50 protein-coding genes and 1 pseudogene are annotated in these 44,824 nt (G+C 56.8%); 17 read left to right on the forward strand and 34 right to left on the reverse strand.

Translation table 11 applies throughout. From position 1 onward, the window contains the following. Window positions 1-776 precede the first annotated feature (776 nt). Window positions 777-923, forward strand: a complete 147-nt coding sequence (locus ABH945_RS35400; RefSeq protein ID WP_429253766.1) for a hypothetical protein — start codon at window positions 777-779, stop codon at window positions 921-923. A 283-nt stretch (window positions 924-1,206) separates the two neighbouring features. Here the strand turns inward: ABH945_RS35400 and ABH945_RS35405 are convergent, their stop codons facing one another. The 3 genes from ABH945_RS35405 to ABH945_RS35415 are packed head-to-tail and all read right to left on the reverse strand — an operon-like array spanning window position 1,207 to window position 7,024. Further along, window positions 1,207-1,731: a hypothetical protein gene (locus ABH945_RS35405; protein ID WP_429253767.1), complete on the reverse strand. Its 525-nt coding sequence runs from the start codon at window positions 1,729-1,731 to the stop codon at window positions 1,207-1,209. A 2-nt stretch (window positions 1,732-1,733) separates the two neighbouring features. Then, window positions 1,734-4,460, reverse strand: a complete 2,727-nt coding sequence (locus tag ABH945_RS35410) for a glycoside hydrolase family 19 protein (protein ID WP_429253768.1) — start codon at window positions 4,458-4,460, stop codon at window positions 1,734-1,736. 53 nt (window positions 4,461-4,513) lie between these two features. Then, entirely contained in the window at window positions 4,514-7,024 is a 2,511-nt protein-coding gene (locus ABH945_RS35415; protein WP_429253769.1) for a type VI secretion system Vgr family protein, read from the reverse strand. 405 nt (window positions 7,025-7,429) lie between these two features. On the opposite strand from ABH945_RS35415, the gene ABH945_RS35420 reads away from it, so the two are divergent. Continuing rightward, complete coding sequence (locus tag ABH945_RS35420; RefSeq protein ID WP_429253770.1) at window positions 7,430-7,723, forward strand: transposase; 294 nt, start codon at window positions 7,430-7,432, stop codon at window positions 7,721-7,723. After that, entirely contained in the window at window positions 7,720-8,604 is an 885-nt protein-coding gene (locus ABH945_RS35425) for an IS3 family transposase (protein WP_429253771.1), read from the forward strand. The genes ABH945_RS35420 and ABH945_RS35425 overlap by 4 nt, the downstream gene beginning before the upstream one ends. Window positions 8,605-8,866: 262 nt before the next feature. On the opposite strand, the gene ABH945_RS35430 is transcribed toward ABH945_RS35425, so the two are convergent. Continuing rightward, window positions 8,867-10,381: an OprD family outer membrane porin gene (locus tag ABH945_RS35430; RefSeq protein WP_429253772.1), complete on the reverse strand. Its 1,515-nt coding sequence runs from the start codon at window positions 10,379-10,381 to the stop codon at window positions 8,867-8,869. Window positions 10,382-10,733: 352 nt separating this feature from the next. Here ABH945_RS35430 and ABH945_RS35435 point away from each other — a divergent pair, with 352 nt between their 5' ends. Both ABH945_RS35435 and ABH945_RS35440 read left to right on the forward strand, forming a co-directional pair. Further along, entirely contained in the window at window positions 10,734-11,966 is a 1,233-nt protein-coding gene (locus ABH945_RS35435) for an ABC transporter substrate-binding protein (RefSeq protein WP_429253773.1), read from the forward strand. A 22-nt stretch (window positions 11,967-11,988) separates the two neighbouring features. Continuing rightward, the gene (locus ABH945_RS35440) at window positions 11,989-12,969 is read left to right on the forward strand and encodes an isopenicillin N synthase family dioxygenase (protein WP_429253774.1); all 981 of its coding nucleotides are present in this window, start codon (window positions 11,989-11,991) and stop codon (window positions 12,967-12,969) included. A 40-nt stretch (window positions 12,970-13,009) separates the two neighbouring features. On the opposite strand, the gene ABH945_RS35445 is transcribed toward ABH945_RS35440, so the two are convergent. Further along, window positions 13,010-13,921, reverse strand: coding sequence for a LysR family transcriptional regulator (locus ABH945_RS35445; RefSeq protein ID WP_429253775.1), 912 nt, complete (start codon window positions 13,919-13,921; stop codon window positions 13,010-13,012). Window positions 13,922-14,305: 384 nt separating this feature from the next. Between ABH945_RS35445 and ABH945_RS35450 the strand changes: the two genes are divergently transcribed. The 7 genes from ABH945_RS35450 (at window position 14,306) to ABH945_RS35480 (ending at window position 20,708) form a co-directional block, all read left to right on the forward strand. Continuing rightward, window positions 14,306-15,124 (forward strand): cysteine hydrolase family protein, encoded by an 819-nt coding sequence (locus ABH945_RS35450; RefSeq protein ID WP_429253815.1) that lies wholly within the window; start codon window positions 14,306-14,308, stop codon window positions 15,122-15,124. A 12-nt stretch (window positions 15,125-15,136) separates the two neighbouring features. Then, window positions 15,137-16,189 carry an ABC transporter substrate-binding protein gene (locus ABH945_RS35455; RefSeq protein ID WP_429253776.1) on the forward strand — a complete coding sequence of 351 codons (1,053 nt, stop codon included), beginning with the start codon at window positions 15,137-15,139 and terminating at the stop codon, window positions 16,187-16,189. Between the two features lie 27 nt (window positions 16,190-16,216). Continuing rightward, a complete protein-coding gene (locus ABH945_RS35460; protein WP_429253777.1) occupies window positions 16,217-17,008 on the forward strand; it encodes an SDR family NAD(P)-dependent oxidoreductase in 792 nt (263 codons plus the stop codon). An 11-nt stretch (window positions 17,009-17,019) separates the two neighbouring features. Then, entirely contained in the window at window positions 17,020-18,495 is a 1,476-nt protein-coding gene (locus ABH945_RS35465) for a dihydroorotase (RefSeq protein ID WP_429253778.1), read from the forward strand. A 72-nt stretch (window positions 18,496-18,567) separates the two neighbouring features. Next, window positions 18,568-19,443 carry an ABC transporter ATP-binding protein gene (locus tag ABH945_RS35470; protein WP_429253779.1) on the forward strand — a complete coding sequence of 292 codons (876 nt, stop codon included), beginning with the start codon at window positions 18,568-18,570 and terminating at the stop codon, window positions 19,441-19,443. Beyond that, window positions 19,440-20,219, forward strand: a complete 780-nt coding sequence (locus tag ABH945_RS35475) for an ABC transporter permease (protein WP_429253780.1) — start codon at window positions 19,440-19,442, stop codon at window positions 20,217-20,219. The genes ABH945_RS35470 and ABH945_RS35475 overlap by 4 nt, the downstream gene beginning before the upstream one ends. A gap of 63 nt (window positions 20,220-20,282) precedes the next feature. Beyond that, entirely contained in the window at window positions 20,283-20,708 is a 426-nt protein-coding gene (locus ABH945_RS35480) for a DUF3830 family protein (RefSeq protein WP_429253781.1), read from the forward strand. Between the two features lie 419 nt (window positions 20,709-21,127). Here the strand turns inward: ABH945_RS35480 and ABH945_RS35485 are convergent, their stop codons facing one another. After that, window positions 21,128-21,523, reverse strand: a complete 396-nt coding sequence (locus ABH945_RS35485) for a hypothetical protein (RefSeq protein ID WP_429253782.1) — start codon at window positions 21,521-21,523, stop codon at window positions 21,128-21,130. 266 nt (window positions 21,524-21,789) lie between these two features. Here ABH945_RS35485 and ABH945_RS35490 point away from each other — a divergent pair, with 266 nt between their 5' ends. Then, window positions 21,790-23,235: an IS1182 family transposase gene (locus ABH945_RS35490; RefSeq protein ID WP_429253783.1), complete on the forward strand. Its 1,446-nt coding sequence runs from the start codon at window positions 21,790-21,792 to the stop codon at window positions 23,233-23,235. Between the two features lie 297 nt (window positions 23,236-23,532). Here the strand turns inward: ABH945_RS35490 and ABH945_RS35495 are convergent, their stop codons facing one another. The 25 genes and pseudogenes from ABH945_RS35495 to ABH945_RS35615 form a co-directional block, all read right to left on the reverse strand. Further along, window positions 23,533-23,814: a hypothetical protein gene (locus tag ABH945_RS35495; protein WP_429253784.1), complete on the reverse strand. Its 282-nt coding sequence runs from the start codon at window positions 23,812-23,814 to the stop codon at window positions 23,533-23,535. 16 nt (window positions 23,815-23,830) lie between these two features. Further along, entirely contained in the window at window positions 23,831-24,082 is a 252-nt protein-coding gene (locus ABH945_RS35500) for a hypothetical protein (protein ID WP_429253785.1), read from the reverse strand. Between the two features lie 431 nt (window positions 24,083-24,513). Beyond that, entirely contained in the window at window positions 24,514-25,014 is a 501-nt protein-coding gene (locus ABH945_RS35505; protein ID WP_429253786.1) for a hypothetical protein, read from the reverse strand. A gap of 106 nt (window positions 25,015-25,120) precedes the next feature. Beyond that, a complete protein-coding gene (locus ABH945_RS35510; protein WP_429253787.1) occupies window positions 25,121-25,462 on the reverse strand; it encodes a hypothetical protein in 342 nt (113 codons plus the stop codon). Between the two features lie 351 nt (window positions 25,463-25,813). Continuing rightward, the gene (locus ABH945_RS35515; protein ID WP_429253788.1) at window positions 25,814-26,257 is read right to left on the reverse strand and encodes a hypothetical protein; all 444 of its coding nucleotides are present in this window, start codon (window positions 26,255-26,257) and stop codon (window positions 25,814-25,816) included. Between the two features lie 45 nt (window positions 26,258-26,302). Further along, window positions 26,303-26,788, reverse strand: a complete 486-nt coding sequence (locus ABH945_RS35520) for a hypothetical protein (RefSeq protein WP_429253789.1) — start codon at window positions 26,786-26,788, stop codon at window positions 26,303-26,305. 39 nt (window positions 26,789-26,827) lie between these two features. Continuing rightward, on the reverse strand, window positions 26,828-27,043 hold the full coding sequence (locus tag ABH945_RS35525) for a hypothetical protein (RefSeq protein WP_429253790.1): 216 nt from the start codon (window positions 27,041-27,043) through the stop codon (window positions 26,828-26,830). A gap of 14 nt (window positions 27,044-27,057) precedes the next feature. Further along, a complete protein-coding gene (locus tag ABH945_RS35530) occupies window positions 27,058-27,288 on the reverse strand; it encodes a hypothetical protein (protein ID WP_429253791.1) in 231 nt (76 codons plus the stop codon). Between the two features lie 11 nt (window positions 27,289-27,299). Further along, entirely contained in the window at window positions 27,300-27,986 is a 687-nt protein-coding gene (locus ABH945_RS35535; protein WP_429253792.1) for a hypothetical protein, read from the reverse strand. A 146-nt stretch (window positions 27,987-28,132) separates the two neighbouring features. After that, window positions 28,133-28,327, reverse strand: a pseudogene (locus ABH945_RS35540) (hypothetical protein); the annotation flags it as partial. Window positions 28,328-28,347: 20 nt separating this feature from the next. After that, window positions 28,348-29,127, reverse strand: coding sequence for a hypothetical protein (locus ABH945_RS35545; protein ID WP_429253793.1), 780 nt, complete (start codon window positions 29,125-29,127; stop codon window positions 28,348-28,350). 389 nt (window positions 29,128-29,516) lie between these two features. Beyond that, window positions 29,517-29,963 carry a hypothetical protein gene (locus tag ABH945_RS35550; RefSeq protein ID WP_429253794.1) on the reverse strand — a complete coding sequence of 149 codons (447 nt, stop codon included), beginning with the start codon at window positions 29,961-29,963 and terminating at the stop codon, window positions 29,517-29,519. A gap of 33 nt (window positions 29,964-29,996) precedes the next feature. Further along, the gene (locus ABH945_RS35555) at window positions 29,997-30,512 is read right to left on the reverse strand and encodes a hypothetical protein (protein WP_429253795.1); all 516 of its coding nucleotides are present in this window, start codon (window positions 30,510-30,512) and stop codon (window positions 29,997-29,999) included. Window positions 30,513-30,530: 18 nt separating this feature from the next. Further along, entirely contained in the window at window positions 30,531-31,100 is a 570-nt protein-coding gene (locus tag ABH945_RS35560) for a hypothetical protein (protein WP_429253796.1), read from the reverse strand. 40 nt (window positions 31,101-31,140) lie between these two features. Next, window positions 31,141-31,401 (reverse strand): hypothetical protein, encoded by a 261-nt coding sequence (locus tag ABH945_RS35565; RefSeq protein ID WP_429253797.1) that lies wholly within the window; start codon window positions 31,399-31,401, stop codon window positions 31,141-31,143. Window positions 31,402-31,416: 15 nt separating this feature from the next. After that, window positions 31,417-31,794: a hypothetical protein gene (locus tag ABH945_RS35570; RefSeq protein WP_429253798.1), complete on the reverse strand. Its 378-nt coding sequence runs from the start codon at window positions 31,792-31,794 to the stop codon at window positions 31,417-31,419. A gap of 37 nt (window positions 31,795-31,831) precedes the next feature. Continuing rightward, window positions 31,832-32,056 (reverse strand): hypothetical protein, encoded by a 225-nt coding sequence (locus ABH945_RS35575; RefSeq protein ID WP_429253799.1) that lies wholly within the window; start codon window positions 32,054-32,056, stop codon window positions 31,832-31,834. 81 nt (window positions 32,057-32,137) lie between these two features. Continuing rightward, the gene (locus ABH945_RS35580; protein ID WP_429253800.1) at window positions 32,138-32,443 is read right to left on the reverse strand and encodes a hypothetical protein; all 306 of its coding nucleotides are present in this window, start codon (window positions 32,441-32,443) and stop codon (window positions 32,138-32,140) included. Between the two features lie 320 nt (window positions 32,444-32,763). Next, window positions 32,764-33,129 carry a hypothetical protein gene (locus ABH945_RS35585; protein WP_429253801.1) on the reverse strand — a complete coding sequence of 122 codons (366 nt, stop codon included), beginning with the start codon at window positions 33,127-33,129 and terminating at the stop codon, window positions 32,764-32,766. A 326-nt stretch (window positions 33,130-33,455) separates the two neighbouring features. Next, window positions 33,456-33,866, reverse strand: coding sequence for a hypothetical protein (locus ABH945_RS35590; RefSeq protein WP_429253802.1), 411 nt, complete (start codon window positions 33,864-33,866; stop codon window positions 33,456-33,458). Between the two features lie 322 nt (window positions 33,867-34,188). Continuing rightward, window positions 34,189-34,815: a hypothetical protein gene (locus ABH945_RS35595; RefSeq protein ID WP_429253803.1), complete on the reverse strand. Its 627-nt coding sequence runs from the start codon at window positions 34,813-34,815 to the stop codon at window positions 34,189-34,191. 13 nt (window positions 34,816-34,828) lie between these two features. Beyond that, entirely contained in the window at window positions 34,829-35,149 is a 321-nt protein-coding gene (locus tag ABH945_RS35600) for a type II toxin-antitoxin system PemK/MazF family toxin (RefSeq protein ID WP_429253804.1), read from the reverse strand. Further along, window positions 35,143-35,391 carry an AbrB/MazE/SpoVT family DNA-binding domain-containing protein gene (locus ABH945_RS35605; RefSeq protein ID WP_429253805.1) on the reverse strand — a complete coding sequence of 83 codons (249 nt, stop codon included), beginning with the start codon at window positions 35,389-35,391 and terminating at the stop codon, window positions 35,143-35,145. The genes ABH945_RS35600 and ABH945_RS35605 overlap by 7 nt, the downstream gene beginning before the upstream one ends. A 126-nt stretch (window positions 35,392-35,517) precedes the next feature. Next, the gene (locus tag ABH945_RS35610; protein WP_429253806.1) at window positions 35,518-36,300 is read right to left on the reverse strand and encodes a tyrosine-type recombinase/integrase; all 783 of its coding nucleotides are present in this window, start codon (window positions 36,298-36,300) and stop codon (window positions 35,518-35,520) included. A gap of 322 nt (window positions 36,301-36,622) precedes the next feature. Then, window positions 36,623-37,543 carry a LysR family transcriptional regulator gene (locus ABH945_RS35615; RefSeq protein WP_429253807.1) on the reverse strand — a complete coding sequence of 307 codons (921 nt, stop codon included), beginning with the start codon at window positions 37,541-37,543 and terminating at the stop codon, window positions 36,623-36,625. A gap of 89 nt (window positions 37,544-37,632) precedes the next feature. On the opposite strand from ABH945_RS35615, the gene ABH945_RS35620 reads away from it, so the two are divergent. After that, window positions 37,633-38,061 carry a DMT family transporter gene (locus ABH945_RS35620; protein ID WP_429253808.1) on the forward strand — a complete coding sequence of 143 codons (429 nt, stop codon included), beginning with the start codon at window positions 37,633-37,635 and terminating at the stop codon, window positions 38,059-38,061. 24 nt (window positions 38,062-38,085) lie between these two features. Then, window positions 38,086-38,577, forward strand: coding sequence for a DMT family transporter (locus ABH945_RS35625; RefSeq protein WP_429253809.1), 492 nt, complete (start codon window positions 38,086-38,088; stop codon window positions 38,575-38,577). A 1,182-nt stretch (window positions 38,578-39,759) separates the two neighbouring features. Here the strand turns inward: ABH945_RS35625 and ABH945_RS35630 are convergent. Beyond that, the gene (locus ABH945_RS35630) at window positions 39,760-40,653 is read right to left on the reverse strand and encodes an alpha/beta fold hydrolase (protein WP_429253810.1); all 894 of its coding nucleotides are present in this window, start codon (window positions 40,651-40,653) and stop codon (window positions 39,760-39,762) included. 63 nt (window positions 40,654-40,716) lie between these two features. After that, on the reverse strand, window positions 40,717-41,490 hold the full coding sequence (locus ABH945_RS35635; protein WP_429253811.1) for an SDR family oxidoreductase: 774 nt from the start codon (window positions 41,488-41,490) through the stop codon (window positions 40,717-40,719). A 104-nt stretch (window positions 41,491-41,594) separates the two neighbouring features. Between ABH945_RS35635 and ABH945_RS35640 the strand changes: the two genes are divergently transcribed. Further along, window positions 41,595-42,029, forward strand: a complete 435-nt coding sequence (locus tag ABH945_RS35640) for a winged helix-turn-helix transcriptional regulator (protein WP_429253812.1) — start codon at window positions 41,595-41,597, stop codon at window positions 42,027-42,029. 537 nt (window positions 42,030-42,566) lie between these two features. Here the strand turns inward: ABH945_RS35640 and ABH945_RS35645 are convergent. Continuing rightward, window positions 42,567-43,589: a zinc-dependent alcohol dehydrogenase family protein gene (locus ABH945_RS35645; protein WP_429253813.1), complete on the reverse strand. Its 1,023-nt coding sequence runs from the start codon at window positions 43,587-43,589 to the stop codon at window positions 42,567-42,569. Window positions 43,590-43,672: 83 nt separating this feature from the next. Here ABH945_RS35645 and ABH945_RS35650 point away from each other — a divergent pair, with 83 nt between their 5' ends. Further along, window positions 43,673-44,599 carry a LysR family transcriptional regulator gene (locus tag ABH945_RS35650; protein ID WP_429253814.1) on the forward strand — a complete coding sequence of 309 codons (927 nt, stop codon included), beginning with the start codon at window positions 43,673-43,675 and terminating at the stop codon, window positions 44,597-44,599. The last annotated feature ends 225 nt before the right edge of the window (window positions 44,600-44,824 follow it).

A 44,824-nucleotide genomic window follows, 5' to 3' on the forward strand; every position in this document is an offset into this window, starting at 1 on the left:
GTCCGCACCTTCGACAAATCGCCCCATCTTCGCCTCTCGCAACAAAGGGTTGATTCAGTCTAGACGATCAACGCGTTTTTACACAGCCTCGGCCAATTTGAGACGTTCGACACGGTGACCCAGATCGTCGACAAACTGTATGCTGAACAAGCCGAAGCCATCGAAATAATCTACGAAAATCAAGCAAAATTTCTTTTGCATGGCCTTTTGCGTACCTTTGTTTGCGGTCGCTACGTCTGCGGATACCGGGTGGTATGAAATAAAAAACTATGTCGGCACGATCGGTAAAATATCGGTTCATCTGTTGTTGCAGACCTACGATGACACAGTCCAAAATGAGCCTGATCACTGGCGAGTCGATGGCAGTTACTACTACGATGTCCATCGCGTTCCCATTCCATTGCAAGGAAAACGCCAATTTAATGGCGAGATGCAGCTATGCGAAGCAGCAGAGCCTGTTTCGTTTGGTGATTCGCCTAAGATACCTTACGCTTCGCCTATGCACCCTACTCCCTGCCCTATTGCGCTAAAAATCAGCGATAGAGGGGGAGTGGCGGGATGGCAAAAACGTTCTACCGATCACGCTCCAACAGATCGGCGCGCTCGACGATACCGGACTCAAAAGCCCCTCAGTTATCGGTGTTATTGAAATACCTATCTGGTATCACACGAAGAACCACCTGTTGCCCGGCGTGTATCAGTCTTCGAAGTATTGTGCGTTGCCGATGGTTCGTTTGCGTCTCATCAATATCAAAAGCGGGCAAATCGATAGAGACATGAAATTCGACTGCGGCGCGGGCATCGTGGCCACCCCAATCTATGCCAACGTCTATCGTGCAGATAATCCCCATCACGCGACCATCATATTTCAGGGTGGCTATCATGGGATGGGCGACGACCAAGATGTTGTGCTTGAGCCATGAGCGTGCCCATTGACCTGCCCCGTGCGCTTACTTCCAGCTCGGCAAAACCGGCAAATAAATCGCGCGTTACTCTCGCACCTGCCAAAGCTTGATCGGACGAACCGACATGAGGATATTGGTCTGACTACGTTCAGAAATTCGATTTCATCGCCGCAAAGCAGTCGCTCAGGTCTGCCGCTGGAACGAGCGACACGGCTATACGCAGGTTTTGCAAGCCGCTTCAGGCTAATCGCCCCGGCTGGTGCATTTGTGTGTTTCGTATGGTCTTGCGTGGCGCACCAGACTAAAGACCAAGTGCTGCCAAGCGGACGCGGATCGACGCGGCATTCTTATACGGAAACGTTACCCGTTTTCCGTCTAGCAAACCATCATAGCCATCGCCAAACGCCTTGGTGATAGCTGGCAGAGCCTTGAACGCCGTTTGGTTGCCGACCTTTTCAAGACGAAATGCACTGACCTGATAAAAATCGCCCTGGAAGTCAGCGCCGGCCGAAGCTGAGGTCCAGCGCGCAAGGACGACGATTTCGTTTAGCCTGTAGAACACCGTGACGATTTCCGGTCCGCCGCCTTCCGCCTCAATTGTCCCGATCTTGACTATCTGTGCGCCCTCACACTTCCAGAGCAGTTGCTGATCAAACACGGTCGAATTGACGTTCGGATCAACCCCGGACGGATATTGCTTATGTACGACTACGGAGCACCCGGGACGAATCTGATTCGCCGACAAAGTCACATCGTCTCCGGCGAACACTTGCCCGGAGAAAAATACCACGGCCATCGCGATAAGTACGAGAAACGTATTTTTCATGCTTACCATCCGTTTGCTGCTGTCAAAGCGCTTTGCCATTTTTCCGAACACGGATTGCTCCCACCGTTTAACAGCGCGAACGCGCGTTTGGTCATGTTTCCACGATCGCGGATCCGGAGCAATGCCTTGTTGATGATATGGGTGACATCGTGCAGGGAGTTTCGATCCGCCGCCTCACTAATGCCGTTTGTTTTCCAGAACCATGCGGACGAATCACATCCGATCGCGCTATCTGTCGCAAACAACCGAGGGTTTGGCATCACGGTCGTACCGGATGCGTCCTGATATCGCTGGTAGGTGGTGTCCCAAGTCACCGCCAGGGGGCCTCGTCCACGGTAATCGACATTCGGATATTGCGAGTTGCCGAACAAGACCTTACCAAGCTCCGGGTCATTGTTGGCCAAATGCGTTTCCGTGTAGGTACGCATTTGCGCTTCCGTCCAGCTCGGATTCAATCGCTTCAGGCCAGCAATCAGCGCGCTATGATAAATGTCCCAGAGGCGATGTCCGTCGCTATATATCAGACTCTCCTCGAACGATGTGAAATCAGTACATTCCACGCTAGCCTGACCAAGAAAATGAGAAACTCGGGCGCAGGTATTCAAGCTGCATTTCTTGAACGCCTTGGTGAGTTCGGTCGCGTATTTGTCGGCGTTCGACGCCGTGATGTTGGGGAACAGCGTGGTCAGGACATGATGCGTCATCGTGAGATCCGCACCACATGCTGCGCATTTCAATCCGGCCGTACTGAAATTGCCGACGAGTCCCATCGGATGCAGGTGATACACCAAGGGAGATGCTGGGAAGCCCGCCACGCTCGAGACACCGTTCCAGTAGCGCAACGCATCGATGCGCGTCTTCTCGGCCCTCCAGACAGGCAGGCCCGTATGCATGTGAGAATCTAACGCGTCCCACTTGCTCATTTCACCGCCCCACTCGCTTTCGTACCGCATGATCAGATGATCGATTCGGTCAGCAAGCCATGATTTACTCATCGCTACTTGCAATTCCTGCGCGGTGATCTTGCCGTCCTTCTGCTCCTGGCTATCGATGGCGTCTTCGAGTTTCTTGATGGCTTCATCGGAGCGCGCGCTGTCGAAGGAATTCTCGAAATGCGCTATCTCGTCGGGTGTGCCGTTGTCGGCGATGTATAACGCGCGCTGGAACATGTCCGACACCGACGTGCCAAGATTTGTCACGTCAAATCCAGGCCAGTCCCAAGGGGTTTTCAGCTCAACTAGCGGATGCCCGTGATCGCAGGCCCAGCCGCTGACTTGCGCGTTATTTTCATCGGCGATGCTCACCGCGTACCACGTCTTGCCTTCTGCTTCGGAACAATGCTGGCATGATCCCGTTGCCACTACACGCGTCCAGGCTGCGGCTGAGCCACTTGCCGAATTTACAGTGAGCGGGAAGTGACTCCATGCCTGGCGATCACCTGAGCCTTGCAGGTCGGCTCGCGCGATCCAGAGCGGCGCCTGACCACTAAGAGGATGCCCTGCCGCATTGACCTTTTGAACCTTGCACCATGGCCCGCTGTCTGGCGAATCCGCTGTCGCCTTGACCGCGACACCAGCGCCGAGCGAACTGTCCGCTGCGGTGGGTTGCACCAACTTTGCGCCCTTCGAAATCAGCAGCAACGTACGCGATTTCACATCGAGTTGCTGCGCTCGCGACCGGCTACGCGAGATAAACGCATTTAGGTCGTCCCCCGTGAACACTTCCACATGGAGCAGGGGGCGTTCGCCGAGTTTGGGAGGCAGCGTGTGGTGCGCGCGCGCCTCCATAAGCCGCTGATACTCACCGATCCAGGCAACGGTCTCCCCCGCCGCGATTTTGTGTGGCTTAGGCAAGATATAAATCTGGTCGACCGCCGATGGCTTGCTTTCCTTGTCCATCTCGCCGACATAAACCCAACCTTGGGCAGCGCTCGCATTGAGTGTTTCCCCTTGCTTGTAGGGTTGCGCCGCGCCAGCCACGAAGCTGGAAATCTTGCCCCATTCACCGTGCTTCTGCCCGATCTTGATTTTCGTGTCTCTCGGCAGCCAGCCAATCACGGCGGCATGCCCTGAATGCGAGGTGCGCATGCGCAAACCCGCAGTCGTGCTGTCGGGCTGCCCCGTTGCCTTCAATTGCGGGTCGTGCGCTTTCGCCCCCACGACATACGTTTCCGTTGCGCCGTAATAGGAAGGCAGCGTTTTTGCCGGGCCATTCGGTTGCGCACCCGGGCCGTAGCCATCAAGCGGCAGCGTGTGCATGTAGAGGCTGAAGAACGTCAGCACATCCTGGGCGGGCGGCGTGATGTTCTGCGCGGCAGGGGGAGTCGTTGCCGGTGGATTCTGCGGCTGGGCGTTGCCATTCGTTGGCTGCGGAGGTACTCGAGGGAGAACAAGTCGATGGCGTACCAGCGTGAAACCCTTCGAATAGCCCGCCTTGACCCCGTCCGGATAAGCGACTTCCTGAAGCTTTCCATCCAGGCGGAAAGCGACGACCTCACCGTCCGCGATGCATTTCGCGCCACCATCCTGCTGGAATTTGCCTGCGGTCTGCGTACCGAAATGAATGCCGCCATGCCAGAGACCATTGGCGCCGAGCGGATAGAAACCGTCTTCGGCCGCCGCGAGCGCCTGGAGATAGTCCTCGGGCGCGAACGTGATGTTCGTGGTCTTCAGAGGAAAGGGATACGCCCAACTCTCGACTTTTGACGGCTGTTCCTGTTGTTGCGCCACGCGCTATCCTCTCTTCAGGTTGCTGTTGCAGAGTGTGTCGGCCGCTGTCGCCGTTATCCGGAAAAATCCACCGCGCGGCGCGGCACGCTGTCGCTCCACGACGGAAATTTTTCATCGATCCTGGTCGGGCCGTTGAAGCTGTGCTGAGCACCCTTCACGTCGATGTTGCCCGGAGCGTGAATCTCGATGTTGCCGTCCTTGATGCGAATATAAGCGCCCCCTGAGGTCAACAGAATTTCGCCCTTGGCGATGGCCTGAATCTGCTCGGTCGCTGAAACGAGCTTGACGCTCTTTTGTGCGGTAATCTCGACGTTATCGTTGTGCGCCTGGATCTCCACCTTGCCTTTCGCTGCAAACAGTTTCATTCCGGCATTCTGGACGAACAGGCTCAGTTTCTGCGTGACGCTCGCAATCAACGATTTGCCAGTTGCGATGTGGGTGCTCTGTCCGCTCACGAGGTTGGTCTGTGCATCGCTGACGATGTGCACGGACTGCTGCGTGGACATGGCGATACCGGAGGGGCTACCAAATAGCATGACGGGTTCCTTGAACCCATTCGCGTTCCCGGTCCCACCGCTCGCCGCGTTTCCCGCCGACGATGAGCCAGACACGCTGTTCTGTGTAGCGTCCGTGCATGACTTCAGCGAGTCATAGCCATCCTTGAGACTTTCTGCCTGATGCGTCGTGCTGGCGGTCGACATTGCTTCCAGCACGCTTTCCGAATTCACTAGTTGCGAGGTCGCTTGCCGCGCATCCAGCGGCTGGCTGGTCGCCGAATAGGTGGTGACATACAAGCCTTGGCCCGCACGCACCGCACCGTAAGCGTCGGACTTCAGGTCAAAGCCACTGCCCAGATAGCTGCCTCGGTTGTTCCCGGTCTGATCAATCAGGTAACCCAGATGCAGGTGTGCGTTCGTGCTCGTTGAATAAAGCTGAACACGGTTCTGGCCCGTCGAGTCGTCCATCACCATCTGGTTGTAGCCGCTGCCCTGATATTCCTTGGACTTGTAGCCCGATAGCAGGCCGTTGGAATGCCAGTGTGGTTGCGTTGCACCGTTGTAAACGCGGCCCGTTATGAGGGGGCGATCGCAATCGCCGTCTACCCAGCTAATCAGAACTTCTTCGCCGATTCTCGGGACATGTACACCGCCATATCCACCACCGGTATCAGACATGGCGACACGAACCCAGCACGACGCTTTTTCGTCGCCGTCATTGAGGCGATCCCAATGAAAACGTACCTTGATCCGATTCAGCGGATCGGTATAGACCTCCGCATTTTCAGGGCCAACGACAATCGCTGACTGCAGGTGCATTTCCGGCTTGTTATGTTCGAACGGGCTGCGATAGGGAACCCGCTTGCGTTGAGCCTCGATCCTAGCGAGGAAGAAACCTTCACTTCCATCAGCATGCGTGACTGTCAGGCCGGCATGGCTAGCTTTCGTAGCGGCAAGTTCGCTCTTCAGGCTGTGCGGAAAATCGGTCGCATGACTGGACACTGGCAGATTGTTCTCGATGAACCAGACGGCTTCGATAATCGCAAACTGACGGTTTTGCTGGCTATCTGTCGCATGGCCGGGATGATCGTCAAGCTCAAACCAATGCCCCGCATCAGCACCTCGCACACCACCCGAGCCGTAGAACCGCTTTGCTTGCGATTCCCATTCTTCCACGCGGATTTTTGACAGGGCATCCCCCCGATCCTGCGTCCCATAGGTGTAGGCTCCTGTGTATTCATACACCTCAGCCTGCTCAGGCAGATTCCCCTGCGTAGGAAGCGTTGGAATGTTTGTGCCCTTGGCAAAGGTGGGGGAAGCGGGTGCCTTGTAATCGAAGGTGCGAGTCGTGAGTGTCGTACTTTGCAGTGTTCGCGTGCCCGACCACTGAACGAGGGCATCGGCTTCACTGTTCGTGCCCGCGCGATAAAACTGCACTGTCTGAGGTGAAAGCGGCTGGAACGTGTCGAGGCTGTCCGTGACGATGAGCGTATGCGATTTGCCGTCGCTGGCCTGCTCAAAGTAGCCGAATAGGCCCTCGTTTTCCATCAAACGGTGGACGAAATTCCAGTCGTCCTCGTATTGCATGCAGAGCGAACGCGAGGACAACGGCTTGCTCAACGCAAAGCGAAATGCACCTTGGGCCTGCGGATGCATATTGAAAACATCGGTCAGGATTTCGTCGGCCGGCTTGTCCTGCCAGATTCGTGCATCCTTGCGAAAGCGCAGGAAATGCATCCATGACGCATAGCCGATCTGATAACTCGTGAGCCCGCTGTCCGACCCAAGTTGCCGCGCGGTGTTCACATAACCGTGATGCGGCAGATAGGACCTGTCTGTCTGCTGGACCCAAAGCGTCACCGGCTGGGCGATCAGCGTCTTAAGTTCGATGTCGCTGCGGGTAGACACTGCATCCAACGTGAATTCGTAATGGCGCCCGAGGCGCGAATGGCCAACTACCCGCTGCGCCAACAGAACGTTTGTGCCCAATGGGCTGTCCAGTTTTAGTAGCCGGCCAGTTTGCGACATGCCCCCGGTTATCGGGCTGATTAAGTCTTGCGCTCCCATTTCTGCCTCGATTTACTCAGTACGCGCCCCCGCGTTCAGCGGGATTCTACAAAACTCCGGACGGATCAACTAGCTAAATGGGCGAGTCATTAAAGGTCGGTATTTATTTCGCTGTTTGTTATGTTATTTGAATATCTCTGTATTTTTTATCTGCAGTCTGGAGGTGCATTTTCGATTATTAATCCTGGTCCGGCCTACGCCTGAAACCACGCCAGCAGATATCCGCTATTGTTAGTGGGAGACTGTGTCCGGACTTTCTTGAGGTTGTTCCACGATGGCCCGAAACTACGTCAATTTTAACGTCTGCTTGTGGAAAATTCGTAGGACCGCTTCGGGTCGCGTTGATCTTACCCACGATCGGTGGAGACCTTGAAAGGGGCATACTAGCTCGTAGAGAGGTGTGTCATGGAACGCAAGGATTATCAGCGGTATAGCCGGGAATTCAAGCTGGAGGCCGTCAACCTGGCGGTGTTGGGGGAGAGACCGAAGGCGCAGATCGCGCGCGAGTTGGGAATCCGGGTCAATCAGTTGCGTAACTGGTGGCTCGAATTCGAAGCGGAAGAGCTCACTGGTGCGCCGAAACGTACGGCAGTCCAGGAAGAAGACCTTGCCAAACTGCGACGCGATAACGCGCGCCTGCGGGAGGAGAACGAGCTTTTAAAAAAAGCGGCCATCTACTTTGCGCGGGGATCAGCGTGAAGTACCAGTTCATCGCGATCCACTCCCACAGCTATCCGGTAGCAGCGATGTGCCGGGCGTTGGGCGTTTCATCGAGTGGATACTATGCAGCCCGTGGCAGAGCACCCAGCACGCGCAGCAGGAGACAGGCTGCGTTGAGCTCGCAAATCCGTGCAATTCATGTTGCAAGCCGTTGCACGTATGGAGCCCCGCGGGTCCATGCTGAACTTTGCGCACAGGGGGTTGGGTGTTGCCTGAACACCGTGGCTAAACTGATGCGACAGGAAAAAATCCTGCCGAAAGCCATCAGGCGGTTTCAGGTGACTACCGATTCCAGGAATACCACGGTTGCAGCCCCGAATCTGGTCAATCATGAGTTCCATGCTGCGCGTCCCGACACATGCTGGTTAAGCGACATCACCTACATTCCGACACGCGAGGGCTGGCTTTATCTGGCTGCTATCCTCGACTTGCATTCGCGCGCAGTCGCAGGCTGGGCGATGAGCAGAACGCTCGACTGTAGACTTGCAATGGATGCATTGAAGATGGCGATCAGCCGGCGGGGTACAAGTCCAGCGGTGCTTCACTCAGATCGGGGATCAACCTACGCAGCGGCTGAGTATCGTGCATTGCTCGGCCGGCATGCCATCACCCAAAGCATGATTCGCAAGGGAAACTGTTGGGACAACGCACCTATGGAAAGCTTCTTCCGTACCTTGAAAACAGAACTGGTCATGCACTGTGACTACAAGACCCGCGACGAGGCGCGGGCCAGTCTGTTCGAATACATGGAAGTGTTCTACAACCGTCAGCGCCGTCATTCGAGCCTCGGATATAAAACCCCGTTACCCTTCGAAGTATCAAACAACGCCCAATTCAACCTGTCCACCGATCGTGGGTAAGATCACGTTCAGCCAAAACACATCGGGCGACAATCGGCCACTTTCGGACGCTCGCGTCTCACGACCGAATGTCCGCTGCAGAGCGTGATGCAGACCTCCGCGCATCCCGATAGAACACAAAACGGGTTGATGGCGTCCATACAACCCGGATGGCGCTGCTCAAGGAATTGCTGGCGATGAGTTTCGTTTTCTCAGTCAGATCGCGGCCCGGCAGGTTGCGGGCACGCGCTCTGCAGGATCCGGTGTCAGATCAAATGACTCTTCACGGAATTTGCGGACCCCATGCGTACTGAAGCTGGAAGCGGTTTTGCACGAAAGTATTTCCCTTGGCCGGCGAGGTCTGCACGGCAAAGAAGTCTGCCACGCTGAGACCCTTGAGCTTGCCCGCAAAATTGTAAATCGCGTATGCAAGATATTCAGACCCGTTAAGGCTCGGCCCGTCAGCATCGGACTTCAGATCCATGAACGAATATCTCGCACCGATGAACCAGTTGCCCATTGGCGCACCGTTGATATCGATAGCGTAAGCGTTGCCGGACCCAAGATCCTGCGTGCTTGTCAGGAACGGCTGTGCAAAGAGCGGGCCGCCCGACACATCGTGTGCGTATGGCGTGACCAACGCACCGTTAAGGTACGAGTTGCGATGAGGCGCGATGAAGTTATACCCAAGGCTCACTGTCATCGAGTTGTGCTTGGCGCCGAGTTGCAGGCCGTACACCTGACTGTCCACATGGCCGAGCAGTTCGCGACCGTCTCCGGTTTCATGGAGATACTGCGCGGCGGCAAATGGCTTCCAGGAGCCATTTGAACGGCTGACGCGGCCCTCGACGTAGGCGAGGTCGGCATAATCCTGATAAGTCTGATACCAACCTTGCGCGTTCACCGTCACGGGATCCAGATTGAACTTGTGCGCCGCGCCGACGCCCCAGAAACCGTTCGTTTCTGGCTCGCCGATACCTGAGTACGGATCGAAGCTTTCGTCGTAATTCGTGGTCTTTGTGAACGAATTGCTGGTGTACGACTTGAAGCGGAACATCTTGAAAGCGGTGATGAAGTTGTCGTCGTCGCCGTATTTTGCGTCCACGCCCTGATAAAGCTGTGGCGCAATTCGCCAGTCATAACTCGATGCAAACGGGACATTGAGCGCCTGGTTGCCGGCTGTAATCTGGAATTGGTCCTTTTCCCACTTGACGTATGCCTCGCCCAACGTCGTGATGTTTGGACCCAGATAGCTGTCAACGTAGTTCGGGTTGTCGGAGTGACCGATGCCCCGTTGCAAATAACCGCTTACGCCAACCGAAAACCCGTAGAAAGGTGCTGTGACATAGCCCAGTTCACCACCATAACTCAACGTATTCTGATTCGCACCCTTTGAAAAAAATGCATTGTGCGAAGCGTAGTAAAAGGTGCGCACATTCCCAAAAAACTGCCCCTTGGTGATCATTTCTGCAAGGTTGGTGGCTTCCTTGCCTGCATCCGCCGGTGCAGGAGCGGCGATGGTTTCGGCTGCCGCGTCGGATTGTGAGGGGTTGACCGTGTTGCCGCGCAAATCTCCGTTCTTCCCTGCCTTGTTCTCTACCGCAGAGGCCGCCGCAGCATCTTTCGCTTTTTGTGCCGCCTTATTTTCTGCTTTTGCATCGCTGGCCGTCACGTCTGCCGCCGCTGCGGTGTTGTCGGAGTTCTGTCCAAAGGAAATTCCAGGAGTTAAAGCGGTGGCTGCAACGGCTGCATAAATGATAAGTAGTGTTGATTTATTTGAGAGGTGCAATAGCGTCATGGTCGTAGTGGATGCGAGTGGGTCGAACTCTCTGTTTCCGTCTGCGTATGAATTCCCCCCATACGAGATCGCAGCGTCAGCGAAACATCGGCCAGAGATGACTTGTACCGGCGATGCCGCCGGGCAGGTGTGACACTAAGGCAGAAAAAATTGGCTACAAGGCACTTTTTCGGCATCTGCTCGTTGCCGTTATGGCAACGGGTGACGAGATACCGACCATCGGGGGCCACTCGCGGTTAGCTACTCGTGCTCGATATAGCCGATGCGTGCAGCATTCGTGTCGAAGCGGCGGGCTCTGCGCTAGCGCGATTTACTTCACACGATGACTCAGTCTGGACTCGGAGCTGGATGGTTGCCTTTTCGGCAACGTCTCGATGCCGAAAAAGTGGCCTTTTCCGTTTTTTATTTGTTTTACCGTTCCCCGGTCACCAACGCACGCTACCTCCGACCAACGCGGGCCCACTATTTACAAAGGCGTGGGGCCTTCACTCAAGGGAACACCACCATGCATGCAGTCCGCCTGACGACAATCAACAAGCCGCGATCCCGCACACCAGGCGCCTGGTTCCGGGCGCTCTTCCTAATTACACTCTCGCTGTTCGCCTTGCACATGGCGAGCGCGCATGCTCAAACGCCCATCCGGTTCGTGCTGAACTGGAAATACGAAGGCCCACAGGCGTGGTTCTTCCTCGCTCAGGATCGAGGTTATTTCAAGGCGGAAGGTCTCGACGTGTCGTTCGATCAGGGCGATGGTTCCGCAGGGTCTATCCCGAAGGTCGCGAGCGGTGCCTACGATGCCGGGTTCGGTGACATCAACGCGTTGATCGATCTGGCAGGGCAGAAACCATCGGACGCGCCCATTGCCGTGTTTCTGCTCTATAACGTGACGCCGTTCGCGTTCGCAGTGCCCGTCGACAGCCCGATTCATACGCCCAGGGATCTGGAAGGCAGAACCATCGGCGGCGGCGTCAACGATGCCACGCTCAAGCTGTTTCCCGCTTTTGCCCGCATCAATCACGTCGATACGTCGAAGGTCAAGATCACGAACATTGCGCCCGCACTCTCGGCACAGCTGCTTGATCGCGGCCAGCTCGATGCAGCGTCGACTTATGTGACGACCTTCGTTTTCGCTGATAAATCGATGGGTGTCGATCCCGCCAAAAAAATCCGCTTTATCCGGTACGACAAGTACGGCATGAATCTTTATTCAAATACGGTCTTCTTTTCCCGGACGTTCGTAGCGAACCATCCAGACGCCGTGCGCGGCTTTGTACGGGCGCTAAACCACGCGATTCGCGACGTGATCGCCGATCCGGACGCAGGTATTTCAGCCCTGATGAAGCGCGAGCCGCTTCTGAATCGTGACGTGGAAACGCAGAAGCTGCTCTTCACGCTGCACAACGACATGAGCAGCCCCGAGATTGCGCACGACGGCATCGGTAACGTGGACGACACACGACTTGCCGGCGATATCCGTATCGTCGCCGATGCACTGGCGTTGCCCCACGCACCGACGCCGCAAGCTGTCTTTGACAGTAACTTTCTGCCGCCGCAGAACGAGCGGATCTTCAAGGTCACGCCCTGAACCCTTCACGCAGGTGCCCAATATGATTCCCTACACACCGCCCAAACCTGTCAGTGCGTTGCCCATCGTCGATCTCGCGCTGCTGGATTCGGACGACCCGTGCGACCGGAATGCGCTCGCGGAGCAAGTCCGTCGCGCGTGCCTCGATACAGGATTTTTCTATGTGCGACAGCACGGCGTAGCGAACGACCTCATCGAGCGGCAGTATGCACTCAGCCGCACTTTTTTCGATCTCGACCTCGAGGCCAAACTGCGTGTCGCGCAACATCGTTCGCCGGCGAAGCGCGGTTATGAACCGCAGTCGGCGCAGACACTGGATAACGGGTCTCCGCCTGACCTGAAGGAAAGCTTTCGCTTCGGACGCGATCCCGAAGCCGGAAACCCCTATAGCGCGCGCGATCTGCCGACCTATGGGGCGAGCCAGTGGCCAGCGGAATCGCCGGGCCTCGGCGAGGCAATGCTGCCGTACTACGACGCGATGATCGCGACAGGTGATCGCATTCTTCGCGCCATCGCGCTTTCGCTCGAACAGCCGGAGTCGTATTTCAAGCCGTTTTATCGAAATCCGATGGCGACCGTGCGGCTACTGAAGTATCCGCCGAACCCGCGTCACGCCGAATTGAACCAGATCGGCGCGGGCGCTCACACCGACTGGGGTGGCATCACAATCCTCTCGCAGGACAGCGTGGGCGGTCTCGAAGTGCAGAACGTCGCTGGCGACTGGATCCATGCGCCGCCCGTTGACGATGCGTTTATCGTCAATATCGGCGATCTGATGGCACGTTGGACCAACGGGCGATATCGTTCGACGCTGCATCGGGTCAAGAACAGCGCTCAGCATAAAGACCGTTATTCGATCGCATTCTTCTACGACCCGGCCTACGACTCGCTGATCGACTGCATTGCGTCGTGCCAGCACGATGCACGAGACCGCCAGTTCGCCGCCTGCACAGCCGGCGAACACATCGCCGAAATGCATCGGCGGACTTCCACGCGGGCCTAACCCCGTTCAACGCGCGGATCGTAAAACAGCCGGTCCGCGCTCAAGCGCTTTTACCGATCGCGTCTTCTTCGAGTCCGCGCTTCAGGTGCTCGATGAACGAATAAGCGATGACCGGTAGCTGCCGGCCGCGCAAGGCCGCCAATGCCAACGTGCCCTTCGGGAATCCGCGATCCTCAATATCACGCGAGACGAATGGGCCGCCGTCGTTCACAGCGCCGATATGAATCTGAAAGCTCAACGCCTGTTCATACTGCAAATAGCCACGCAGGAACTCGAAGCTGTTGCATTCGACTACTGGATGAAACCGCAGCGACCGTCTTGAAAGGAAGCGGTCGAGCAACTGTCTCCCGCCGATCTCCGGGTTCGGCATCACAAGCGGATAGTCCGCGCAATCGCGCAAGCGAAGGGGACCCTCGTCCTTCGCCAAAGGATGCGTGCGATGCATCATCACACAGAGCCGTTGCTCGAACTCCGCGATGCGTTCGATATCGGGCTCATCCGAAAGATTGAAGACAATTGCGAGGTCTGTGTCGAACATACGCAGCGCGCTGAGCGCCTGCACATGATCCGCAACGCGAATCTGGAAACCGACCAGCGAGTGACGCACGCGGAACGACGCCACCATTTTGGGCAGAAACGCTGAAGCCAGCGCCTGACTCGCGACGAGCCGCACCGACCCGCGCCGCAATCCCTGCAAGTCTTCAATCTCCGAGCGCACGCGATCCAGTTCGGCCGCACGCGTGCGCACGTACTGGATGAATAACTCGCCTGCGGCAGTCAGGCGCATGCCGCGCGGCAAGCGCTCGAATACCGGCGTGCCCAACTCGTCCTCGATATCCTGTATCCGTCGCAGTACCGCCGACGGCGCCACGTGAAGCCCTTCGGAAGCCTGCCTCACGGAACCGGTCCGGGCAACTTCATCAACGTAGTTCAGAAAGCGCAGATGGTTCATGGGTCCCTGTTCCTGCTATTGAAGTCATTCGCGCGTAACGAAACGCGCACATCAGTGATCGACAAAACGGCTTGATTGGCCGAATGACCTGCACTGCTCGCGGGCAATTGCGCATGTATTCGGGCATTGCGCACCAATTCGAAACCTTGTTCAACTGGATTCGCGTGGTCCTCCGGATGCAGGCCAGCCATCGGCTCGCGCCGTATTGAAACACACGAGGCCAGCAACCGGTCGCGTCACGCTTTGTCACGCGAAGAGCCGGTTGCGGCTAAAGTCCGGCCCATATTCGTTGATCGGTGACTGTTGCTGATACGGCAACGCAAGTTTGCTAAATCGGCTCCTTTCATGAACGGAGTATGGCACGCCTGCTGCATTGCATTGGGCATGAAAAAGAAACTACACATCCCTTTGCCACAGGCGATCGACGCAAACGCGCCGTTCACGCCGGGCCCCTCCCGCGACAACGCCTGGACTGTCACTGACGGTCGCGTGAGTCTGGTACGCCGTATTCAGAAACCACGGCCCGTGCTCATCGATGCGACGCCGCAGTCACTCGAAATCGATGTAGCGCGCAGCGCTGTCGTCGTGATCGACATGCAGAACGATTTCTGCCACCCCGAGGGCTGGTTCGCCCAGAAGGGCATCAGCGTCAAGGCCGCGCGCAAACCGATCCCCGTAATCAGCAAGCTCTTGCCGGCGTGGCGAAAAGCAGGCGGTAGCGTGGTTTGGCTCAACTGGGGCATCCGTGCCGATCTCGCCAATCTGAGCGCCACCATCCACTTCAAGGGCAAGCGCTCACGCGATGGCGTCGGTTACGGCGAAGCCTCGCCGCTTGATCGTGGGCCTGCTCTCGTGCGCGGAGCGTGGGGCGCTCAGGTGATCGACGAGCTCAGCGTCGAACCCACCGACATCGCGGTTGAAAAGCACCGTCTCAGTGGCTTCTGGGACAACGAACTCGACTCCATCCTGCGCAATCGCGGCATTACAACGCTGCTGTTCGTCGGCATCAACACGGACCGCTGCGTGTTTTCGACCCTGCAGGACGCCGCCTTTATCGGGTACGACTGCATCCTGCTCGAAGACGCCTGCAATACGTCGTCGCCGGCCTATGTAACGCGCGCAATTCATTTCATCGTTCAGCAACTGCACGGCTTTGTCGCACGGGCGGACAACCTGATCGACTCACTTTTGATCAAACGTTAGGAGCTGTTTCTCATGCCGTTTCGTCTTTTCCGTCGCGCGAGTGCGACTCTCACTGTGGCCAGCGCCGTTGCACTCGGCGTTCCTCTTCTGGCCATGTCGGGCATCGCGTCGGCCGCGACCCCGATCAAAATGGTGCTCAACTGGAAATACGAAGGACCGCAGGCGTGGTTTTTCCTCGCGCAGGATCGCGGCTATTTCAAGGCTGAAGGACTCGACGTAACGTTCGACCAGGGCGAAGGCTCGGACGCGTCGATTCCGAAGGTCGCTTCCGGCGCCTATCAGGCTGGATTCGGTGACCTCAATGCGCTGGTTGAACTGGCAGCGAAAGAGCCGGCAGCCGCACCCGTCGCTGTCGACGTGCTCTACAACACACCGCCATTCGCCGTGGTCGTCAAGAGCGACAGCCCGATCCACACGCCGAAGGATCTAGAAGGCAAGAACGTCGGCGCCCCGGCCAATGATGGTGCGCTGAAACTGTTCCCTGCATTCGCGAAGCTGGCCGGCGTCGACGCGTCGAAGGTTCATATCACCAACATTGCGCCCAATCTGCGTGAGCAGATGCTGATGCGCGGGCAGGTCGACGCGATCTTCGGCTACATGACGACTATCACGTTCAGCACCCGCGCGATGGGCGTCGATGCTGCGCACGATCTGCGCTTCATCCGCTACGGCGACTATGGGATGAACCTTTATTCGAATGCCGTGTTCTTTTCACGCGACTTCATCAAGGCCAACCCCGAGGCCGTGCGCGGATTTCTCGTCGCGCTCAACCATGGTATTCGCGACGTCATCGCCGATCCAGACGCAGGTGTTGATGCGGTGATGAAGCGCGAGCCGCTGCTTAATCGCGATGTCGAGAAGGCCAAGCTGCTCGCGACCATGCACAACGACATGAGCGCGCCGGAGATCGCGAAGATCGGCCTCGGCGACGTCGACCAAAACCGTCTGAAGCGCGATATCTCAATCATCGTTGACGCCGCGAGTCTGCCGCGTACGCCCGCACCTGCAGACGTGTTTGATAACCACTTTCTTCCGCCCCGCACGGACCGTCCGTCGGCCATGTAGGCCTTCACCCATCTGCGAGAAACGCATATGAATCTGAATCTGAAAGACAAGGTCGTGGTCATCACCGGACCTGCAAAAGGCATGGGGCGCGCCGTCACGCTGGCGTTCGCCGCTGAAGGCGCGAAGCTCGTGCTGACCGGTCGCGACGTCGCTGCCATAGAACCGGTCGCTGACGAAGCCCGGCAACTCGGCGTCGAGGCGATCGTGGTCCAGTGTGATCTCAGCGTCAGCGCCGACACCGATGCGCTCGCATTGAGGGCGCTTGCTGCGTTCGGCCGCATCGATGTGCTCGTGAACGTCGCCGGCGGTTCGGGCCCGATTGGAAAGAAAGGCTGGGAAACCACCGAGGCGGAATTCGACGACATCGTTCGCGTGAACATGACGGGCGCTTTCAACGCAATGCGCGCGCTGATGCCCGCGATGATCGAGCAGCGCTACGGGAAGGTGGTCAACGTAGGTGGCACGTTCGGCATGCGCGGACGCTCGGGCCGGATGGCCTATTCAGCCTCCAAGTGGGGCTTGCGCGGCATCACGAAGAGTTTCGCGCTCGAAGCCGGACCGTACAACATCAACGTCAACTGTGTGGCGCCTGGCATGGTCGACGGCCCGAGGTTTCGCGAGAAGGTGTGTGCAGACATGGCCCGCTCGCTCGGCATTAGCGTCGAGGAAGCAATGGAACGTCACGCCGCCGACTACGCGCTCAAACGCGTTTCGACCGATGAGGACGTCGCTAATGCGTGTCTGTTCTTCGCCAGCGACGTATCACGACAAATCACAGGTACCGACCTGCCGGTGGACGGCGGTTGGGCCATGCTTTAAGGAGAAGGAAAATGAGTCAGGTTGATCTTGTTATTCGCGGCGCGAAAGTCGTCTCGCCCGAGCAGATTATCGAAGCAGCTGTCGCCATCGACGGCGAAAAGATCGTGGCGGTCGGTCACGACGATCTCATGCCGTCGGCCCGTGAAGAGATACGCGCAGACGGCCTGTATCTGCTGCCCGGCGCCATCGACAGCCACGTGCACTTTCGCGACCCCGGCTATCCGCACAAGGAAACGTGGCGCACTGGTTCGGCGGCCGCAGCGTGTGGTGGCGTGACGACCGTGTTCGAGATGCCCAACACGAACCCGGCAACCGGCACGCTGGAGGCGCTGCGCATCAAACAGCGTGCAGCGGAAGCATCGTATGTGGATTTCGGCATTCATGGCCTGCTCGGCGACGACACCGTCGAGCGCCTCGAAGAACTGCTCGACGGCGGTGTGACGAGCTTCAAGGCGTTTGTCGGCAATACCTTCGGCAATCTGCCGGCACCGACTGACGGTGCGCTGCTCGAGGGCTTCGAAAAGCTCGCGCCGCTCGGCATCCGCACGGTTGTCCACGCCGAAAATTCGTCGATTCTGTTCCGCCGGCAGAACCGCATGCAGGACGCCGGCCGTATCGACGCGATGGCACATCTGGCCGCGCGCCCGGCAGTGGCGGAGATCGAAGCGATCACGCGCGTGCTCACGCTCGCCGAGTGGACCGGCGCGCGCGTGCACATTGCGCATCACAGTTCAGCGGATTCGCTTTTCGTGCTGCGCGATTTCAAGCTTCGCGGCGTCGATGTCACGGCGGAAACCTGCCCGCAATACGTGTTGCTCAACACCGAGCATATGAAAAAGCTCGGCGGGATCCTCCGTCTGAATCCGCCGATCCGGGAAGCGCGCAACAACGATCCGCTGTGGAATGCCTTGCTTGACGGCACCATCGACATGATAGCAACCGACCACGCTCCGCATTCGCCGGAAGAGAAGACGCGCGAAAACATCTGGGAATGCGATTGCGGATTCCCAGGCGTCGAAACGCAGATGGCGCTGATGCTCACCGAAGTCAATCGTGAGCGTGCCACGCTGATGGACTATGTGCGTTGGAGTTCGGTCAATCCTGCGAAGGCCTGGGGGATCTATGGTCCGAAGGGCGTGATCGCACCGGGTGCGCATGCGGATATCGCGATCGTCGACCTGAACCGTGCCGGAATACTTTCGCAGAACCAGTTGCAAAGCATCAGCAAGATTTCGCCCTGGAACGGGAGAGCCGTGCGCGGATATCCGCTCCATACGCTCGTGCGTGGTCGCTTTGTCATGCGCGACGGCAAGCTGGTCAAGGATGCAGCGGGCTGGGGTCGTTCGGTGAAGAACGTGCAGGCGATGCCCAAGGCTACACCGCGCAACACCGAGCACTACATGAGCGCGATCCTCAAAACGCCGGAAGGCGTGCGACCGACAGCCGAACCGGTCGATACCGAAAGCGTCTTCGTGAATGGGCTGTGAAGCGGACAGCGATATGGCCTGTAATTCCGTTCGCTCGCGTTCTGCGAGCGGCGGTTCCGGAAAGGAATCATCGTGAACTCATCCCTGATTGATCTATCGGATGTCAGCGTGCGGTATGGCGGCGAAGGCGGCACGATCGCACTCGACCGCACGCGCCTCGAGATCGAAAAAGGCGACTTCGTCGCGCTCGTCGGACCCAGCGGCTGTGGCAAGTCAACTATTCTGAAGCTTGTTGCCGGGCTCATCCAGCCGACCTCGGGCGCAGTCATTGTCGGCGGACGTGAGATGGGCGCGGCGGGTGTCACACCTACGCGGATAGGCCTTGCCTTCCAGAATCCGACGATGCTGCCCTGGCTGACCATCCGCGAAAACGTGATGGTCCCGCTGAAAATCGTAGAGCCATTTCGCTCGGAGTACCGGCGCAAGAAAAAAGGCGAATTCGCGGAGCGCGCCGAAGCACTGCTTGCCCAGGTTGGCCTGAAGGACTTCGGGCATAAGCGGCCCTGGCAATTGTCTGGCGGCATGCTGCAACGGGCGTCGCTCTGCCGCGCGCTGATCCACGAGCCAGAGCTGCTGCTACTCGACGAGCCCTTCGGTGCACTCGACCAGTTCACGCGCGAAGAACTGTGGGACATCATGCAGACGCTCTGGATAAAGCGCCGTCCGACCGTGCTGCTCGTCACGCACGACCTGCGCGAGTCGGCGTACCTGGCCAACCGTATCTGTGTGATGAGTTCGCGCCCCGGCCGCATCCTCGAAGAGCGCCGCGTGACGTTCGACCGGCCGCGCACGCTCGAAGCGAGCTATGCGCCCGAGTTTGCCACGCTGGTTCAACAGCTACGTATGCGCATTGCCGAAGCGCGCTCGGCTGCGGAGACGCCGCGCGAAGTAGCAGGGTTATCGGCAGTCGCCGCAGTCCCCGCCATTGAAGAACCGGAGCAGGCATGAAAATCAGATCCGAGCGGTTTCGTCGCAACCTGCTGTCAGCCAGTGCGCTGGTCGGCTTCTTCCTGATCTGGGAACTGGCGTGCCTTGTGTTTCACGTCTCTGACCTCGTGCTGCCGCGCCCGAGCCAGATCATCGTCGTGACGGTAACCAAGATGCCGTTGCTTTGGCCACATGTCGTCCAGACGTTGATGACGACGCTCGCAGGGTTCGCGCTCGGTGTGATTTCGGGCGTGCTGATTGGCGTGATCATCGGCTCGTCGCGCGTGGCCTACGACGCTGCCTATCCGCTGCTGGTCGGCTTTTCGAGCATTCCGAAAGTTGCAGTCGTGCCGATTTTCGTGCTTTGGTTCGGTTCAGGCACCGTCCCGGCGATTCTGACAGCCATGGTGATCAGCGTTTTTCCGGTGGTCGTCAACGTCGCAACGGGTCTCGCGACCACCGAGCCGGAACTCGAAGATGTATTCAAGGTGTTGGGCGCGAGCAAGACGGACGTGCTCTGGAACGTTGGCTTGCCGCGTTCGCTGCCCTATCTCTTCGCCTCTTTGAAGATCGCAATTACGCTGGCCTTCGTTGGTGCGGTGCTGTCCGAGACTGTGGCGTCCAACAAAGGCATCGGCAACGTCATGATGATCGCGAGTGGCAATTTCAATGTGCCACTGGTCTTTGCCGGACTGTTCATTCTTGCTGTGCTTGGCGTGGTGCTCTATGCGATCTCTGCGCTGGTCGAGCAAAGGCTCACCGGGTGGACACAACGCAAGGCCCACAACGCCGCTTAACGACCCACGGTGCGGTGCAACACCAGCATCGCACTTCACTATCAAACTGGAGCAATTATTTTCATGACCCGACTACGCATTACAGCGGCAGGCCACGTGTTCGAAGCGGAAACGCACCCGGATGCGCCCGAAACCGTCAACGCGTTCCTTAGCCTGCTGCCGTATCGGCAGAAGCTCATTCATGTTCGCTGGAGCGGGGAAGGATGCTGGGTGCCGCTCGGCGATTTCAAGCTCGAAAATGGCGGCAAGCCGGTCGGTTTCGAAAATCACACGAGTCACCCGTCGGTGGGAGATGTTCTGTTCTATCCTGGTGGATACAGCGAAACCGAGATTATCCTGGCCTACGGTTCGTGTTCCTTCAGCAGCAAGATGGGCCAGCTTGCAGGCAATCACTTTCTGACCATTGTTAAAGGCGTTGAGAATCTTCGGGCGCTCGGAGTCAAGGTGCTGTGGGAGGGAGCGCAGGACGTCCTATTCAAACTGATCTAGATGGCTGTACCTTTGCCCTCCGCGACACTGCGGGCGAGCGACCCGGGCAGCTCCTACTGATTGTCACTGCTGCCGTTATGGCGCCATCGGCACTGAGAGTGGTGTTCGACGGCAGCGTGATTGCGGCTCCAGTGCCTTATCTGGGCCGAAGTCGAGTTCGATCCGCAATGTGGCTGGCACAACAATATCTGCGCGCTTCGGAGCGTCCGAAACTGAGACTAAAGCCGACAGTCGCGTGGAAATGCCGACTGACTGAGAAGGGTCGGGCTGCGCCGGTCCGCTGCCTGAACTCATCGCTCTAAAGCGGTCACTGAAATTCCGCGGCCCCGAAGCCGCCAGTCGGCAGTGCGTACTCCCGACCCTGTGCCGACATCTGACTTTGCCGACAACGGCCATTCGAGAGAGGTATCGGACGACGGTTATGTGATTTCACGCGGCCACGTGAGATAGAGGAAGAGCCAGCAAGCTAGACCGCCCACCGCACCAACAGGAACAAAGAGACGGATCAGCACCATGCCCATGCCCCCGAAATAAAGCCAGTGCCTCGTTCCGACTTTCTTTGCAACAATCATCCCGGCTATGTAGAAAGGGAAGACCGGAAGCGCGAAAATCGCGAGGCCGAACACGGCAGCGCCCAATTCAGCCACGATAAAGCGCGGGATGCTCAACACAAATCCGTGCTCTGCGACGACGCCCGATGCTATCCGGTTCCCAGCAATAAGAACTGGAAGGAACGTCATTGCACCCGCAGCCAAGGCTATCGGATATGCGATGACCGACCGACCTAGCGTGATGAATTGGCTATGCTGTGTCATTGCAGTCCCGATAAGGCATTCGAAATAGCCCGGAGGGCGCTCCGGGATTGTCGCTAATCTCGGCGTCAATGTCGAACGTCTCTTCCTGACGCATAAAGGCAATGCAACCGGCAATCCACTTGCCCAAAAGCGGCCATTGAGCAAAAGCAAGTTGGACCTCGACTATGCGAATTGGATGCCGACCTCGACCGGCCGCTACTGGCCGAGGGCGTGTGAAAACGCATTGATCGCCTAAACTGAATCAACGCACTGAGACCGGGTGACTCATGAAGCGATTCGTTGAAGGCGATGACCGCAAGCAGGTCGCACTACTTCCCGAATGCGTCGATGATTACATTGGCCAGGACAACCCGGCAAGGGTGATCGATGCCTTCGTCGACGAACTGAACCTTGCAGAACTCAGCTTCAACGGCACCACGCCGGCCCTCACTGGCCGCCCGGCCTACCACCCGGGCGTGATGCTCAAGATCTATATCTATGGGTATCTGAACCGGGTGCCGTCTAGCAGGCGTCTTGAGCGTGAATGCCAATGCAATGTCGAGCTGATGTGGCTGACGGGACGTCTCGCACCAGACTTCAAGACGATCGCGGACTTTCGTCGCGACAATGGCGCAGCCATTCGCAACGTATGCCGTCGTTTCATCGAACTATGTCGCGGACTGAAGCTGCTATGCAGCGACGTGGTGGCAATCGACGGCAGCAAGTTCAAAGCCGTGAACAGCCGTGACAGGAACTATACGGCTGGCAAGATCGACAAGCGTCAGCAGCAGATCGAGGAAAGCGTTCAGCGATATCTCGACATGATTGAATCCGCAGATCGGATCAGCCCGACAGGTTTCGATGTGAAGACCGTTCGCCTGTACGAGAAGATCGCGCTCCTGCGTCAGCGGATGCGTGAGCTCGAGCAGATGAAGGAGCAACTGAAGAAAGAACCAGACAAGCAGTTGTCGCTTACCGACCCGGATTCCCGCTCCATGGCCAGCGGTGGCAAGAGAACCGGTACCGTGGGCTACAACGTCCAGACTACTGTGGATACAAAGCATCATCTGATTGTCGAACACGAGGTGACGAATATCGGAGGCGATCACGGTCAACTCAGCAAGATGGCGTTCCTGGCGAAGAACGCGATGGGCAGGCCGAAGCTGAAAGTGCTGGCTGACCGGGGCTACTTCAGCGGCCCGGATATCCGCGCGTGCGAACTGGGCGGGATCAAAACGTATGTCCCGAAGCCACTGACCTCGGCATCACGGAAGAAGAGGATCTTTACCAAGCGCGACTTCATCTACGTTGCAAGGAACGACGAGTATTGGTGCCCCGCTGGCGAGCGCGCCATTCATCGGTTCAAGACCGTTGAGAATGGCATGAATCTGAACGTGTACTGGCCCAGCGCATGCCCGCGTTGTCATCTCAAGGAGCGATGTTCGCCCAGCGACTATCGCCGCATCCGACGATGGGAGCACGAACATGTACTTGAAACCATGCAGCGTCGACTCGACCGAAAGCCTGACGCGATGACCATTCGACGAAGCACCGTTGAACACGTCTTCGGCACGCTGAAGCATTGGATGGGGGCTACACACTTCCTGACCCGGACGCTCGGACGGGTGAGCACCGAAATGAGCCTTCAGGTACTGGCGTACAACCTCAAGCGAGTCATGAATATACTTGGGGTTGCCAGGACAATGAAGGCAATCAGGATGGCTGGGAGCTAAGGCCCTGAGGGGCTTCTTGTGCTCGCGATGCTCGAATAGCACAAGTTCGACGTATCTAACCTGATCGCCCCGACCATCAACCTCGCCCTCAGCCGCGAAAATTGCGTTTCCACACGCCCTCGGCCGATTGTCGCCGGTCGCGAACGGTGGCTTCGCCCCGTTACGGATGCCCGGCTTGTGTCGAACTCTATTGTTTCGTGTCAGGCTTTATTGTTTTGTGTCCAACTCTATTGTCGGTTCACAGGTAGGCGCTCTGCGTCGATAACTGCTTTCATCACCGTTCTCCGTTTTCCGTTGTCAGATGCCCGATCGCTTGACGCTCTCAATGGCACGCTCTGCAATTCGGTCGGCTACTTCGTTTGCGAAGCGTTGAGCGTCAGTGTTCACTTGCTCGTTACCACGGAAGCTGGCGACATACCCTGCCGCCATACCTTCCTCTGTCTCGGACGCGATCAACGCGATGGACGCGCCATGCGGAGAAACACCAGTTTGCATATCCCACGAGATACCGATCGCCTTGAGCTTCTCAGCAGTGTCACGCAAGATCGCCATCGCCGGTTCGTTATTCAGAATGTTCACAATGTTTTTCGACCGTTTAAAGACCCAGCAGACTTTTACACACCGACAGGCTGCTCGGGCCACTCTGTCCATACGCGTTGAAATTCCGCCCTTGGCCAAGGTGACGCAACGTTTCATGGCCGAGCGCTTCAAGATCCCCTTGCACGCGATCGCCAGTTGACACATCGACTCCCGAGAGAAGCTCAAAGACCGCGTGATCCCCACTATCGATCTCGACAATGAACATGCCCCGTCGTTGATTGACCGCTACTATGCTGCCCTTCTGCATAAACACTCCTGTTTTCCTACAGATCGGGGTCTACAAGCGTCGAGATGGCATCAAGCGCACGATCGCCAACTACGACCGTGCAGTGCGTGTAGCCCGAGTCAATGAAAGCGTACAGTCGGTGCCGACCGTCGACAATTGAAACACGGCCTTCATTAAAACTTAGGTAAGGTGCCTCGATCGGCTCGCCGTTTCGAATCCGAGGAAGCCAATGATGATATTTCCCTGGCTTAAACGTACTGTCCGTCCTCTCTGCGTGCTCAAAGGCCCAAACAACGTCACCCTTCAGCGCATAGCTTAGACATTCAAGATTTACCCTCAGCACATGTGGCGCAACCGACGTATTTGCAGTGAAAGTAAAATTTTCGTATATACGAGGCGGCTTATGTTCAGGGATAAAATCATCGATCGAAAATGTTTTCATATTTTTCGACTCACAGTTCTTCCGGCGCGGTCACACGTGAATCGCGAACGTCTAAGTGTTGCGGATTTTCGACGTCTGGGAAATTCGCCAGTTCGTCATATTCGTCAATCCTGATCCAGAGATCGCCGCCTCGTGAATCACCGCTGACGAGTTGAACGCACGGAATCGCTCCGACAGCTGAGTTAAATTCACGAATCGTTAGCCTAGCGTCGTACTCGCCGGCCATGACCTGAAGCCTTTGACCATCGCCGTTATACCCCGCGAATACCTGAAGATGCGGCACCCTTACTATAAAAGTAAGATATTCCTCGCGCGTCAGCCCATTGATATCCAGCAGGCGCTCATCTACGTTGAGATTGTCGCCACGACGCACGAACTTAAAGCGATCAATTGCCTCTTGCGTTGCAGCTTTCCGAAGCCCATTGCGTTCCGTATGCTGGCCGGGAACGTCGAACGTCCATACTGTAACTATCGCCATATTTTTCCAAATCTCCGTCTTGTTGTTGGTCATCGACTGAAGACGCGAAACATGCGCCGCGTTGCCGGCCAGTTTGGATGGACCTTAGTTTGTCGAAAAAAGCGAATCCATAAATTTGCCACTCTTTGTGCCCAACACATCAAACGAAGCCGAGATGTTTGACCAGCGCTGTCGTCACCGCCAGCGTTTCCTCGGCTTCCTTCTGCTGGACGATCTTTCCCTTGTGAGCTATGTGGTTGCGTCGCTCTGCCGATTCCTTGAATCCCTTCCACTCGGGCAGAGAAGTCACGTTGTTGTTAGTCAATGCCGTGTAGAAACCCCGGATACGTTCAGTCGCGAGGTTGTATTCGTGGTCGTGTTCATTTGTTTTCCGTTGCTTATACGCGCTGTCTTGCTGGCTCTTCCCAGTGTCGAACCCGAACAAAGTCACCAAGTTTCGACCGAACACACATCCGGAGGCTCTGAACTGGATCGGCATCATTCCATTCTGCAAGCTCTTGCCGAAATGGCAAACTGTCGTCGCTGTCAACGGTCGGACGCCACAGTTTTGACAGTGCCCCCAAGTGAGACTCTGTTACCTCGATCTGCATGACGTTGTATCCCGGACCAAGGCGGACCACGATGGCCTTCAGTCGCCCGGATGCCGCCAAGATTTGAGCCAATACTAGATCGAGCTGGTAACCAGTCAACTCGGAAATCGGCACAAGCTTCGAGTGTTCGACCGGTGGCCCCCCAGCGTCAATTTTTCGATGGAGTGGATGCGATACACCTATGTGGAAATCGAGATTTGTAGTTCTATCCGACATATGCACCTCACGTTTTCCGTTGATCTCTAGAGACTATTAAAACGTGGCAACCGACCATACTTTTCCGCGTATTTAAGCAATAGTACGCGTTCATATACGGCTATAGTTGCCGCCGAGACTACTGGACCCTTTTGCTCGTATTGTCCTTTCGCCGCGCTCGAGTGCCAGATTGTGAACCGAAGGTCGCTTGCCGCGAGGTCGCCAGTCTGCTTCTTGTACGCCGTGACTGCGTCGTGTGATCGTTCCAATCGTTGCTCAACGTGCTCAGACATCCCGATATAGATCACAGCCTGGTTGAGATAGTTGTCTGGTTCCAGCGACGATTCGCCATCCACATCGCTCGTTGCCAACATATAGATCCCCAACAGCCCGAAGCCAACCGGAACATCAAAGTCCTGCGATGGCCGTTCGCGATCTGCCCATCGTTTCCACTTCGGAAATTCGATTGCCGGAATCTCGATCGTTGACATGTGCACGCCTCACTTTCCTTAGCCGGCCAGCCGGCGATTTATCTGTCAAAAAACTATGACCGGTGCCCCCCAGCAACGACAGCCGTATTGTCGTCCTGGAAAGTTGCCGCTAAAACCATCGCCTAACGAGAACACGAGCCCATCCAGCGCATCATGGTCGAAATCACAGAGTGGCTTGCCGATCGACATCCACGTAAACTCGCTGATATCGAGCTTCCTCCAACGTGCACGATCAATAGCAGAGGTCCCAAAGGTGCAGACCTTTGCCATTGCGTGAAGCGCGTCACGTTTCCGGTCAAACACATGGAGCCTTAGTTGGTCGATGATTTCGTTCGAAGGGCTGGAGCCTGACAAAACACATCGAATAGCTTGCGCACGTGCTGCTTCGATCAATGCATTCGAGCAATTCCAAGGAATCGCCGCTGTAGAGATCGCTTCGATCGCTACATCCCGCAAATCTGGCTCGCTGGAGAAGATATCCACCGCGAGCGAAGCCCGTTGAAGATCGAAGAATTCCCGAGAGTGACTCATCTTGTCTCTGCTTCTTTAGTCTAGGCGCTTTAGGTTTGCCTATGCTTTGCAGACTGCATGAATGCAGTCCCAGATCGTCAGAAGCTGCGACTTGCCATAACCAAGCCGTGCAAGTGCCGCCTCAGCGCGTCCCTGTGACGCATACATGATCTGCGTTTCGTCATCCGTCTGCGCCCCGCCGGCATCGCCTAGAGCGGCCATCGCAAGGCTGTACAGCCTTGCGGCCTTCGCAATCTGAGCTTTCGTCAGGGCCATGTCGGTTTTCCTGCTTATCGGGTGGGAGTTACGTAGACGGGAATATCGCAGAGTAGGCCCGCCGCTTGGTACTCCGCGACAGCGCGGTCACACTTTGCGAGCAGGTTATCAAGACGCATCCTGAGTTCCGTTGTCGGCTCGTAGTTCAGGCGCTGAATCTCGCGCATAACATTCACCTGTTGCTGAACGATCGCCTGCGCTCGATCGGCGCACGCTTGCTTGTGTTTCAATGCCTCATTGTTCATTTGTTTTCCAGCTACCGCCCGAAGATCGCGCGGCGCATGACTCCCCATAGCGTGACGCGCATCGTCGTGCGCGCCACCTCGCCCACGACCGCGCCGGCGACCGACGCTCGGCCCCCATTGTCAGCATCGGCTTCCTGCCGCCCAACCTCCAGCACTCCGAGTCGCTGCTTGAGCGCCCGGGTGTCCCGTTCGTACTCATCGGCCATCACGCCACGCTCAGCATCGACCTCGTCGAGGAACGCGGTTGCATCGGGTTTCACCAGCCAGCCCGCAATTTCCTGGACCTTCTCCGTGAAGGCTGACGACAGGGCCTGAACTTCCGCTGTCGTCCGGATCTTGGCGGTCAGCATCCTCCGCCAGTTCACATGGACCATTTCCCGTGCGATATGGCGCAGGGCGCGTGCTGCGGCGGGGTCAGTTGCCTGACAGCGGCTGATCAGCGCAAGGTCGAAGGTCATCGGGTCCGGGGCGCGCGCCTGAGTGAGCAGATCGTTGTGACTTCGGAAGCCGCAGACAAAGGCCGTCACCTCTGCGGGCGAATAAATCTCCCGCATCGCTCCGATAAGGTGCTTCTGATCATCAAGGCCCTCATCAGCGCTGTGCGTGTCGCCATGCCCTAACCAGAGGCAATCGGCCAATCGCTTTGCCAATGCGTCGAGCTGTGATTCCGTTTGAGACGACAGGTGCGTCGAATTCATATGGTTATCCGCAGTTTTCCTAGCAGCGCTTACGCGCCGTTTTCTTCGTCGCTCAGGCCGTCGAACCAATCCATCGCTTCGTCGGTTCCGTTGGGATATGGGTTATCTGCGTCGTTCAACCCCTGGCGAAACGCCTCCCGACCTTCTTCGCGCTCGCTACCCGCGATAGTTGTCCACGTGCGACCTTGCTCATCGACCGCAATGCAGCCGGGTTGCCAATGCTCAGGGTTACGCAGCTGGTTGACCCAGCCCTGAACCTCACCTTGAAAAAACACGACGACGCCGCCGCCCTTGCCAACAAGCGACTCCTGCCCTCGATAGCGACGCGCATCATCGATCATTGTCCCGGTCGTTTTCCTTGCTACATAAGTTCAAACGGTGAGAGGATGCCAGCCAAACCGTCGTGCTCGTCGTCAACGAGCCATAGCGCAGCAACATTAGGATTGACTTCATCAAGAAGACCGCTCACCTCATCATCGGCGAGTATGACGCGGGCTTCGATAAGTTGGAGCGGCTCATCCTCGCGTTGAGCTGCTTGTTCTATCGAGAACCCCAACGCCTCCTTTCTTGCCTGCCCGCCGCGCGGCAGAAATTTCGCCATCGCAGTTTCAGGAACCAACTTCCATTGCCCACAAATCTTGACGGGCAAATACGTAAAGGAGTGCATCAGCATAAGCTGTCGGGCGTAGGCGATTGGTTGCCACGCGTGGACAGTTACCACATCGCGAACCATGAAATCTCGTACCTTAGTCCGAGCAAATTGTTGCTCTTGCATCATTGCTTCCTCTAGGCCAATGCACAACTCAATCGCCGCCACGGTTACGTGACGCGCATACACGCCAGCATGCATCGCGTCGTTCCTCGCGGATTGCATAGTCCGGTATAGAGCATCAAATCCTGAAAACTGTCCTGGGAAGCGCTGAGGCATATCGGTCAGCACGATCGAGTCCATCGATATTTCCCGGATCTTGTCGATGTACGAGCCCATGTTCAACTCCGCCCCGACGACATGCAAGCCGATCGCTTCCACAACAAAACATATTCCGGTGAAGGCTTCCGCATCGGCAAGTGCCGCATACCTAGCGGCGCGGAGTCGGTCCCGATAATGCAGCCTCTGTTGCCAATTAAGAGTCTGTACCATATAGCGTCCTGTCTGCCTGGGTGGCCCGCGCGACCGCCGCGGTCTAGTTTCGGTCCTTAAAGATTAAGCAATGTCGCAACACCTTGAAGCAAGGCTGCGGTCCCAGCTGCGGACGCGGCCCATCGGTTCCACCGTGCCTGCGCTAACCCCGTGGCAAACGGGTCAATCTCCCTTCCGTCGCCATAGTCAACCGTCAGCCCACTATGCACCCAACCGTCGCTGTTCGTCGTTCCTCGGTATTCAACAGACAGCGACGTAGAGCAGTACCAGAGCACCGCAGCGATTAACGCTGCAATCGCTGATAGGATATTCAGTGCCGATGCAATAAACTTAAGCATGCCTCGTCCGTTCTGTTATTCGTGGCGTTAGGTGGGGCACTCCAGCCACCATCAGTCTTCAGGCGTCAGGTCTTCAAAGTACAAGTAGGCCCGAAAGTCATTCGCCGCTTCATGCAAAGCCAAGCGGAGCCTTTCCGCCTCCATTTGGATGCGCTCAAGCCTAGGACGATATTCTTCAACTAGCCCATCAGACAACTCTTTTTCGTAGTCAAGGCAGCTAGTGATTCCCTGGTGGCTCAAAAAATTTCGCTCCTTTCTGAACGCATCGAGATCCCTCACAAGCACGGCGTCGCTGGAAAGCTTTTTAAACGCCTTGATCAATCCTTCGAGAGAAGAATCCTCGTAGTCGTGCCCGGAAAAGTTGAATGCAATCCTCCTCCCTACGCGCATTTTAACCAGCGAAAAAGCGTCGGTCAGATAGACTTTGATTGCCTCCTCCACTAGCTGGCAACCGGAAAGTGCGTAAGCTATTTCCAGATAAAAGTCCCGTCCTTTCATTGTTGGTGGCCCTCTCCCCAGTTTTCCGTGTTTTCAGAGCGGACCGCGCATGCCAGCGTGGTTCGTAACTGGACGGCCGTTGGCATCCAGTACCACACATCGACGTAACAAAGGGTTGTCTAAATCCACCTCATGGACACCTCCACCAAGACGCCGGATCAAGGCGACCAGTTGCCGCATCAAATTTGCCTGAGCGACGAACGCTGCGGTCTGTGCAGGCAAGCTCATGGCCGTCGCTTGCGCAAGATAGAACCGTTGAGCTAAAAGCTCAAACTCGACGACACTCGCCTCTTCGGTTGCGTCGCCACCGCGTTCCGCGCGGACGGACTGACGATAGGCAGGATTTACCACCCAGCGCTCGGCCTGCATCCCCCAAAGCTCTAATCCGTTAGGAAATTCGATGACAGGCCTGTTGCTATAAAAAACTGTCGGCGGTAAGCCTGCTTCTGGAAACTCGTTCCACAATTGGCGCACGAAAGCATCTTCCGTTGCTTCTTCAAAAACGACCTCGGCATTTGCGCCGGGTCCGACTTTCAATTTGAATCCCATAGCGTTGCTCCAGTTTCCCTAGTCTTTGACCGCGTCTTTCGTCATCTCGGGAAGGACTTTCTCGGCTGCTTCCCGCTGTAAAGGCGGCAATTGAATCGCCTCAAACAGGATATTCGGAAACCGAGCGATTTCCGCCCAATTCGCCTGTACGTCCTTCACGTCGAATCGCGACTGCGTATATCCATGATGCGAGCTAGCTGCGGAGTACGCCCGGACGAACGCATCTCGAACAGTGGGTTCGAGATACAGACATTTCCTCTCCCACCATGCTTGGCATCTGAGCACAACTGGACCGACTTTTTCGCCATGAACTTCGGCCAAAAGTTCGCGCCACAGCGTGAACGCTTCCTGATGCGCGGCAAGACGCTGATCGAGAGCAGCGAGGCGCAAATCGTGGCGCTGCTTTGAGTTCTCGATTATCTCGTTAAATCGATGCTCGACACCTTTCTGCAAGTTCGTGAGCTCGGCGATGTCCTCCTTCGTCGCGAGATTTTCCCCTTTTTTGCGGAGATAACCAGGCAAGAACTCACGAACGATTAGACCGATCAAGAAAGCCAGAGCGCACCCCAAAATGCCAACGAGAGTCATGTTGTTTTCCTTAGTCTGTTCTCGCTTCCAGCCGATTATGTCAGCGAACGTCGTTTCGCGTTTCACCACAAATCGTGCAGCGATCTACAACCAGACCGATGTCGTGACTCCGGTGCCCTTTAATCTCGACCCAATCATGGGTACATTCCGGCTTGCCACCGCCATACACCGCCAACGCCCCGCCCACAATAACGACCAGAATCAGAATCAGGCTAGTTGCTGTTGAGGATGGGAGCAGCCACCATAAAGCGCAGACTGCGAAAGCAGTGGCAATGATCCAAAAAGTCGTGGATTTATTCATAACGTTTTCCGTGACCTAGACGATGCGCGCGTTCGAGCCGTCAGCGTCGGCAATCGACAAGCCCGCAGGCCGTGAGTCCCAACGGTACTGCTGGTGTTTGCGGTGCTGGGGGTCGATCTCCACCACGAGGCGATCGACGGCAGCCGTCAGCGACGCCGAATCGGCCAGTCCGAGCAGGTCGGCAGCTTTCATGAGTCCGTAGCCGAATTTTTCAACCATGAGACTTGCCAACGCAGGCGTCTCCGCGCCGCGCGCAACATCGCCCTTGCGGGCGGCCGCATAGTTTTCGATCTCAGCGATCATGCGACCGACTGGCGATTCTGCGAGCCGTTCCGCGTCGACCTCGGCCTGCGTCCGATACGCAGTACGTACCTCTTTCTGAAATCCACTCATGCTTTTCTCCCTGTGAATGCAGGTGTTTTCCGTGGCGTTAGTGGCTAGTGAGGCGTGTGCGGAGAACGCGCAGAGCGCCGCGCGAAACGACCGAAAAGACGACCACTGCGCAGGCAAACACGAATGCTGGAAGCAGGAACACAGACAGCATAGGTTCGTCTCCAAAGAACACAAACCAGCCCGTGATGATCGCAGCGGCGATGGCGAACACCTCGCTACATACGCCCACGCGCGCCCAAAATTTCGATTTACGTGAAGTCATTGTTTTCCGTGGTCGTTGCAAACGGACCGACAGCGCGTATCAAGCCACCATTGGTCCGAAGGGTCCGCAGTGTTCTCAAGACTATTCTTCTTCGCACCACTGCGACACCCGGCATTTCATTACCACTTCGATCTGCGAGTCCGCCAGATTCCAGATCCATGCCACTTCCTCGGCATGAGATTTCGCGTCGGCGTCGTCAAGGTCCATGAAACTAACGCGACCTTCGTCCTCCAGTCCGATCTGCCCTTTGGGCAACGGAACCATGTGGCCAGATGGCGTGTGGGAGTGAACCAACAGCACGCCTAGCCCATACTTCGACAGAGTTTTCATGGCGTGGAGAACTTCAGGATCGTTCAATGCTGCCTTAGCGTCGCTTGTCATGCTCATGGCAATGCCTCCGATGGTTACGCGCCGACGTTTTTGCTCCCGGCGCAAGAGCAAACCAAAGAGCAGCGGCCACCGATCCGGCTGGGACTGCGCTTGTTTCGTGCTGTCAGGGGCACGGCAGCTTTTCTAGTTGCTGTGACGTGGGAAGAAATATCTCTTGATGCCGTTTCTTCCTTTTAGCCAGCATGGTCGTATCAGATTGCCGCATCCGCTACAGCGCTTCAAGATGTTTGTGCCAGCGACGTCTTGCATGGCGTACTGACGTGGAGGAAAAACAGGTTGGTTGCTTGCCGGACACAGTGCCATGCCGTTTTCTGTGTCTACTTAGATTCGGAACCGTTACTGTCTGACGTCTCAAGCTCCGATAACAGATTCTGAGCTTGGCCCCACGCGTCGCGCAATGGTAGCGATCGATCTGGCTCACTGTCCGAGTCAAATAAACCATCCGGCATCTGTGCCCCGACCCCGTGGAGAGCCCGGTCTGCAAAGTAGACAGCAAGTGGGAAATCTTGGTCGACGAAACGTTGCATCGCTTCGCGCAGATTGTCATACTTCCCGGTGCTTACATTTGCCTCGGCCGACGCCACCGTGTTCAGCACCTCGTCAATCATGCGTCGCGTGCCGTCACGCCGCTGTTCGTATGGCAACGCGTCGAATTCCTCTTGCGACATTTGAAACTTGTTCATGGCGATTCGTCCCCTTTTCTGTTTTCCGTTCCAATGCTCGCCCGGACCTATTGGAGGTCCGGGCGAAAGTTCAGGGCAGCTCCCTGATACTTACGATTTGGGTTTTCGAGTTGTTCTTGATACGCGATTGGCTCCAGAACTGAGCCACCGCTTCGGCTTCAGAAGCGCAACCGCGGAACCATTGCTCGGTTGGTCCCGAACCTTGTGTATATTTGATAACGTAGGTCAAAGTTTCGTTCTCCGTTGGGTCCGGCGTCCGGCCGGCGCGGGCCGCTCGCGCGGCGCTTTCCAGCGCCGCGCATGGCGGCTTATGTTCCTTGATCTAGCTAAAGCAGATGGAGTCTTGCTTCGAGCAGTCTGACCCGGTCAGAATCTTCTGCAGCCGAATTCAGGCAAAAATTTGTCTTGTCGAATTCGGATAGCCCCTTCAACGCGGAATCGAGTTGTTCGTCACCACCGCTCTCCCGGATGCGATGGTCAATTTTTTCCACGGCCAGAACAGCCGCGTTTCGGTCCCTCGTAACTCGCGTATAGATATATTCTGCATTGGCTTTCGCGGCCCGATACTGGCCCGGACCACCCAGGAATTTCTGGCAGGAATATGTCGTGACCATCTGCTTCTGAATGGCTTGCGCAAGCTCACGAGCATCGCTGTGTTCGTCAGACCAGGCCACGGTGGTGGAAGCCGCACTGCAAAACAGCAGTGCATGGATAACTGTCGCGCCGGCCTTTCTCATTTCCGATTTTCCCCGTTTTCCGATTCGCTAATGCTTCAACGCTACGATTGATACGACTAGCGCACACAACGAAACCGCGACGGACGCGCCCGCTACAAGCAACATGGCCGTGTTCGTCATGCGTGCGTAGTAGAAGTCGCTCATTTTTCGAATCCACGGCTCTATGTCTTCCTCATTCCGCAGTCCGTTCGGAAACTGTGTTTTGAACTCGGCATGTACTTTGGATTGGATGGCCCGATGAAACTCGCTGTTCCAGCCATCGGTCCAGTCAACGAACCATTGCACTACACGTCTTTTGTCCATAAGGCTGTCAACTGATTACCTAGGCGTCGGCTTTGTCAATCTTTCGCTCTTTGCGCTCCTGCCGAACAAAAGGAGCGGCTGTCGCTGCAACCAGCAATGTGTAGCGATCCTCTTCCGCCATCGGCTCGCCGTGAAAGATGCCCTCGCACATGTCCAGCAGATCGGAAACGAGCCCGTATTCGCAGCCAGCTTCGGTGAACGTGGTCACCATTGCCGCAACTTCGTCTGTTACGCGGAGGTCCGACTTTGCTACCGGTGCCCGTTGGTATGACTCGTTTGCTCCACGCTGGAGGTCGATGAGGAACGCAGCCGCCTCTTCATCAAGACCGGTGTTTGGCACCGCGACCTGCATCAACGCGCGCAGCGTGTTTTCGAACCACGCCTTGCCTTGCCATGGACCGTCATGGATCGCTGCCATGTAGCCGATAGCTCGCGAAACGATCTCCCAGTCACCTCTCTGCTCTATCGCCCATTCTGCGTGCTCCTCCGCAATCGCCGTAAGCTCAGCCGTGAGACTATCAACGACATCGTTTGAGGCTGCCCCTTGACGCCAAAGCACGACCCGCAAAAAGCGCAGACACGCATAGTGCAGACCTTTCCCCCAAGCTCGCTGGGACGCCGTCGAGGCTTTGTTTGACTCATCCATAAGCGCATTTTCCCTATTCTGCAAAGACTTCCTGCAAGGTTCGCAGGGTGTCCAACAACGTCTTATCGGCAACTGCACCCTCTTTCTTGACCAGGCGCACCTTGTCTACCGCACGAATCTGATCCAGAAGGACCAAACCCTGTTTGCGCTTGAACGTCACGGGAACCCGAAACGGCGCAGGACGCCCCTTTGAAGTCATTGGCGCGACGATGACTGTGCGCAAGTGGTCGTGCATTTCGGGAGGCGAAACGACGACACAGGGGCGCGTCTTTTGAATCTCGCTACCAAGCGTCGGATCGAGCGCGACCAACCAGACTTCCCCGCGCATCACCATGCAAGCTCCGCGTCATCGGCATTCGTAAACTCGCCCATGACTAGCGCATCGTCGCCACTCTCGGCCAGAGCCTTGCTCGCGTCCGCCCAACCCTCACGGGCTTTGTGCTTCGGACGGCGCAGAATAATCGCGTCGTTCTCGACTTCCATTTCTACTTCGCTCTCCAGCCCGAGCTGCGCAAGGACGGGCTTCGGAATCAGCACGCCTTGCGAGTTACCCATTCGACGAATCGTCGTTCTCATAGCCCCTCCAAGTAATAACAATGTTAAACTCCGCAACAGTAATAGTCAACACAATGTTATTACAAGCGGCGTTCGGTGTCACGCCCCGCGCATCGGGCCGCGCCGGTAGCCGTTGTCAGATGGGTCTCATATAACGTCGCGGAACATCTGCCTGAGCTTTTTATCGGACACGGCGAGATAGGGCAAAACGTGGTCGAGTTCGGCATGGCCAAGAAGCTGCTGCACCGTCTCAATATCGTGCCCTTGCTCAACGAGGTTACTGGCGAACGAGCGTCGGTCCGAATGGGACGAGCCACCGCGTATCCCCGCATCCCTATAGAGCTTTGTGACGTGGGATTGAAGGCTGTCACAGGCAGCGTAGTCAACCTGTTCACCGGCTTCGTTGATGCGCCGCTTGGCGTTCATCGCGAACTTGCGACCCTTGCCAGCAAGGATTAGGCAAGTTGACGGCATGAGTCCGCGATAACGCTCTGCGGTTAGCTCGCTCCCCATGCCGCGTGCAATGCGATAGTTCAGATAGCACTCCAACGCCGAAACTGTTTTCGGACGCGTGAGATAGACGCATCGCTGCCGACAACCCTTAGTGATTGCGGCCCGGAGACTGACCTCTGAACGGATCGCGCCCGATGGAAACAGCACGTCTTGAACGCCGATTTGAGCTATTTCGCTGACGCGCATTCCACACGTAATGCCTAGCAGGAGAACGAGACAATCGCGCTGAGGATGGCGCGATGTTGCAGACGTGACGGCGAGTAGATGCCGGATTTGCGCCGGTCGAAGTGTTGCAGCTTGGGCCATGCGTCCCTCTGAATTGGATCGGTTAATGACGTATTCAGAGAGAGATTTGGATTGGGTCTTTTTCAAGCGTAACACGGCCTGTTTATTCGATTCCTCGGAAAAAGGCGCCACGTCCTCTCACACGCTTGAACGTGCTCGCGATCGGGTTTTGCCCCATTCGCATGTTACTGGCGTGCGCGGCCACGTTGGCACCGCCGGTGCCGCCATCGCTGCCGCAGGATATCGGATTGATTGATCCAGGCGATTGCTAACGATCTGTACGGCAACGTCGACCGACCGCTAGGGGCCGAGCCCGGAAGATCGAACCGGTCGATGCAAGATAGATTGCGTACCCTCTCGAACTTCTACGCGCGACCCAAAAGCGGTCCTCCAAGATAACGCACGTGAGTGACTGCTTATCGCTATCGGTTATTCGACCGTTTGGCGGTGGCGATCAGAACTCCCAATACGGCGGCGTCCCAATTCGTTCGATCAGGAAGTCGGAAAGCAATTTCACCTTTCGAGAGCGGAGACGGCTCTCAGGAAATACCAGATGTATCTCCGACGGTTCAGGTTCGACCGAGGCCAGCCAGTCAGGTAACAGTCGTACGAGCTTTTTCGCCTTCAAGGCGTCAGCGTCGTATAGCCAGCTCGGAAACAGCACGATTCCCTGACCAGCCAGCGCCGCAGACACCAGAACTTCGGCATTGTTGCTGCGAAGGTCGCCGCTTATTTCGAAAGGCTGATAGTGCAGATCGTCGGGACGCGAGAAATACCAGCGCTGAACACCGAGATGCCCTTTGTAGATGAGGCAATTATGTGCTTTCAGTTCACCCGGTTCTGACGGTGCAGCGTTCCTTTTCAGGTATTTCGGACTTGCGCAAACCAGATAGCGTTGGGGGCCGAGTGTTCGTGCAACAAGGCTTGAATCAGCAAGCTTGCCGATCCGTACCGTGACATCAGCTCCCTCCTGTACCGGATCAACGAAAGCGTCAGTCAGCATGAGTTCCACGGATAGCTCGCGGTGCTGTTGCTGGAATTCCGCGATCAACGGCGCAATGTGCCGCCGACCTAGCGCAACCGGTGCGTTCACGCGCACGAGCCCCCGCGGCGCTGCATCCTTGTCGGCCGCTGTCTCGGTAGCCGCGTCCAGTAGTTCCAGTACCTCCCTGACCTGCACAAAGTAGCGCTCTCCAGCCTCGGTGAGCCGGACTGCACGCGTATGCCGGAACAGTAGTCGCTGGCCTATATCCTCTTCGAGCGCAGCGATATGTCTCGAGACGGACGAACCCGGAACGCCGAAATGCCTGGCGGTTTCGCTAAAACTGCCTGTCCCCGCCACGTGAACGAACAGCCGCAACGCCTTGATTTGCATGAAGTTGCCCAAAAAGCATTAGTGTTTTCGAATTGTGCTGGATTGTTCCGAAAAATGCATCGATTTACCATGCGTTTCTTTGGGAGCAGATGATGAATTTGTTATTAATACCGCTGATCGTCCTTGCTGGTATGGGGTTGTCGGTTGAGGCGGGGTTACTCGGCCCACTGGGACAGGAAGTGGGACAAGGCTGGGCGACGCTCGGAATCTTCGGAATGGGTTCGCTGTTGCTGACCTTTGGGCTTGTGTTCAATCGCGCCAAGCTGGGCGTACTGTTTTCCCAACCGCGATGGATGCTGACCGGCGGCGTACTAGGGCCGATCTATGTGCTCGCGCTAACCCTTGCTACCCCGCACATCGGCGTCGGCATGACGATGGTAGGCATTCTGTTTGGACAGGTGGCAGCGAGCCTGATCATTGACCATCAAGGCTGGCTGGGCAGTGTCCGTAGGGAAGTGGATCGTTACCGCGTCGGAGCACTGACCGCGATCCTCGCTGCGCTTTGGTTGATACATTGAAGGAGCAGAAAAATGTTTGTTGCAATGCTGATTCTCGTGGTCGCAAGTGGCGCTGTTTTGTGTGCGCAATCGGCCATCAATGGCCGACTTGGAAGCACCGTAGGTATACTCGAAAGCGCTTGGCTGACGTTCACCCTCGGCGCGCTAGTCACGTTCGTGATCTCGTTCTTCGCAGAAGGGCATCACGCGCTCACACTGTTCACCGCACCGCGCTGGCAGATCACAGGCGCATTTTTTGGCGTCATTTACATGCTGGTCATTGTGTTTGCAATGCCGCGAGTGGGTACAGCGGCGGCGACTGTCGCCGTCATTAGCGGACAGCTTCTGATGAGCCTGCTGATCGATAATTTTGGATGGCTCGGAAACACAGTGATTGAACTCGGGACCCGGCGCTACGCCGCAATGGCACTACTCGCCCTCGCGCTGGCGCTGATCTATCAGAGCAATGCTGCAAGCGCGAGAAAGAGCAAACGGATGCACGGCGATCCGGCACGGGTGCTGTCGGCAATCGAATAGGCGACCATACTCGAACAGGTTTAGCGCTGACGCGGGTCGCGATTCTTCGCTTGATAACGAAGATCGGTTTTCAGGATCTATCCGGTCATTCGGAAGAGAGCAGCATTCCCGTCACGACCCGGCTGGATTTGGCCGAACACCGCCCGCTGCGATATACGCGACACCCTCTCTTGAAGTAGATCGGCGAATACGAGTTGTCGGCTGGGCGCAACGTACAAGTATTGACATTCGTTCCAATTGCAAAGAGACTGGAAAACATGCTGACGCTAAACCTTTTTTCTTTCGCGATTCAATGCCATATGGCGGTCCGTTCGGACACGCCATCGGAGGCCGATACGCGTTAGATAAGTAGGACGCAGCTCAAAGGCCTCGCCGGAAATACGGATGAGGCCTTTTTTATTTTTTGGCGTCTCCGTGATCGGCATCACCAGCGGAGATGACCATGGACGAAAGAAGCTTAAAGTTGGCACCATCCGACATACCTGCAACCGACGATTGCAGCAAAGACAGTTTGGCAAGCTTAACGATCTTCCCAACACGTGGCCCAGTCTCGGCAATGCACGACGGGACAGCCGTCGGATGGCACGATGGCGGGTGCGATACGCGTTTTCGCCTCGGCCGGATGTTGCATCCATATGAGTACTGGAATTTTCCAATGCAGGAGGCCTACTCCGACCGAGCAGTCATTTCTATGGCTTCGCAGTGTTCGCCGCAAACGACAAGGCCATGCATCCCAATTTTCTTACTTGCCACCATGGGCCGTCTGTGGGAGCTGGCAACCCGCAAGGCTCGGTCTACCCGGAGAGCCTTATATGCACTATCCGGCAAGAGTCCGCCGGATTGACTAACGCGTTGACGTCCCGCGCGACGCTGTTGCGCCGCGCGGGAGACTTCATCCGCGAGTGTCCTAGCTTGATTACGCGAGCGCTTCTCGCCGTAGCGAACATGTAGTTGGATGACCCACGTCGATCATGTCTGGGGTGTTTGATTGTTGGCGATTTAACTTACTCGGCTGAACGTCTCAAGTTGGCCAAACCCAAGCCAACGGCGAGCGCACCAATCCGACCCGAAGCGGACTTTCAGTCAGTAGTAGGCAAAGGTTGGCTTTCGATCGCTTACGCGTCGTTCAGATGATGCATCGACGATAATCCCTTATCCGACTGCGCGATTGCTCGGGGACCTTCACTTGCTACCCTCACGGAGTGCTAACGGGTTAGCGAAAAATTCTCTAAGGACCGATCCTACCTTTGACGGTTTCCCTTTCAAATCTGCATTCCATGGGGATGAATGGTCTGCGCCCGCAAGTTCGACCCCTCTGCAATTCGGCAATGTGTCTTGCAATGCAACAAGTGCCGCTTTCAGGTATCGCGGACTCCGATCTCCACCCATCAGCAGCACCGGTATGTCCAGCGCACGGAGATCGTTCAGATGGTCGTTCATGTAGGCAACCACATTGAAGTCGTAGCGCATGGCGGGAATTAGCTCCTTGAGTGACGCGTACGAGGCGGACCTCCGATCATCGGAGCGCATCATATACGCTGCGCCAACCCGGATAAGCCAGTCAGGCACGAACCGCAGGATTCGTGGTCCGAGTCCGACTATGCGCATTGCAGTGACGAACGCGTCGTCCAGATGTCCGCGCTCAACGAGCTTATTGAATCGCGTGATCAGGTGGGACGCGACGCCGTTGAGGTAGAACGGTGGCTCGTAGACAACAGCCCGTTCGATCGGCAGTTTCTGTCGGATGCTTTCCAGGACGATCATCGCTCCGGAGCTCAAACCAAAAAGATATGTCGCACCGGTGTGTTCGAGAAAGCAGCGAACGTCCTCGACGTCGCATTTTATTGAATGCTGCGCGCTATATGGCCGTGGACTCAAGCCCCGGCCGCGTCGATCCGGAGGATATACAGTGAAGCGATCGGACAACGCTGCGGCGAGCTGATGATAATTCCGGGCAGTACCCATCGCGCCCTGCACGAGTACGATGCCGGGACCTTCGCCGAACGATTCGTATCCGATTGATGTACCGTCAGCTGACGCAACGCGCCCACTTCTTACTGATATTTCTGCTGTCATCGCTGCTTCTCGTGGAATCGGGAGGATCGCCAGTGAAGAGACCGACCGATGGAAAAACGGTCTTTAGGACACGGACGTCTGCGTACGACCGAGTTTCACCATCTGCCGGAACATGAAGTGCGGCGCCACACGGCTGGCAGCTTTCAGCACATTGCTTAGCCCTGGGCGTATCTCCAGTTTTCCAGCTTCAATGCCCGCAATGGCGCGCTTTACAAGCACACTCACATTCATACCTTTTTCGCTCTTCATTTCTTCGGCAAACTCGCGCCGGAAAAGCGGCGTTTCGGTTCCCGGAGGGGCGAGTTCAACTATCGACACGGCGGTGCCTTCCAGTTGGGCTCGGAGGCATCGTGTATAAGCGTGAACCGCAGCTTTAGACGCGCTGTACACGGGGGCGGCCGGAAATGGGACGAACGCCAGGCCCGACGAAACATTCACGATCAAACCCCGCTTCTGACGGAGAAGCAAAGGAAGGAAAATCTGAACCATCCACATGGGCCCCTTCAGGTTGCCATCGATCTCGGCGGTCAGGTCGTTCAACTGCCAGGACTCGTTCAGTTTGATATTGCGCATTGCCCCCGCATTGTTGACGAGCGTGTCCAGTGACGGAAACCGGTCTGACACTTCTCCATACAAGGACTCAATACTGGCAGGATCGCTCACGTCACTGGCAATAGCATGCAGCCCAGGCACACTACTTTCCGCGGCTTGCAACCTGTCGGGGTGGCGCCCCGTAACGATGACAGTATTGCGCCGGGCAACTAGCTGTTTCGCCAGTTCCAAGCCAATCCCGCTGGTGCCGCCCGTTATTAACACAGTCCTTCCTGTCATTTTCATTGCCCGCTCCTGCCCGTTGAACATGGGCGTAGTTTGACGGGCATACTATCCAAAAGGAAGAAGGCACTTTTAAGTCATATACTTACCAAATGGAGAGTGTAGCTATGGAGCGGATCCTGGAGTTCACGAAGGAACAAATTGCGGCGGCGCAGTACTACGCGAGTCTCACGCCACCTGTCGACCTCGATCCGCGGATCGCATCCCTTGTCAGAGATCTTATCGGCCGCGTTGCTGACAAATGGACCATGTTGATTCTTGACGTTCTGGCCGAAAGGTCTCCGCTCCGTTTCAGCCGCCTCAGCGAACTCGTCGAAGGCATCAGTCAAAAAATGCTCACGCAAACGCTGCGCGCAATGGAGCGCGATGGCCTTGTAATACGCACTGTTTATCCGGTCATCCCACCGAAGGTCGAGTACAAGCTCACGGACCTGGGAATCACATTGGGCGCAGCGTTTTGTGGAGTCTGGATTTGGGCGGCTAATAACCTTGACGCTGTCGAAAAGGCACGCCGGGATTTTGACGATCGACCAGCGCCATGACATCGCCGGCGCCTCGCCTCATTTCCTGCGCCATCCGTCGGTTGTTTTTTGTCGAGCAGCCATTCGCCTCACGTTTGCGACCGACCGGAAGTGGCCGAACCCCGCCTGATGCGGTCAAGGAGTCGTTCGGCTGAGGCGGGAAGCTCCAGGGTCGAAGGAAAAAACCGCAGCGTCAGCTGCGGCCATTAACACACGCACCTCGGCAAGGGCCATGGCACCGCCCGATACTATGCCTAATTGCGAGTATTACAAGGTATTTCGCGAGGTTTACGAGACTTATAATCGCAAAAGCGATATTCGAACAGCTGCGGACGACCCGTTGCAGTCGGTCGGAAATCCGCGGCTTGAACGGCCGCTTGGGAAATTCTGAACGGTCGTGCAAGCCACGGCTACTGGGTAAATCCAACGGCTGACTCAATCTTTTGAATTGACGAGTTGCGCGGCAAAGCAATTCGATGCCTGACTTCGGCGGCCAGCAGCGGCAACGTGCAAACGAAACTCGCGTAGTCGTGGCTGAATTGGAAGCAACCTCGTACTTCATTCGAATTCGACGACCACCTTCCCGAAATGTGCCCCCGATGCCAGATAAGCGTACGCATCAGCCGCGGCCTCGAACGGGAATACCCGATCAATCACCGGTTTGATGCGCGTCTGATACACAGCTTTCGCGGCGCTCGTCAAATCGCTGGTAGAGCCAGTCTGACTTCCTAAAATGTTCAGAGTTTTTACCATGACGGGAAGTACAGGCATCGTTACCTCCATGCCGCCGATGAAGCCCACCACGTACACCGTGCCGCCTATCTTTGCCGCGTTGATCGACCTTGCGAACGTACCGCCGCCAACCGTTTCCACGATTAAGTCAGCACCGCTGCCATCCGTTGCTTCCAGTACGACTTCGTCCCACGCTGGCTGCGTGCGATAGTTGATCATTACATCGGCACCGAGCTGCCGCGCCCGTTCGAGCTTCTCATCCGACGAAGACGACAAGATCACTCGCGCGCCCGCTGCTTTCGCGAATTGCAATGCGAACAGGCTCACGCCGCCCGTACCGAGGAGTGCTACGGTCGATGCCGGTCCGACGCGACCTTTCACAATCGCATTCCACGCGGTGGTAGCAGCTATCGGAAGCGTGACGGCCTGTGTGTACGGCATGCCGTCGGGGATGCGCACCAGTGCGCTCGCAGGAACGACTGCATAGTCCGCAAGCGATCCCGGCATCGTGACGCCGCGAATGCGTCGGCCGTTTGCCTCGGTAGGCAAGCCCGCTGACCAGTCGACGATTGATCCCGATATCACGCGGTCTCCGATCGCCCAGCCAGAGACGCGTTCTCCTATTTCCACGATCTCGCCCGCTCCATCCGTCCCGGGCACGAACGACGGCGGCGTCGTGTCGCCCAGCCGTCCTCGCGCCACCATTAAGTCCAGGTAGTTCAGGCCGGCAGCCCGCAGCCTGATCAACACTTCGTCCGCTGCGGGACGCGGCGTCGGCAAATCACCCAATGAAAGCTGCCAGATTTCTCCGGATATCAATCGAAAAGCACGCATTGCTCCCTGCTCCATTCGTTATCGACGATCCCATGCTACCCGACGCCAAGATCTATAATTTGCCGATCAAACACAACATCCTTGCATGAAGTGCATGAATGAACAGCGGGGAAGCGGATGAGATCGGTGCGCTGCTCGCCGTGCTCGAAACGGGTAGCTTCACGGCAGCGGGAAGAAAACTTGGGCGTGACAGTTCGGTCATCTCGCGACGCCTCAAAGCGCTGGAGACGCGACTCGGGACCCGACTCGTCGAGCGTTCGACACGCCGCCTTTCTCCTACGGATGCCGGCATGCGCTTGCGCGATCGCGTGCAGGAAGCCATGCAACTGATCCGTAGCGGAGAAGACGAAGCGCGCTCATTAAGTGCATCGCCCATTGGGCTTTTGCGCGTAAGTCTGCCGGCCGGCTTCGGTCGGCGCTGGATCGCACCGCGATTGCCTGCGTTTCTCGCACGTTATCCGACGCTGGAAGTAGAGGCGGTCTTCACCGACCGCTTCGTCGATCTGATTGCAGAACGCTTCGATGCAGGCGTGCGCATCGGGCGGCTACAGGACAATCGGCTTGTCGCGCGCCGCGTGCTGACGATGCGCCGTCTCCTGTGTGCCTCACCAGGGTATCTGAAGGCTCATCCACCCATCCGGCATCCGCGCGATCTCGCCCAACACGCCTGCATCGGATTCACGCCGATGGCATCGCATCCGGTCTGGCACCTGTCGCGGCAGGGGCAGCGGCATGCGGTGCGCACGCGTCCACGGCTTGCCACAGACGACATTGACGCCGTTATGCACGCGGCCCTGGCAGGCACGGGCGTGGCGTATTGCGCGGACTGGATCGTTGCGAACGAGTTGCGCGAGCAGCGCCTTGTCGAGGTACTCCCGACGTGGGATGTAGTAGGCGACGAGGCGATGCATGTGATCCGCGCATCAGCACAGCACACGCCAGCGAAAGTGCGCGCGTTCATAGACTGGACGGTAGAAGAGTTCGAGCGTGCGCCATGGGCAAGCGGGATGGCCAAGCGGCGCTGACGCCGGCCTTGAAGCTGCCTATATTCAGCCATCCTGGCACTGCTGGTCTCACGTTCTATCGCGATGTCTCTAATAGAAGAGAAGCAGCCTTTCCCAGACACGTTTCACGAACACGATGAATGTCCCTTTGTGGCCGAGGCTGTGTAAAAACGCGTTGATCGTCTAGACTGAATCAACCCTTTGTTGCGAGAGGCGAAGATGGGGCGATTTGTCGAAGGTGCGGAC

Source organism: Paraburkholderia sp. GAS333 (assembly GCF_050435665.1).
Classification (GTDB): Bacteria; Pseudomonadota; Gammaproteobacteria; order Burkholderiales; family Burkholderiaceae; genus Paraburkholderia; species Paraburkholderia fungorum_A.

What these genes read in the sequence shown, in the direction of transcription:
- ABH945_RS35400 (WP_429253766.1), top strand. Translation starts at nt 777, where the DNA reads ATGAAATTCGACTGCGGCGCGGGCATCGTGGCCACCCCAATCTATGCC.
- ABH945_RS35405 (WP_429253767.1), bottom strand. Translation starts at nt 1,731, where the DNA reads ATGAAAAATACGTTTCTCGTACTTATCGCGATGGCCGTGGTATTTTTC.
- ABH945_RS35415 (WP_429253769.1), bottom strand. Translation starts at nt 7,024, where the DNA reads ATGGGAGCGCAAGACTTAATCAGCCCGATAACCGGGGGCATGTCGCAA.
- ABH945_RS35420 (WP_429253770.1), top strand. Translation starts at nt 7,430, where the DNA reads ATGGAACGCAAGGATTATCAGCGGTATAGCCGGGAATTCAAGCTGGAG.
- ABH945_RS35430 (WP_429253772.1), bottom strand. Translation starts at nt 10,381, where the DNA reads ATGACGCTATTGCACCTCTCAAATAAATCAACACTACTTATCATTTAT.
- ABH945_RS35440 (WP_429253774.1), top strand. Translation starts at nt 11,989, where the DNA reads ATGATTCCCTACACACCGCCCAAACCTGTCAGTGCGTTGCCCATCGTC.
- ABH945_RS35445 (WP_429253775.1), bottom strand. Translation starts at nt 13,921, where the DNA reads ATGAACCATCTGCGCTTTCTGAACTACGTTGATGAAGTTGCCCGGACC.
- ABH945_RS35450 (WP_429253815.1), top strand. Translation starts at nt 14,306, where the DNA reads ATGAAAAAGAAACTACACATCCCTTTGCCACAGGCGATCGACGCAAAC.
- ABH945_RS35455 (WP_429253776.1), top strand. Translation starts at nt 15,137, where the DNA reads ATGCCGTTTCGTCTTTTCCGTCGCGCGAGTGCGACTCTCACTGTGGCC.
- ABH945_RS35460 (WP_429253777.1), top strand. Translation starts at nt 16,217, where the DNA reads ATGAATCTGAATCTGAAAGACAAGGTCGTGGTCATCACCGGACCTGCA.
- ABH945_RS35465 (WP_429253778.1), top strand. Translation starts at nt 17,020, where the DNA reads ATGAGTCAGGTTGATCTTGTTATTCGCGGCGCGAAAGTCGTCTCGCCC.
- ABH945_RS35475 (WP_429253780.1), top strand. Translation starts at nt 19,440, where the DNA reads ATGAAAATCAGATCCGAGCGGTTTCGTCGCAACCTGCTGTCAGCCAGT.
- ABH945_RS35480 (WP_429253781.1), top strand. Translation starts at nt 20,283, where the DNA reads ATGACCCGACTACGCATTACAGCGGCAGGCCACGTGTTCGAAGCGGAA.
- ABH945_RS35485 (WP_429253782.1), bottom strand. Translation starts at nt 21,523, where the DNA reads ATGACACAGCATAGCCAATTCATCACGCTAGGTCGGTCGGTCATCGCA.
- ABH945_RS35490 (WP_429253783.1), top strand. Translation starts at nt 21,790, where the DNA reads ATGAAGCGATTCGTTGAAGGCGATGACCGCAAGCAGGTCGCACTACTT.
- ABH945_RS35500 (WP_429253785.1), bottom strand. Translation starts at nt 24,082, where the DNA reads ATGCAGAAGGGCAGCATAGTAGCGGTCAATCAACGACGGGGCATGTTC.
- ABH945_RS35505 (WP_429253786.1), bottom strand. Translation starts at nt 25,014, where the DNA reads ATGACCAACAACAAGACGGAGATTTGGAAAAATATGGCGATAGTTACA.
- ABH945_RS35510 (WP_429253787.1), bottom strand. Translation starts at nt 25,462, where the DNA reads ATGATGCCGATCCAGTTCAGAGCCTCCGGATGTGTGTTCGGTCGAAAC.
- ABH945_RS35515 (WP_429253788.1), bottom strand. Translation starts at nt 26,257, where the DNA reads ATGTCAACGATCGAGATTCCGGCAATCGAATTTCCGAAGTGGAAACGA.
- ABH945_RS35520 (WP_429253789.1), bottom strand. Translation starts at nt 26,788, where the DNA reads ATGAGTCACTCTCGGGAATTCTTCGATCTTCAACGGGCTTCGCTCGCG.
- ABH945_RS35525 (WP_429253790.1), bottom strand. Translation starts at nt 27,043, where the DNA reads ATGGCCCTGACGAAAGCTCAGATTGCGAAGGCCGCAAGGCTGTACAGC.
- ABH945_RS35530 (WP_429253791.1), bottom strand. Translation starts at nt 27,288, where the DNA reads ATGAACAATGAGGCATTGAAACACAAGCAAGCGTGCGCCGATCGAGCG.
- ABH945_RS35535 (WP_429253792.1), bottom strand. Translation starts at nt 27,986, where the DNA reads ATGAATTCGACGCACCTGTCGTCTCAAACGGAATCACAGCTCGACGCA.
- ABH945_RS35545 (WP_429253793.1), bottom strand. Translation starts at nt 29,127, where the DNA reads ATGGTACAGACTCTTAATTGGCAACAGAGGCTGCATTATCGGGACCGA.
- ABH945_RS35550 (WP_429253794.1), bottom strand. Translation starts at nt 29,963, where the DNA reads ATGAAAGGACGGGACTTTTATCTGGAAATAGCTTACGCACTTTCCGGT.
- ABH945_RS35555 (WP_429253795.1), bottom strand. Translation starts at nt 30,512, where the DNA reads ATGGGATTCAAATTGAAAGTCGGACCCGGCGCAAATGCCGAGGTCGTT.
- ABH945_RS35560 (WP_429253796.1), bottom strand. Translation starts at nt 31,100, where the DNA reads ATGACTCTCGTTGGCATTTTGGGGTGCGCTCTGGCTTTCTTGATCGGT.
- ABH945_RS35565 (WP_429253797.1), bottom strand. Translation starts at nt 31,401, where the DNA reads ATGAATAAATCCACGACTTTTTGGATCATTGCCACTGCTTTCGCAGTC.
- ABH945_RS35570 (WP_429253798.1), bottom strand. Translation starts at nt 31,794, where the DNA reads ATGAGTGGATTTCAGAAAGAGGTACGTACTGCGTATCGGACGCAGGCC.
- ABH945_RS35575 (WP_429253799.1), bottom strand. Translation starts at nt 32,056, where the DNA reads ATGACTTCACGTAAATCGAAATTTTGGGCGCGCGTGGGCGTATGTAGC.
- ABH945_RS35580 (WP_429253800.1), bottom strand. Translation starts at nt 32,443, where the DNA reads ATGAGCATGACAAGCGACGCTAAGGCAGCATTGAACGATCCTGAAGTT.
- ABH945_RS35585 (WP_429253801.1), bottom strand. Translation starts at nt 33,129, where the DNA reads ATGAACAAGTTTCAAATGTCGCAAGAGGAATTCGACGCGTTGCCATAC.
- ABH945_RS35590 (WP_429253802.1), bottom strand. Translation starts at nt 33,866, where the DNA reads ATGAGAAAGGCCGGCGCGACAGTTATCCATGCACTGCTGTTTTGCAGT.
- ABH945_RS35595 (WP_429253803.1), bottom strand. Translation starts at nt 34,815, where the DNA reads ATGGATGAGTCAAACAAAGCCTCGACGGCGTCCCAGCGAGCTTGGGGG.
- ABH945_RS35600 (WP_429253804.1), bottom strand. Translation starts at nt 35,149, where the DNA reads ATGGTGATGCGCGGGGAAGTCTGGTTGGTCGCGCTCGATCCGACGCTT.
- ABH945_RS35605 (WP_429253805.1), bottom strand. Translation starts at nt 35,391, where the DNA reads ATGAGAACGACGATTCGTCGAATGGGTAACTCGCAAGGCGTGCTGATT.
- ABH945_RS35615 (WP_429253807.1), bottom strand. Translation starts at nt 37,543, where the DNA reads ATGCAAATCAAGGCGTTGCGGCTGTTCGTTCACGTGGCGGGGACAGGC.
- ABH945_RS35620 (WP_429253808.1), top strand. Translation starts at nt 37,633, where the DNA reads ATGATGAATTTGTTATTAATACCGCTGATCGTCCTTGCTGGTATGGGG.
- ABH945_RS35625 (WP_429253809.1), top strand. Translation starts at nt 38,086, where the DNA reads ATGCTGATTCTCGTGGTCGCAAGTGGCGCTGTTTTGTGTGCGCAATCG.
- ABH945_RS35630 (WP_429253810.1), bottom strand. Translation starts at nt 40,653, where the DNA reads ATGACAGCAGAAATATCAGTAAGAAGTGGGCGCGTTGCGTCAGCTGAC.
- ABH945_RS35635 (WP_429253811.1), bottom strand. Translation starts at nt 41,490, where the DNA reads ATGAAAATGACAGGAAGGACTGTGTTAATAACGGGCGGCACCAGCGGG.
- ABH945_RS35640 (WP_429253812.1), top strand. Translation starts at nt 41,595, where the DNA reads ATGGAGCGGATCCTGGAGTTCACGAAGGAACAAATTGCGGCGGCGCAG.
- ABH945_RS35645 (WP_429253813.1), bottom strand. Translation starts at nt 43,589, where the DNA reads ATGGAGCAGGGAGCAATGCGTGCTTTTCGATTGATATCCGGAGAAATC.
- ABH945_RS35650 (WP_429253814.1), top strand. Translation starts at nt 43,673, where the DNA reads ATGAACAGCGGGGAAGCGGATGAGATCGGTGCGCTGCTCGCCGTGCTC.